Here is a 55,574-nt window from a genome sequence, read left to right as displayed (position 1 = left end):
GACGCCGACCTCGACGCGGACTCCCTTCGTGCGTCGCAGGGTTCTGCGTCAGTCGACCCGGCGACAGGCCGTCTTTCTTGGTCCGCGGGTGGGCTTGCGGTCGGAGCGACCGCCGAGCTGACCTTCGACGTAGTCGTGACCGGCGCCGGAGACGATGCCCTCGTCAACACTGCCTGCCTCGCCGATGCGCCCTTCGAGCACGCCGAGCCCGAAACCGGGATCGACGCCACGGGGTGCGCCACGGTTCAGCACGTCGTGGGCGACGGATCGCTTCTGCTCCGCAAGACCGCATCGCAGCCGAGCGCCGAGCACGGCGGTACGGCCGGTTTTGACATCGTCGTGGCGAACACCGGGTCGATCGACGCGACTGACGTGACGGTGACCGATGTGCCGACGCTCGACCACCTGATCGAGCCGAGCATCGAGGACGGGGCTGGAGGGACGCAGCCGGCCGAGGAGCCGGTCACGGGTCTCGACATCCCTGCCGGCGGGCAGGTGTCGTTGCACGTGAGTGGACGGGTCGCCGACGGGTACGAGGCCGTGACCCTGCCCAACCGGGTGTCGATCACGCATCAGCCCGAGGGCTTCGACCCGCCGACCGTCGAAAACGCGTGCGCCGATGACGCATCCTCCTCCTGCGCCGAGATCCCCGTGCCGCCTGTCGAGGGCCGACTCTCGCTCGAGAAGACCGCGCTCGACGAGAGCGTCGACCACGGCGGGCGGGCCGGGTTCCGGATCGTGGTCGCGAATGACGGAGCGCGACCCGCGGAAGGGCTGACGCTCACCGACGTCCCCGAGCTCGCGCACCTGAGCGACGTGACGATCTCGCAGGACGGTGGCCCGGCCTCGTCCGACCTCTCGATCGAGGACCTGACGCTTCCGGCCGGAGCATCGACCACCTTGACGGTGACCGGCCGCGTCGCGGACGGGGTCGATGCGTGGACCATCCCCAACCGGGCGCGTCTCAGCGAGGTTCCGGAGGGCTTCGAGCCGACGACGGTCCTGCACCCGTGCGCAGATGACGGCGGCGCGAGCTGCGCGCAGGTGGTGGTTCCTCCGGTCGGACTCGTGCCGACGGTCCTTGCCTCGACAGGAGCGGCGGCGGGACCCGTCGCGGCCGCAGCGGGGGTCCTGCTGCTCATCGGCGGCGCGCTGAAGACCCGGCGCCGACGCTCGACCCGCACCTCGTGAACCGGAGCCCGGGCCGCCTCAGCGCGGCCCGGGCTCCCCGAACCACCACCTCGAAAGGCACCACCACATGACCGAGCACGCCCTTCCCTACCGCATCACCGAGCGCTTCCCGCTCCCCGACGGACGCGTCGGCGTCAGCACCTGGTGGGCGCGGGATCCCGAGCAGCTCGAGCATCAGCTCCGCACCCGCACCGGTCATCCGCACCCCGAGAGGGAACCCGCTCGGCGGCTGCACCGCTCCGGTGCGAACGGCGTGCTGGTCGAGGAGCGCACCGACGGCGGCTACCGTCCGCTCGATCCACACCGACTGGCTCGCACCGACCCCCGATGGCGCCGTGCCCTCGTACGATCACGACGGTCGGCATGGCTCCGCCGGATCATCGGTCCACGCGATCTGGTGCAGGCGGACCCTCCGTCGGACGTCACGCGCACGGTGGAGCAGCGGGGATGCGGATGACCAGCGGGCCACAGCCTCCCCGAGCGCGGGAGTCGAGTCGCTCTGCGGCGTCCTCGAACTCCAGCGGCCGGTCGATCGCGGCAGGGGCGGAGGCCTCGTCGGCCAGGGGAGCCGCGGCAGCGATCCGCGAGCGCCGGGAATGCACCACCGCGAGCAGCGGCTCCGTGTAGAGGGTCCTCGTAGTGGTGCCGGGAAGATCGGGTGGATCCGCGATGATCGCCAGCTCGGACTCGCCGTTCGCCACTGTCCGCAGGCAGAGGGCGCGCGAGCCGTGCCGAAGACCGAAGCCTACGTGCGGCCACCGTCGACGGAAGCGGCGGATCACATCCGGCACGAAGCTCTCCCCGAGGAGTGTCTGGAAGGCGAGGCCGAGGCGTCCGTGCTCGGCGTCCCCGGCCTGGCGCACCTCAGCGAGTCCGGCTCGGATGAGCGCCATGCCGTCCTGGGCGGCCTCGGCGAGCCCGGTCCCCGCTTCCGTCATGATCACCCCGCGGCCGGCGCGGCGCACCAAGGGGGTGCCGACCAGGCTGGACAGGCGAGCAAGCGACCGGCTCGCCGTCGGCTGCGGGACACCGAGCTCAACGGCCGCGGCGGTGACGCTTCCGGTCTGCGCCACCGCTACGAGCACGGGGAGGAGGCGGAGGACTGCGGGCCAATCGTCTGACACGCCTCCCACCCTCAGTCGAGATATGTCCAGAACACGTGAATGGCAGGAGAAAGGACATTAGTCATGCATCTATGGACGGTCTACGGTCGAATCCATGAGCACCGGAGCGCGGACCCGATCGACGCGCGCCGCGGCTCCGTTCTCGCAGCGACGACTGACGATCGCCCTCCTCGCAGCCGGAATCGCCACGTTCGCCGAGCTCTATGCGGTCCAGAGCGTCCTCCCGCAACTCGCACAGGAGTGGTCCCTCGCCGCGTCCGATGCCGCGCTTACCGTGTCGGCCGCGACGCTGGGCTTGGCGCTCTCGGTGCTGCCGTGGGCTTCGGTGGCCGAGCGGATCGGCCGGCTCGAATCCATGCGCATCGCGGTCCTCACCTCGGTCGTCCTGGCACTGCTGGCGTGCGTCGCCCCCGGCTTCGAGCTCCTGCTCGTCCTGCGGTTCCTCGGGGGAGCGGCGCTCGGCGCCGTGCCGGCACTCGCCGTGGCCGCCATCCACGACCGGGTCGGAGGTTCCGGAGCGACGGTGGCGGCGACCGCCTACGTGTCCGGGACCACGATCGGCGGCGCCGCCGGTCGCCTCCTCGCTGGTCCGCTCGCGGCGGCGCTCGGCTGGCGGAGCGCCCTGCTCGTCGTGACGGCGGTCTGCGCCGCGGCGGCGATCGCCTTCGCGGTGCTGACCCCGCGGGGCGGCGCGCGCGAGACGGTACCCGGCGGTTGGCGCACGAAGACGGCACAGGTGCTCCGCGATCCGATGCTGGTTGCGATCGCTGTGCAGACGTTCCTCGCGGTCGGAGTGTTCGTCGCCGTCTACAACTACCTGGCGTTCAGGCTCGAGGCACCGCCGTTCGCGCTCGCACCGGCGCTCGTGTCGCTCCTCTTCGCCGCCTATCTCGCGGGAACAGTGTCCTCCCGGCTCGCCGGAACATGGAGTCCCCGCATCGGCCCTCGGCTCGTGATGCGGATCGGCGTCGCTCTGATGATTCTGGGACTGCTGGTGATGCTCGCCGAGATCGTGGCCGTAGTGATCGCGGGCCTTCTCGTCTTCACGGCGGGATTCTTCGCCCTGCACGCAACAGGTGCGGCCTGGACGGGGGCCCGGGCGGCACCGGCGCTCCGCGGACATGCGGGTGCGGTCTACACGATCGCGTTCTACTCGGGCTCGGCCGCAGGCGGCTGGCTCCTCGGTCTGGCGGTCGACGCGGGCGGCTGGCCTGCGCTGACGGCGGTGACGATCGTCGTGCTGCTGCTCGGAGCGGGAATCGTGAGTCTCCCCTCACGCACGACCGAGCCGATCCGCTGAACCGCGCTCGCGATCGTCGCGGTCTCGCTGGACCGGTCGGACCTGCGACCTTATGGCTCGACCGTACGGGGCGGGGGATCGGCATGGCGCAGAGCACCGGAGCGGAGCGCTCCCCTGATGGGCGTGGCGGAGTCGACGAGAGCGGCATCGATCCGCGCTACCACGCGGGATACCCCCGGGGACACCTGGGCCGCGAGGCCGAAGGGCGCGAGGCCGAACGGCGCGCGGCCGAAGAGGAGCGCCCCTCCCGAGTGCCCGAGGAGCAGCCGGACCCGACCGGCCCTGCCGGCCCGAGCGTCCTGCCCGCTCAGCCGACCGTCCCGCACCGGGCTGAGCCGACCGCGCCGCTCCCCGTCGAGCCCCCGTCGCGCCGGGCGCCGCGGCCGACGACGTCGCGGCCGGCCCCTGCGACGACCGCGAGCCCGGCGATGACCAGCCCGCCAAGCAGACCGACCAGACCGATGAAGATCTCGATCTCAGCGGTCAAGCAGGCGGAGAGGAAAAGGGACGATATCGGGCGACGCGCAGCGAGGAAGGTCACCAAGAGCGAGAAACCCTGCTGCTCACAAGCATTCCGGTCAGCCCGGACGTGTGTGATTCTCCCTTCATCGGCAGGTGTCACTGCCTCCCGGGCGCGCGGAAGTGGACATACTTCGACCTCATCGCTCCGCAGACGACAGGAGACGAACCGCCGGCAGATCAGGCTGCGCCCAGTCAAGCCCGGGAAGTTCGCTCGGCAAGAGCCAGACAAGGTGGTCGTGATCGGTGCTCTCGTCGGGGCGAGCATCGCGAAGGGCGGCTCTGAAGCACTGCAAGCGAATTCGGAGAGCACCGACCTGTGTCTCATCTACTGTGAGTACTTGTTCCACCTCAAGAGAGACGCCCAGTTCTTCGCGAATCTCCCGGGCGAGTGCTGCCTGAGCCGACTCTCCTGATTCGATCTTGCCGCCCGGGAACTCCCAGAGACCGCCCGAGGCTGTACCCACGCGCCGTCGGCACGCGAGGATTCGGCCACGATCAATGATCACTGCGGCCACAACGTCGAGAGTCTCCACGGGTCCATCATGCCGACATCTGCACCACGAGCTCCCCCGGACGACTTCCGGGGAGGCGCCGAGTCACTCTTTCAGGGGGTCGTTACCCCAGTTCATCAGCGAGTAGCGCCACTTCGTCTCGGTGACGTCGCCAGAGGGGCGCTGCTTCGCGTGCCGGTGGACGTAGCCGACAACCTTCGTCATGTGCGCGTAGTCGTCGTCGTCGAGGTCGGCCTGCTTCGTGCCGAGCAGCTCGACAATGCGTCGCCCGCTCTCGTGGCCGACCGACTCGCCGCCGCCCTCCGGCTTCTGCCCGACCTTCTTCGACTCGTTCGTGTCGAGCCAATCCTCGAGCTCCTTCGCGGTCATGTTCACGGCGTCGTGGAACTCGTCACGGGTCGTCCGCTTGTCGTCGTCGGTGGGCATTGCAGGGCTCCTCGGGTCGATCGAATACCTCCAGCGGAGCGCGCCGGAAAGACGAGCGGAGCGTGCCGGAGAGGACGGCACTCAGAGGATCGCGTCGAAGGGGGAGAGGTCAAGCCCCGTGCGCCGTTCTGGGGCGCGCGTAGCGTCGGAGGAGTTCGCATCCGCCGACCACCGCCGGCGCTCGCACCCGGCAGAGAAGAGGACCCATGCCCTCCCGCAACACCCTCGTCCGCAGTCTCCACGACCTTGGAGCCGCCGCCTGGTTCGGCGGCTCGCTGATGGGCGCAGTCGGCCTGAACGGCGCCGCGTCCACCTCGTCCGATCCTGCGGAGCGCCTCCGCCTCGCCTCGAACGGTTGGGCGCGCTGGACCCCGGTGCAGCTCGCCGCGATTGCTGCCCACGGCGTCGGCGGTATCGGCCTGATCCTTGCCAACAAGACCCGTCTCAGCAACCAGCGCGAGAGCCGCACCAACACCGTTGTGAAGACGATCGTCACCGGCCTGGCCGGCACCGCCTCCGTCGTCGCCGCGGTCGCCGGAGCGACGCAGGCCAAGCACGCCGACGAGGGCGCCCCCGGCGTGACCGAAGCGTCGCCGCAGAACTCGCAGGAACTGACCACGGCCCTCCGTGTGCAGAAGGTGACGCAGTGGGCGATTCCCGTGCTGACCGCTGTCATCATCGTCCTCGGCGCCCAGCAGGGCGAGCAGCAGCGCCCGGTGAAGGGGCTCTTCGAGACGACGGCGCGGATGTTCCGCCACTAGTCGACGCTACTGACGCGCACAACGTCGGCTGAGAGTGCTTGTCATCCACCATCGTGGCTGACAGTTGCTCTCAGCTGACGTTGTGCGTGTGGGCTCCGGCCTACCGGTGAGCGGACTCGTGTCGGACGGTCACAACGACGGCACCCTCCCCTCTGGCAAGGAGGGTGAGGGCCGGCGCAGCGAGACCGGTCGTCCGCGCGACGCCCGTGTGCGCGAGGGCGGCTCCGGGCTGGGCCAACACTTCCGAAGTCGGCTCCACCAGCAGGACGGTCGGCGTCGCGGTCGGCTCAGGCGCCGGTCCGGCGATCGCGAAGACGGGCGTCGAGACGGAGCGACGCGGTGCGGAGCGCCTGCTCGGAGTCGACGACATGGCCAGCAGCGTCGCGTCCTCGCCACACGGAGCCGCCAGCTCGAGACCCGCCGCCGGACCCGTCGAGGTGAAGCCCGCTGGCAGCGAGACGGTCGGCGCACCTGTTTTCGCGGTGCGCCGGGCGCCGGGGTGGAACAGCTTAGGTCTTAGGTGGTCGCTTCCCGTTTCTCTTTTTCGGCGGTCAGGATGTCGACCCCGTTCTCGTGCCCGACGCAGCTGGCGACCGTGTCTGCATCGATGCCCAGCGCGTAGCGGACCTCCTGCCCCGCGCTCTGCTGCTCGGCGGTCGCTTCGGGGAAGGTCGTGTAGTAGGCGTCCCGGAAGTCAGCCGAGTTGGCCATCGTGTCGAGTGTGGACAACTCCGCGAGGAAGGAGCTGCGAATGGTTTCCAGCTGCTCGGAGACCTCGCTCGGCCAGTGGTAGTAGGAGTCGTCGAGAAGTGTCAGCGTCCGTCTCGTCAGATCGAGGCGAGTTGAAGCGGCCGCATGCACCCCTGCGGGGTCCGGGGAGCCCCCGTTCAGGAGGTCGTCCTCGCCGGCGGAGAAGACCTCCGAGAGATTATTGATCGCGATGTTATTCGGGCAGACGAGGTCGAGATAACGAGACGCCGCCTGAGAGGTGTCGAGCTCGACGAAGGCCGGTCCGACCGACATCTCTGGAGTCGGAGTAGCCGTCGACTCGAGGGGGGCCGCGGCCGGCTGGGTGGCGGTGCAGGCGGTTACGACGAGGGTCGCCGCGACGAGTGGCATCGCAAGAAAAGGCTTCCGCACGGCGCTTACTCCGGGGTGGCCGTGCAGAGCGCGGATGCGAAGGCGCCGGTGCTGGTGTGCTCGGCGACGACCTCGCCGTCGAGGGTGATGCGGCAGCTGATGTCGCCCTCGTCGTCGACGCCGTTCAAAGCGGACAGAGTGAAGCTCTGGAAGGTGAAGTCGCCGCCGGTCTGGATCTGCAGCTCCTTCGTGAAAGGGAGCACCTGGCCGGTCGCCTGCTCGGAGCCGGAGGTTGTTCCGTCGAAGGTCGACCAGGTGATCGACGCCGAGGCCGCGGTACCGCTGACCTCGTAGACAAGGGTGCGCGGCACGGCGGCCGCCTCGGAGCTCTCGGCCTGCGCAGTGGCGATCGCGTCCGAGACGCCGCTCGCGAATCCTGCCGTGTACACGATCGCCAGGATGATCGAGAGGATGAGCGCGACAGCGTTGAGAACGGCGCCGGCGATCGCTGTGCCCCGCGAGCGGCCCTTGAGGAAAAGACCGATGACGCCGAGGACGAGTCCGATGAAGGCGAGGAATCCCGAGACGTAGTTGACGATCGGGATCAAGGCGCCAACCAGCGCGAGAATCCCGATGATGAGGGAGGCGAGGCCCAGCCCGTTGCCCGTCTTCTTCGGGACAGCGGGGGTGGAGTCGGGGAAGACTGCGGGGTTGAACTCGGTCATCTGCGGAGTATGTCAGGGGTTGGCAGGCACTTGAGAATCCGCAGAGTGGAATTGCCTATGCGGCTGCTTGGCCTGCGTTTACGCGTCCATTCCTGCCTGGAGAGCATCCCTCCTGTTCAGCCACTCCAGCATCTCGTCCCGCCACCGCTGACCTCCTCCGGACGCTCTCCGACTCCGACGGCGCGACCTGGGGCATAACCGTGACCAAGCCCAGCGGACGCACGGCCGGCGGCGTCTCTTCGATCCTGGAGCGGCTCGAGGGAGCCGGCTGGGTGGTCTCGGAAGAGGCAGCGGCCTGATCGCGTTCACAACTCAGGAAGACTTCATCCGTGCGCCCGCGGATCCGCCAGAACGCCCGGCGCCGCCGACGTTCATCCTTCGTTATGAACGCGATCGGCCGAGCGAGCCTTCTCGGAGCGGCGGACGAGGCGGAACCTGGAGCCGAGCTACTCCAGCCGGCGGAGGAAGCGGGCCGGCTGATCGAGGAAGCTGCGCCAGGTGCGCACCAGGTCGAGGTCGTCGTAGCGGCAGTCGCGCAGGCCGGTCTCGTCGAGCTCGTAGAGGTCGGCTCCGGGGAGGGCGGCGAGGATCGGCGAGTGGGTGGAGAGCAGGACCTGGGAGCCGCCGGCGATCAGGTCGCGCAGCTGTCCGATCAGAGCGAGGCACCCCGAGACGGAGAGCGCGGACTCCGGCTCGTCGAGGAGCCAGAGGCCGCGGATCCGTGAGCGCTTCATCACGATGTCGAGGAACGACTCGCCGTGGCTGCGCTCGTGGTATCCGCCGTCGATCCCAACGTCTTCGAGGTAGCTGAAGAAGCCGTGCATCGTCTCGGCGCGGAGGAAGAAGCCGCGCTTCGAGGCGCCCGCTCCGCGCACCAGCTGCAGGTGCTCGGCCAGGTCCGACTCCGAGACGCGGGAGCGGTGCATCGCGCCGGTCGAGCCGCCCTCGGCGTTCAGGCCGTAGGCGAGGGCGACCGCCTCGAGCAGCGTCGACTTGCCCGAGCCGTTCTCGCCGGTGATCACGGTGACCGCGCCGAGGTCCCAGCCCTCGGTCAGCACCTGCCGCACAGGCGCGAGCGTCGCCGGCCACTGCGCGAGGTCGAGGGGGTGCTCGGGGTGGGCCTGGATGCGACGCACCGGGAGGGTCGAGAACACTCGGTCAGTCAAGCAGGTCGACGCTCCAGCCCGCTTCGGCGAGGGCACGGGCCGTGTCGGCGCGGGGGGAGTAGGGCAGGTCGACGGCGCCCACCACGCGGTAGTCGGTGTCGCCGGGGCCGACCCAGAGGACGGAGTCGGCGGGGCCCGCCCGTCGCAGTGCGGCGCGGACGGCGTCGGCCGGCTCCGCGATCTCGCGCACCTCGCAGCGCTCGACGCGGCGGGCGCCGTCGACGAGGGCACGGCGGATGAGCGCGGGGTCCTCGAAGCGCGGGTGGTGATCGGTGACGATCACCAGGTCTGCGCGCTCGGCCGCCGCCCGGCCCATCGGCGCGCGCTTGCTCGGGTCGCGGTCGCCGTCGGCCCCGAGGATGACGAGCACTCGCCCGGGAGTCACTTCGCGCAACGCGTCGACGGTATGTGCGACCGAGTCGGGGGTGTGTGAGAAGTCGAGGTAGACCCGCGGCCCGTCGGCACCCGAGACGAGCAGGGTCCGCCCGGGTACGGTGACGTCGATCCCGGAGCCGACGGCCGCCGCCAGCCCGTCGCGCTCGTGCCCCGCCTCGATCAGCATCACCAGTGCGAGCGCCGCGTTCGAGGCCATGTGGCGTCCGAGCAGGGGGACGGAGGTGGTCATCGACCAGCCGTCGCGGGAGGCGAGTCGGAACCGCGTTCGGTCGAACGAGGTGTCGAGCACGTCGATCAGCCAGTCCGAGTCGCCGTCTGTCGAGAGCGTGACGACCGGGATCGCGGCCTCGCGGGCGACTCGGCGTCCCGCCTCCGTGTCGACGACCACGACACCGCGGCGGCTGCGCAGAGGAGTGAACAGGCGCTGCTTCGTGCGGAGGTACTCGTCCAGGTCGCCGAAGTCGTCGAGGTGGTCGTGGCTGAGGTTGGTGAATCCGGCGACATCGAGCACGATCCCCTCGACCCGCGAGCGCACCAGCGCCTGGGCGCTGACCTCGATCGCGGCCGTCTCGACGCCGTCCTCGCTCATCCGGGCGAGGAGCGCGTGCAGCTCCGAAGCCTCGGGCGTGGTGAGGCGGCTGGCCACGACGTGGTCGCCGCTGCGGCGTTGTGCGGTGGAGCTCAGGCCCGAGACGATGCCGAGCTGCCGGAGCACCGCGTCGAGGAGGTGCACGGTGCTGGTCTTGCCGTTGGTGCCGGTCACGCCGAGGAGCGTCATTCGTGTGCGGTCGGAGCCGTAAACGCGGGCGGCGATCCCGCCCAGCGCGGCGCGGGGGTCGGCGCTGACCAGGACGGGGAGTCCGCAGGCGCGTGCCGCCTCGATCCCGTCGTCGTCGGTCAGCACCGCGACGGCTCCCGCCTGGGCTGCGGCGGCGGCGAATCTCGATCCGTGCGCGTGGCGACCGGGCAGTGCGGCGAAAAGCGCTCCCGGCCGGATCTCGCGGTGGGCGAGGGTGACGCTCGTCACGCGGGCACCGCCGTCGCCGAGGAGTCGGAGGCCTGGGCCGACGAGGTCGTTCAGAGCGGCGCCGCTCGTGTGGAGCGGGGCGAGGAGCCGGAACGCCGGCATGCGTGCCTCCTGTCGGCACGACGGATCGGGCCCCGCGCAGCGCCTGCACGCGGGGCCCGACCAGTCATTTCGCAGTCGGTCCGTAGAAGGAGCTGATCTCGTCGAGCTCCATCTCGGCTGTGGTCTGGATGAGCTTGAGCAGCTCGGGGTCCAGGCCCGGCGAGAACTCCTCGAAGCGCTCCGGTGCGATAACGGAGGGGACGCCCTCGGGCGCCTGCTCCTTCGACTCGAGGTCCGTGCCATCATTCGAGGGCGAGGCTCCGCGGTAGATCTTCCCCGCCTCCGACGCGCCGTCGAGGTCGAACGTGTACTGCTTGCTCTGGAGTCCGAGGTCGACGAGCTTCTTGACCTCGGGGAACTTCTCGGCGTTCGTCTTCGGGATGGGAAGAGTCTTCTTCCAGTCGACACCGAGCGTTTCGAGCGCCTTCGCATAGCCGTTCTCGTGCGCCTGGTCGCGCACGATCAGGTAGGCGATGGTGGAGCGCGCGGTCTTGTTGTCGGTCATCTCGTAGATGCGGCACTTCTGCAGGCGGCCAGTGGATTCGAGCATCAGGTTATAGAGCAGATCGAGCACGAGATTGCCCGAGTTGTAGACGTAGCTGCCGCTCCACGGGTTGCCTGCCGCATCGACGGGCAGTGCGCCCTGGGCGCCGACGAGGTAGTGGTGGATATTGCTTGTGTCCAGCGCGATGCTGAGTGGTGTCGCGCCGCCCGCGCCCGGGGTGTCGAGCGGATCCGTCGGCTTCCCCTGATAGCGCGGAGAACCGTCGAGCAGGCGCGAGATAGTCGTGCCGATCAGCTCGACGTGGCTGATCTCCTCGGTGCCGATGCCCTGGATCAGGTCCCGATAGGGCTTCGCGTCGGCGCCGCGGAAGTTCATGGCCTGGAAGAGATACTGCATCATTGTGCGCATCTCGCCGAACTGCCCGCCGAGCCCCTCCTGCAGGGCGTTGGCGGCGGCCGGATCCGGTTCGTCCTGCTCGATGTCGTTGATGAGTCGTTGCACGTGGAAGAACATCATTTGCCTCCAGAAGGATCGGTACCTTCAGCCTGCGACGGGATCCTCGCCCCGCAGGAGCCCCTTGCGGCGAGCGCCCGGCTGTGATTCCTTCCGGCTGCGATTCCCCCGCCGGTGAACACCCGTCTGCGATGTCCTCTCAGCGCAGTGCGAACGCCTCCCGGTAGAGCGCGGTCAGCTCCGGTGAGCTCGGACCGCTGAGCCCGCAGGTGAGGATCGTGTCTCCGTCGGCCGCGAGGAGGTAGTCGACACCGTTCTCGAAGGTGATCGGCGCGCCGTCGACGGCCGACTCGGCGGCCTGCGTGAGCGTCACCGTGTCACCGACCTCTCCGGCGTAGCGGTCGAGGACGTGGAGGGTGACGACCGCGCCGTCGATGCCGCGCACTTCCGCGCGGAAGGCGACCTGGGCGGGGGAGAGCGCCTCCGCGGTGACCGGTGAGCAGACGGCGCCCGGTCCGCCGGTGCTGTAGAGCTGGAACGACGTGCTCGATGTGCCGCCGATACCGAGGGCGAAGGGGAGCAGCAGCGACGCGGCCGCCGCGGTGCTGAGCGCTCCCACGCCGACCGTGAGCCACGGGGAACGGCGGCGATACACCGACGTCGACGGCTCCTGCCTGCCGGGCCCGCCGGTTGCCGCCGCGATATGAGCGGCGAGCTCGACCGGAGCGAGTGGGGGGAGCGTCGCGGCGGGGTCGATGGTGTGCAGCACCGAGCGCGGGTCCTCGGCCGATGAGCTGCGCTCCTGGCCGGCGAGAAGCTCGGCGAACTCCGTCCGCCCTCGGTCCAGGCGCATCGCGACCGACTCCGCTGACTCGGCCTGCACGACGGCGATGCCGCGGATGTCGAGCCCCTCCCACGCCCAGAGCCTGAGGAGCTCGGCATCGGCCTCGCGGACCCGGGCTAGAGCGAGGCGGGCGGCGACATCGGACGCCTCCTCGTCGTGTACCTGCGGAGGATCGACGACGCCGACCCGCTGCGCCAGCAGCACCTGCCTCCGCTGCACCCGCCGGGCGGTCTGGAGTTGCAGCCGCGCGACTCCGATGGCCCACGGGACAGGGTCGCCGTCCGGGAGGTCGTCCCACCGGCGGTGCAGCACGCCGAGGGTCGAAGCGAGGACGTCGTCGGCCTGAGCCTCGTCGGTGCGGCGCCAGAGGTAGCGGCGGACGGGGTCGGCGATCGCGGCGGCGAGAGCGGCGAAGCGCTCCGGGCCCGCGAGAGGAGTTGGCATGCCTCCATGCTCCTCCTCGGTGCCGGGTGCCGCTCGCCAGGGCCCGGCGCGCCGCGCGGTGACGGGGCCGAGGAGGACCGCGGAGCAGAGGAACGAGCGACCCGTCAGCGCCCGAAGGCGCCCGCGTCCTCGAGCCAGCCCGCGACGAACGGCTCGATGTCGTCCACCTCGGCCAGCGCGAGCCGGTCGAGCCCGACGCCGCGGCACTCCAGGGTGAGCACGTGCCCGCGCACGGAGGCGGCCGCGCGGACGGCGCCGTCGCCCTCCCAGACCTCGAACGGCTCCTGCTCCCCGTCGACCGCGATCTCGGCGATGCGGGTCGGCGCGGGGAGCGCCTCCGGGCGGACGAACGAGACCGGCGACTCCTCGCGGCCGCAGAGCAGCGCGACGTCCCGGCGGGGATCGCCCAGGGTCGTCCGCGTCTCGACGGAGGGACCCGACCCGCCGCGGACCGCGCCGGCCCCGAGGAACGCCAGGCCGTGCGGTGCGCCCGAGAAGATCCATTCGCCGAGCAGGCGCCGACCACTCCAGCCGCAGACCGCCCACAGCGGCAGATCTCCGAAGGAGGCGCGGACCCGGGCGGCCCACTCCTCGAGGTGCGCGCAGTACTCCGCCTCGTCGAGACAGCCGCCGGAGTGCATGGCCCGATCGTAGGACGAGGGCTCCGGGGAGGCCAGGCCCCTCGCTACTGTGAACTCCGACCCCCGCCTTCCTTTCCCGCCGAGGAGCCCCATGCCCATCTGGACCCTGCACGGAGACGGCCGTACCGTCGAGCCCGGCGCCGTCGTCGCTCCCGGTGAACGGCTCAGCTGGCCCGCAACCGTCGCGATCGGCATCCAGCACGTCGTCGCCATGTTCGGAGCGACGTTCCTGGTGCCCGTGCTCACCGGGTTCCCGGTCGCCACGACCCTGCTCTTCTCGGGTGTCGGCACGCTGCTGTTCCTCCTGGTCACCCGCAACCGGCTGCCCAGTTACCTCGGTTCGAGCTTCGCGTTCATCGCGCCGGTGACGGCGGCGACGACGGTCGGAGGGACGGGGTCGGCGCTCGCCGGAGTCGTCGCGGTCGGGCTGCTGCTCGCCGCGGTCGGTGTCGTGGTGCAGGTCGTCGGCCTCGGCTGGATCGACAGGCTGATGCCGCCCGTGGTGGCCGGCGCGATCGTGGCGCTGATCGGCTTCAACCTGGCTCCGACCGCCTACACCAGCTTCGAGAAAGCGCCGGTCACCGGGACGATCACGCTTGCCGCGATCATCCTGTCGAGCGTGTTCTTGAGGGGCTTTCTCGGTCGCGTCTCGATCTTCCTCGGTGTGCTCATCGGCTACGTGGTGGCGCTCGTGCGCGACGAGATCGACTACTCCACGGTCGGCGCGGCCGACTGGTTCGGCCTGCCGCCGTTCACTTTTCCCGACTTCGGGTCCGGATCCACGTGGTCGGGCATCGCGATGTTCCTCCCGGTCGTGCTCGTGCTGATCGCCGAGAACGTGGGGCATGTGCGCGGAGTCGCGACGATGACCGACGCCTCCGCCAACGCGAGCACCGGCCGTGCGCTCATCGCCGACGGCCTGGCCACCACGCTGTCGGGTGCCTTCGGCGGCTCCGGAACCACCACCTACGGCGAGAACATCGGAGTGATGGCCGCCACCCGGGTGTATTCGACGGCCGCCTACTGGGTCGCGGGTATCACCGCGATCCTGCTCAGCCTCTCGCCCAAGGTCGGCGCTGTCTTCAACTCGATCCCGGCGGGAGTCCTGGGCGGCGCGACCACCGCGCTGTACGGCCTCATCGGTGTGATCGGCATCAAGATCTGGATCGACAACCGCGTCGACTTCTCGCGCCCGGTCAACCAGTACACGGCCGCGGTCTCGCTCGTGATCGCGATCGCCGGCTTCTCGTTCTCGTCGGGGGGCTTCGAGCTCGGCGGCATCGTCCTCGGAGCCGGCGCGGCCCTGGTGATCTACCACCTCGGCAACGCGATCGCTCGCTGGCGCCGGACCGGCGCTGACGACGGTGGGCCCCTCCCCGTCATCGGCCAGCTCGGTGGGGACCCCCAGGACGGCTGAGGCGCCTCCGCCTCCACCCGCCGGGCGGTGTCTCACCGCACAGGCCCGGAGCGGCGCAGCGTTTACCACGTTCGAAGCAGTCCGCAACCCGGTGCGCTCCCAGGGGTCTCCCGCCTAACGTCGAGGTGACGACCGCAGCAGCGGAACGCCGCACACCGAGTGAGACAGCAAGGAGCACCACCGTGCCGCAGATCATCGAGACCGTTGACGTCACCGTCCCCGTGTCCGTCGCTTACAACCAGTGGACCCAGTTCGAGGAGTTCCCGCGCTTCCTCGACGAGGTCGAGTCGATCCAGCAGGTCACCGACACCCTCACCGTCTGGAAGGTGAAGGTCGGCCCCGTCGAGCGCGAGTTCGAGGCGAACATCACCGAGCAGCACCCCGACGAGCGCGTCGCGTGGAACAGCACCGGCGGCGAGACCGACCACGCGGGCGTCGTCACCTTCCACAAGCTCTCCGACACCGAGACCCGCGTCACCGTGCAGCTCGACTGGGAGCCGAAGGGCTTCCTCGAGACCCTCGGCTCGCTCGTCGGCGCCGGCAGCCACGCTGTGAAGAAGGACCTGAACAACTTCAAGGAGTACATCGAGAAGCAGGGCACCCCTGACGGTGCCTGGCGCGGCGACGTCGAGGCCTGAGCGGTGACGGATGCACCTGCCTCGTCGGACGGCGAGAAAAAGGCGAACGGTCTCGGCGACGACGAGACCATCCCCGACTCCAAGGACGGGCTGGCGGTAGGAGTCTCCGGAGACTCACACTTCAACCCCGAGGAGGACGCTCCCGAGGAGCCCGCCGAGAGCTAACCGCTCTCCGCCGGGTCGCTCCTCCGCGAGATGCCACTTGTGCGTGCGACACGCCGTGACGCGTCCACACAAGTGGCATCTCACGGTGGGGGCTCAGCGCCAGGCGCGGGTGTACTGCGGAGGCACCGGGAGCGGCGCGCCGAGGTCGTGCGCCATCCGCACCGGAGCATTCGGGTCACGGAGCAGCTCGCGGGCGAGCAGCACGACGTCGGCGTCGCCGTTCGCGATGACGCCCTCCGCCTGCTCCGCCGTGGTGATCAGTCCCACGGCTCCAACGGGCGCACCCGTCGCCTTCCGCAGGTCGCGTGCGAAGGGCACCTGGTAGAGCGGAGCGACCGGGATGCTCGCGTGCACGAGACCGCCGGTGGACACGTCGAAGAGGTCTACGCCCTCGGCGCGCGCCCACTCCGAGACGGTGATCGTCTCGTCCAGCGTCCAGCCGCCCTCGGCCCAGTCGGTCGCCGAGAAGCGCACGAGCAGCACGAGTTCGCCGATCTCGGCCCGGACTGCGCGGACGACGTCGAGCAGCAGGCGCGCCCTGTTCTCGAGCGAGCCGCCGTAAGAGTCATCGCGCCGGTTGGAGAGCGGCGACAAGAATTGGTGCAGCAGGTAGCCGTGCGCGGCGTGCAGCTCGATCACATCGAAGCCGGCATCCGCGGCGCGGCGGGCGGAGGAGCGGAATGCGTCGACAATGTCGGGCAGCTCCGCCGCAGAGAGTTCCCGCGGCTGTGCGTAGCCGTCGAACGCCACGGCCGACGGAGCGAGGCTCAGCCAGCCGCCGTCCTCCAGCGGGACCGAGCCCCGTCCGCTCCACTCGCGGTAGGTCGAGGCCTTCCGTCCGGCGTGGGCGAGCTGCACGCCCGCGAGCGCACCCTGCCCGTGCACGAAGTCGACGATCGGCGCCCAGGCGTCGCGTTGCTCGTCGCTCCACAGACCGGTGTCCCAGGGGCTGATCCGGCCCTCGGGGACGACCGCGGTCGCCTCAGCGATGACGACGCCGACTCCGCCGCGCGCGAGGGAGCCCAGGTGCACGAGGTGCCACGGCGTGGGCACGCCATCCTGCGCCTCCACCGAGTACTGGCACATCGGCGCCGCCCAGAGGCGGTTGCGGGCGGTCCTCGAGCGCAGAGTCAGCGGCTGGAACAGTGCAGTGTCGGTCATGTCTCTCCTGTCGTGCTGCTCCGCGAGATGCCACTTAGGTACGCGACACGCCGGGGGAGGCGTGCGTAAGTGGCATCTCGCGGAGGGGGTCACGTGCTCCAACCGGGCGTAGAGCCCGGCTATGCCCGGGTCAGCGCGGCCAGGTCGACCCGGGCGCGTCCTGCCAGGCGGTGCTCGGCGGAGCGAGCGACTCCAGCTCCTCGAACAGCGCGTCGGGGATCTCGAGCGCGTCGTCGGCCACGAGCGAGTCGTAGTGCTCGGCGGAGGTGGCGCCGACGACCGTCGTCGTCACGCGCCGGTCGCGGGTCGAGAACTGCAGCGCCGCGGCGGCGAGCGGCACACCCGCCCGGTCGCAGGCCGCTCCCATCGCCGCGACGGCGTCGACGATCTCACGGGGCGCGGGCTGGTATGCGTAGGAGGCGACCGGCTCGGGCCAGCGCGCGAGCGCGCCTCCGCCGTAGACCGCCGCGTTGACCACGGTCACGCCGCGGTCGACGGAGGCATCGATGAGTTCCTCGGACGAGCGGTCGACCAGCGTGAAACGGTTGTGCGTGATCACCGCGTCGAACAGCCCGGTGTCGACGTAGTGGCGCAGCATCGGCGCGGGGCCGCCCGAGATGCCGATCGAGAGGGCGACGCCCAGCTCCTTCATCGCCACGAGCGCGCGGACGGGGCCGTCCTCCGCGAAGGCCTCGTCAGAGGAGATGCGCTCCGGGTCGTGCAGGTAGAGCAGGGGGAGGACGTCCATCCCGAGGCGCTCGCGGCTCTCGTCGAGGCTGCGCCGCATCCGCTCGGCCGAGTAGCTGCCGGTGCTGGGATCGCGGTCGAGCTTGGTGACCACGGTGATGCCCTCGGGGACTCCGCCGCGCGCCTCGAGCGCCTCGCCGATCAGGCGCTCGCTGTGGCCGCCCGCGTACTCATTCGAGGTGTCGATCACCGAGACGGGCCGGGAGCCGGGGTCGGAGTCGAGGACGCGCTCGAGGGCCGGCACCCGGTCGACGTCGGCGACGCGCTCGGGCCGCCACGAGGTGCCGAGGGTGAGCCGGGTGACGGTGGCACCTGACGGGCCGAAGGGTCGGAGGCGAGAGGGCTGCGGAGTCATCCGCCCAGCCTGGCAGCGCCGGAGCCCTCGCCGCATCCTGTCGCGAGGTGAACGGTCGGTGGACGGGAGCGGTCCGCGCGATCGCGACGACGTCCGGCCGCGTCGTCGCGAGCGTCCCGGTCAGACGCCGGCCGAGCGTCGCCCCGCCGGGAGCGCCCCTCGAAGGGTCCGGGCGTCGGGTCGACGTCGGGCAGGCGCGCCGGCGTCCCGGCGTGACGGTGGGCACTCCACAAGACGGTGACCACCTGCTCCGCCTCGGTTCGCACCATCTCCCGCGCGCGTCCTTCGGCGGTGCCAGCGTCCGCGAGAGCGCACGACCGAGCCCAGAATCCGAGGGTAGCTCTCGTCGGGCGAGTGCGGGCCGTCCGGGAAGCCCGGAGCGGCGGAGTCCACGGCGGCGACGCCGTCGGCGAGCAGTGCGTCGCGCCGGTTCGGCCACTCCGCATCGGGGATCGCCCGCTGTCCGACCACGCCCGAGACGTCGGTGAGCGGGTCCGCGCAGGGGAGCAGGGCGGTGGCGATCCGCTGCGGCTACCGCTTCGGTCCCGCGCCGATCGCCCAGACGCGGGGCGGCTGCGCGCCGGTCACTGCGTGGTCCCCCACAATCCGCGCCTTGAACACCCACGGGTTGTGGCTCGCGACCGTGCGGGCGTTGCGCCAGTGCCGGTCGAGGTTTTTCCTCGTGCTCACTCCGGAGGCGCCGAGCGCGTCGAAGATGTCCGAGGTCGCGCGGGTGGCCAGCTGCGTCAGCACGATCTGGGCCTGCGCCGTCTCGAGCTCGGCGCGGTGGTTCTGCCGCTCGTCCTCGGCCGCATCGCCGTCGAGTGCCGCGTCGTGCGCGCGCTGCAGCGCTATCGCCGCGCGCTCGACGATCGCCGCTCCTGCGTAGGCGGCCGCCGAGACCTGCCCCACCACCTGCAGGATCTGCGGGTCCGCGGCGAACGAGTCGGCGTTCCCGTGGGAGAAGATCCGCGTCCGGTTCCGCACCTCTGCCGCGATCTCGCGCTCGGCCCCTGCGATCGAACCGGCCAGCACCGCCAGCAGCACCGCTTGGTAGAACGCGGTCTGGTAGCGGAACCGGGTGTCGAAGTCGATCACGTCCTCCGCCGCGACCACCGCCCGGGTGAAGGTGCTCGTGCCCGAGCCGGTGGTGCGCTGGCCGAAGCCGTCCCAGTCGTCGGCGTGCTCGACTCCGCTCTGGTGCGCGTCGACGATGGCGATCACCTTCTGCCCGGTGTCGGTGCGCTGAGCGAAGGTGTCGATCCAGTCGGCGAAGATGCTCCCCGTGGAGTAGTACTTGGTGCCCGTCACCGTGAAGCGCGTCGGGTCGCCCTCGACGGGTGTGACCTTCGTCAGCACCTCGCCGACCGCGACCGTGCCGATCTCGGTCCAGGCGTTGCCCCCGAGCTGCCCGCCGGCGAAGCGCTGGAGCCAGCGCTCGCGTGTCCCGTCCGTCGCGAGCAGCCGGTCCTCGACCAGCGCGAAGTGGCCGCGGAGCGCCTGCGGGATGTTCGAGTCCGCTGCGGCCAGCTCGGTCAGCAGACGGAACAGCTGCGGGAGACTCGCGCCGGCCCCGCCGGCCTCCACCGGTACGCGCACTGCGCCGAATCCCGCCTCCGCCAGCGCACGGATCTGCGCGACCGGCAGCTCCCGGGCGCTCTCCCGCGCCGCCGCTCCCTCCGCGATCTCGGCGAACAGCGGCCGGAAACGCCCCGCCAGTTCCTCGTAGTCCACGGCGGGCACGGCCCGCACCTCGGTCGCCGTCATCGTCTGCTCCTCACCGCTGCGCCCGTCCGGGCTGCTCGCGCTCGACGGTAAGGGAGCGGCCCTCTCCTCGTGTCGCCCGTGTCGAACGATGACGTCCCGTGTCCCTCCGTGACGCACCGCAGGCACACCGGCTGACACGGACCGCCGGGAATGCCACACGCCGTGCGCTGTTGGCCCTGGGGATGCCCTCCTCCACACCCGTCTCCCCGTCCGACTCCCGCAACGCCCTCGTCGTCGGTGCGACCGGCATCGGCGGCTCCGCCCTCGTCGACCTGCTCAGCGAGCAGGGCTGGCCGGTGACCGCCCTCTCGCGCCGCCCGATCGACGCCCGCCCCGGCGTCACTCCGCTCGCCGCCGACCTGCGCTCAGCCGAGGAACTCGCTCGCGTGCTCGCCGATCAGCGGCCCACGCACGTCTTCTTCACCGCGTGGTCGCGGCAGGCGACGGAGGAGGAGAACATCGCGGTCAACGGCGGCATGGTCCGCGACCTGCTCGCGGCTCTCACCCATGCTCCGGTTGAGCACGTTGCACTCGTGACCGGCCTCAAGCACTACCTCGGTCCGTTCGAGGCCTACGGTCAGGGCGCCATGCCGGACACTCCGTTCCATGAGGAGGAGGAGCGCCTGGACGCGCCGAACTTCTACTACGCACAGGAGGACGAGCTCTTCGCCGCGGCGGATCGAGCGGGCTTCACCTGGTCGGTGCACCGCTCCCACACGGTCATCGGGCACGCTGTCGGCAACGCGATGAACATGGGCCTCACCCTCGCCGTCGCAGCGTCGATCCACCGCGCCGAGAACACGCCCTTCGTCTTCCCCGGCTCGCTCACGCAGTGGAACGGCCTCACCGATATGACGGACGCGACGATTCTCGCCGAGCAGATGCTCTGGGCGTCGACGTCGGAGGCAGGCCGCGACGAAGCCTTCAACGTGGTCAACGGCGACGTCTTCCGCTGGCGCTGGATGTGGACGCGGATCGCCGAGTACTTCGGGGTCGAGCCGGTCGGTCCCGGCGAGGTAGCGCAACCGCTCGAGCAGCAGATGGTTGATGCTCAGCCGGTCTGGGAGCGCCTCGTAGAAGAGCGTGGCCTGGTCGAGTCGGATCTGGCCCGCGTCGTTTCGTGGTGGCATACCGACGCCGATCTCGGCCGGCAGATCGAGGTCGTCACCGACATAGGCAAGTCGCGCCTGGCGGGCTTCAGCAGCTACCACCGCACCGTCGACTCGTTCACGGCTCTCTTCGACCGCTCTCGCGCAGAGCGGTTGATCCCGTAGCCGCTTCTCTGCCGTCTGTGGAGAGCAGTAGCGCGATTCCCGTGGGGACGCGGGCTTTGCGCGTGCTGGTGAAACGACGAGGGTCGATTGGCGCGCTCGAGTTCGGTCGGCCCCCGGGGCGTCATCGGCTCACGAGTGCGGAGGTCTCAGATCTCAGCCAGGCGTTCTTCGTCGCCGTCGGCACCGCATTCATCTGGGCGATGAAGTCTGCGCCGTAGGGGTCACTGGTGATTCCGCCGATACGAGCTGGGTCGCGGATGATCTGCGGTACGAGGTGAAAATACTGCACTTTCCCGAAGTAGTCGGCGAGGGCGCGGAATGATTGATTGGCGGCGATCTGCTCGAGATGGGTCTGAGTGAGCCGGACGGCGTCGGTCTCGTCTTCGAGTTGAGGCCGCTTAAGCAGCTCCACCCCATTCTTCTCAGCGAGTTCCTCACCGACGATGGGACGATTCAGGCCTCCTTTTTCTCCCCGGATCGAGAGGCGGTATCGCCATTCGTCCTCCGCATCGCTCAGCCGAAGATCGATGATGAGGCGGCCGCCCTGATTGTTGCGAGCGAATAAACTGCGAACTTTGCTGATGCCGCCGCGGCGTTCGATCGCCGAGGTGAGGCCGCCCCCGGTCGCCGCAATGTCTCCCAGAAAGCGAAATAGATCGAGAAGATTCGACTTGCCTGATGCATGTGGGCCGACGACAAAAAGCCGGTTGTCGATCGGGAAGTCGAGAGACGTGAAGTTTCGCCAGTTGCTTGCTGTGACGTGCGTTATGCGCATGGTCTACCTCCTCTTCCGCTTCGGTGAGTCACCTTCAGCCCAGGGGGTGCAGCCGATTCGGACGCGGATGACAAGTGGACAAGTACGTCCTGATGTTGGAGAGAGCGGGGAGCATCAGCGGGACTCCGCCCGCGGCACTACCCGCTCGTCACCCGCGCCGCAGGGGAGAGCTGGTGACGCACAAAGTGGAGGGTGAAGCTGCGGCGGTGTCCGCCGGTGACGCGTTCGGCGAGGACACGGATGCCGAGGACGGCGACGACTCGCCACTGCTCGCTCTCCTTCCCGACAACGGCAGAGAAGACGTCGCCCGGACGAACCCTGTCCTCGCTGGTGCCGTGGCCGCTCGTACCGTGGATCATCTCGCCGCTCCTGGAGCTGGCGGACCTCGCGGTCGGCGCTTCGGCTGCGCCGCGCAGCCGCCCGCCGGTCGCGCGAGAGGGGGGCTCGAGCGACCGGCGGCCGGTTCTGCGTGCGGCAGCAGGGCCGAGCCCGCCGAAACGATCCTGTGCCGCAGGAGCAGTGTAGGACGGGGCTCCTGATCGTGGCGCGGAATGTCAACCTCTTGCGAGCGCGCTCTCTGGCTCTTCGCGTGCCGAAAAACGACGGCACCCGCCTCCCTGGCGGGGAAACGGGTCGTGTCGGTGGCAGGCAGCGGGAGTCTGATCGGGTGCGACTCAGGCGCGGAATGTCAGGCGGCGGGTTCGGCGCGACGCAGCGGGACGGCTGCGGCGCTCGTCGGCTCGGGCACGATGCGCAGGCCTGCGCCGCTGTTGGCACGCTCCATCAGAGCCTCGACCCACTCAGGGTTGATGGTGGGTTGGCGGCTGCCCTTGAACTCGAACTGAATCGGGATGGTCGGGTGCATCCAGACGCCGCGGCGCCCGGTACCGGCGTGAGGGCTCGCGTCGAGAGTGAGCAGGAAGCGCTCATCGCGGCGGAACTTGTTGATGATCACGATCTGGAGGTGGGCGAGGGCGCGGTCCTCGACCTCGATGGCGGCGGGGGGAGTTCCGTACAGGATGGTGCCCATGATGTTCTCCGATCTGGCGTGCTGGTGGCTGACGTCCGTCACTTTATATCGCTAGACACGCTGTCTACTAGTTGAGCTAGCTATGTTCGATCGAGACTGCGCTTTCTGGCCATCGACGTCCGTAGCTCGATTCTGCGCCGATCGGGCACACCACAGAAAGCCCCTCGGCGGGAATGTCCGGAGAAGAAGGAAAACGAGCCAATGTCAGGCGCGGCGCTGCTCCAGAATGCGGTCTGCGTCGTCGCCGATCGGTTCGCCCACGAGTTCCTGCGTGCCGTTGATCGGTGTGCTGTCAGCGGGGCGCTCGACAATCTCGCGCATGGTCTGGAGGAAGCGGATGACGGTGCCGGCCTCGCTCGGATTCAAGGTCTCGGCGGCCTCGAGCATGCGGTGGTGCAGGGCGTCGAGGGTCTCGCGGACCTCACGGTGCGACGTGGGCGTCGCGACGATGCGGAGAGCGCGGCGATCGCTCGGGTGGGGTTCGCGCACGACGTGCCCGCTCTTGACCAGCCGGTCGATGAGCACGGTTGTCGAGGCGGAGGAGATGCCGAGGTAAGAGGCGAGGTCCTTGGGGCTGACGTGTACGCCGTTCTGCTGGCGGCGCATTAAGAACTGCACGGCGAGCAGGTCGTTCTCGCCCATGCCCATCGATCCGCGGGTCCTACGGCGCATCGCAGCTTCGGCGGTGCGGAAGGCGCGCATCGCGGCGAGGACCTCCACCGCTCCGGGCTCGGTCGCCTCACCCGAGTACCAGAAGGCCCCGGTTCGTTTCAGCGTGACCTCATCCATGTGCAACAGTCTAGACAGACGTGTAGCAAGAACATCTAGTTAAGCCAAGCTCCCTCGGGGTGGTTGTCCGCACCGGTGAACACCACTACCAATGAACTGCTCGTGAGACGTGCTGGATAGTGAGTGTCGAAGGGAATGACGAGTGCTTGACGAACTCGCCCGTCTGCAGTCGCTCCCCACGGACAGCATGGATCCGCTGCTCGGGGCCCCTCTGGTCGACCGCTACCTTGTTCTCGAGCGAGTGGGGGAGGGTGGCAGCGCGAGCGTCTACCGCGCCAGCGATCTGCTCCCCCGCGAAGCGGCCGTCTCGGTGCACCGCGACCTCTCCGACACCCCGAACGAACGCGCTCGACGCGAGCGTGAGATCCGCCTGCTGATCGACTTCCGTCACGCCAGCGTGGTCGATGTCCTCGACCAGGGCGAGCTACCCGGTGGCGGCGGCGCGTTCCTCGTCCTCGAATACTTCGACCGCAGCAACCCCGCCGCCGACGGGTTCGGCTCCGGCGACCAGCGCCTGGTCGCCGAGGTCGGCGCTCAGGCCGCCGATGCGCTCGCTCACCTTCACTGACCTGGACCCTCCTGATCGTCGGGATGCTGCTGAAGTACGCGATCAGAGCCGGCGACTGGCCGGTGAGCGTCGCCGGACCGATTCACGGCTTCGCGTTCCTTGCCTACGCAGCCGCGGCGCTCGTGCTCGCGGTGAACCAGCGCTGGACGGCCGGTGCGACGGCGCTCGCGGTGGCCAGTGCCGTCGTGCCGTCCGCGACAGTCCCGCTCGAGCGCGCCGTCGAGCGCCGCGGGCTGCTGGAGGGGCCGTGGCGCACCTCCGTGAGCGACGACCCGCGCGACCGGCGTGTGACGCGCCGCCTCCTCCGCTGGGCCCTCGGGCGACCGGTGCTCGCGGGTGTGCTCGTGCTCGCACTGGTCGCTGTGGTGTTCGCGGCGCTCCTGGTGGTCGGACCGCCCGGGGGCGGGGAGGGCTGAGCCGGACGGGGGTGCGAGTCTGACCGGGGGTCGGAGTTGGAGGGGGGGCCTCGACCCTCACCTGTAAGTAGGAGGGTGCGGTGTGGAGGACGCGGTGAGTGAGTGGGCGTGCGGGTGGGGCTCGCGGGTGATCAGGCGGTGCGTGTCTCCGCGTCGATGAGGATCTCGGCGGCGCGGCGGGCGTGCAGAGCGGCCTCGGGGGTGCCAGCGATGGCCGCGGTGGTTTGGGCGCCTTCCGCGAGGATCGCGAGCTGCGCGGCGAGTTCCGATCCGCCTCCCGCGTCCTCCGCGAGGCTCGCGAGGAACCGCTGGAACGACTCCTTGTGCTCGCGCGCCATCTCGGCGACCGCCGGGTTCGAGGATCCCAGCTCGCCGAAAGCATTGATGAAGCCGCAGCCCCGGAACGAGTCCTCCGAGAACCAGTCGAAGAGGAAATCGTAGATCGCGAGGAGCTTGCCGCGGGGTCCGCTCGCCGCGGCAACCCTGGCGCTCACGCCGAGCGTCCACTGCTCGTGCCGGCCGTGCAGCACCGCGACGATCACCGACTCCTTACTCGGGAAGACGGAGTAGAGCCGCTTGAGCGAGACCTCCGCGGCGGTGCGCAGCTCGTCCATCCCGACCGACTGGATGCCGCGTTCGTAGTAGAGGCGGTCGGCGGCCGCGAGGATCGCCTCGCGGGGAGGGCGCTCGTCGAGGGTCGGGGACATCCGTCCATGCTATGCGGTGCGGGAACGCGCGTTCTCCGCCCGGAGCGGCGGGCGTGCGATGTGCAGGGGATTGCTGCGGAGTGGCCAATCCTGCCGCCTTGTGCGCTGCCGAAGTGCGCCGGGTCCTGCACATCGCACCTGCGCCTGCTGGGCCGACTCCGGCGACTGCGGTAGGGCAGGTGCGGTTTGCAGGGGATTCGTCAGAGGTGGGCTGTTGCGCCGCCGGATGGGCGCGAGAGCCCGGGGAAGTCCTGCGAATCGTACGGAGCCCTGCGAATCGGACGTGGGCCTGCGAATCGGACGGGGGCCTGCAGATCGGACGGGGATGGCCGGGCGGGCGGCGGCTGCTAGCGTCGCGCTCGGGCGCGTCGGCGCCGGGAACGGAGGCGGGGCGCATGGTTGTCGCGATGCAGGCAGAGGGGTTCGACGGGCCGGAGGCGCTGCGCGCCGTCCAGGTCCATCCGGGAGAGCCGGCGCTCGGGCGGGTGCGAATCGCGGTGCGCGCGGCGGGCGTGAATCCGGCTGACGCGAAGCTCCTGCGCGGGATGTTCGGGCGCGGCCGGGTGCCGGTGCGTCCGGGCAGCGAGGTCTCCGGAGTGGTGACCGCCGTCGGCGAGAAGCCGGAGGGTCCGCTCGGTCCGATCCGTGTCGGCGACGAGGTCGTGGCGTTCCGGGTCTCCGGCGGATACGCGGAGGAAATGGTCGCGCCGGCGAGCGCGGTGCTGCCCAAGCCCGGAGGGCTCGACTGGGCGGCGGCGGCTGGCCTGCTGCTGGCGGGGACGACCGCCGAGCATCTCGTCGAGGCGACGCGGGTCTGCTCAGGGGACACTGTTCTCGTGCACGGGGCAGGCGGAGCCGTCGGCACGCTCGCGGTGCAGCTCGCCGTCTCCCGTGGCGCGCGGGTGCTGGGCACGACGAGCGAGCGCGGTGAGGACGTCGTCCGCCGGTTCGGTGCCGAGCCACTCCGCTACGGCGCCGGGTTGGCGGATCGTGTGCGAGCCCTGGCGACCGACGGTTCGACGCGGCGCTCGACACGGCGGGCACGGACGAGGCCCTGGACACCTCCGTGGACGTCGTCGCCGACCGCTCCCGCATCGCGACCATCGCCGGGTTCGAGCACGCCGCTCGTCTCGGCGGGATCCTCCTGCTCGGCGGCGGACCCGGCGCCGACTCCGGGACCGCCCTGCGCGACGCGGCCCGGCCCGGACTGCTGGAGCGGGCCGGACGCGGCGAGCTGCAGGTCGTGCTGGGCCCAGCTTTCCCGTTGCGGGAGGCAGCGGCGGCGCTCGCCCTCGTCGAGTCGGGTCGCGCGCGCGGCAAGGTGGTGCTGCTCCCCTGAACGCGACCCGCTCCCTCGACCTGCCGGCCCGTGGTCCATTCGATATCGCGGGCGTCGCGAACCTCCTCCGCAACCACGCCCTACCCGGAGTGGAGCGGGTCTCCGCTGACGGCCGGCGCCTGGAGCGCCTGCTCACCCTTGACGGTGCTGCGCACGCGGTCGCACTGGAGGTAATGGAGACGGGGCTGCGAGTCACCGCGCACCCGGATGTGCTGGCTGTGGCGGCGTCGGTCGTCCGCGCCTGGTTCGACCTCGACTCCGACGTGCTGGCGATCGGCCGCGAGCTCTCCCGCGATCCGCTGCTCGCGCGCGCGGTCGCGGCCCGGCCGGGGCTGCGGGCGACGCAGTACCCGGAGGCGTTCGAAGCGGCGGTGATGGCGGTGCTCGGCCAGCAGGTGTCGGTCGCCGCCGCCCGCACCTTCGGCGGTCGGACGGCGGCAGTTTTCGGCGTCCCGGGCGAGCGCGGCCTGCTGGCGTTCCCGACTCCTGCCGCTCTGCTCGCTCCGGAGTTCGAGGCGTTGCGCTCGGCGATCGGAATCACCAACGCCCGCGCGCGGACCGTGCGGGCCGTCGCCGAGGCGTTCGCCGCGGGATCGGTGCTCGACCGCGAGGGCGACCTGGCCCAGCAGCGGCGCCTCCTGCTCGCGATCCCGGGTGTCGGGCCGTGGACCGCCGACTATCTCGCGCTGCGATTCCTCGGCGATCCGGACGCGTTCCCCGCGGGCGACCTCGTGCTGCGGAAGGCGCTCGGGCGGGTGAGCGCGGCGGAGGCGGAAGCCGCGTCGCAGGCGTGGCGGCCGCACCGCGCGCACGCGGCGTTCCACCTCTGGGCGAGCACCGGGGCGGTCTGAGGCGACCGGTGTCCGTTGCCGAGGTTCCGGAGCCGCCGACGGCCCGTCCGACCGGCGGAGGGTCTCGCTGGATCTCGGTTGCGGACGGATCAGGTCAGGTACTCGACGTCGTCGTACAGGATCGGCGCGTCCTCGGCGTCCGGATCCTCGACCGCGACGTCCTCGTGCTCGAGGATGACGGCAACGCCCGGGGAGACCAGCACGCAGACCTCGCGTTCGCCCGCGACCGTGAAGCTCACCATGTCGCCGCGGTTGCGCACGGCGTCGACGAGGCGCTTCTCGAGTTCCTCGGTGTCGAGCGAAATGGACAGGAGGAAGCGGCGGCCGTCGATGCTGAGCGTCGTGCGACGCACGGTCGTCTCGGGCTCGGGGGGAGTGTCGCGGCCGCCGCGGCCCGGCGTGACCGCCTTGACCCGCAGCGACGAGGCGTGCATCCGGATGACCGCGTTCACGAGGCCAACTCCGGACGCGCCTCGTGGTGGCGGCGGCCGCCGGCGTCGACAGCCTCCCCGAGAGCGAGATCGGCCGAGCCGGTGAGACGGTGGAAGCCGTAGAGCAGACCGCGGGAGGGCTCGACCGTTTCGAGCGCCTCCGAGAGCTTCCCGAGCGCCGCCACGGTGGCGTCGTCGAGACCCTCCGGGCGCAGGTGCGCGGAGTCGGGGTGGTCGTGTGAGCTGCTCATTCAGGTGAGCCTAGGCCGACCTCACGGCTCTGTGACCCCCTTGCGCCGCCGCCGCGAATGGTTCGTGCCCGCTGCGGAAGCAAACTCAGGTGCACCTCGCGGAGGGCACCGTCCTCGGCCACGGCGGTCAGGAAGGTGCAGGCAGGTTGGCGCCGCCGATCCGTCGGGGAGCCCGGATTCAACAGTCGCAGACCGGCCGGCGAAACGGAGTCCCAGGGGATGTGGCTGTGGCCGAAGATCAGCACGTCGGCGCCCGGGAAGGCGACGTCGGCGCGGATCTCGCGGCCGGTTGCCGGCCCGGTCTCGTGCACCACACGGAGGTCGAGCCCGGCGACGCGCGCGTGGGCGACCTCGGGCAGGCGGGCGCGTAGCGACTCCGGATCGTTGTTGCCCCAGACGGCCAGGAGGAGCGGCGCTCGCTGCTCCAGTGCGTCGAGGGTCGCCTCGTCGACCCAGTCGCCCGCGTGCACGACCAGGTCGGCTTCGTCGATCGCCTGCCACACCTCGTCGGGGAGAGTCGTCGCCCGTTTCGGCAGGTGGGTGTCGGCGAGCAGGAGGAGGCGGACCGGTCCGCCGAGCGAGGGTGGTGCGCCGTCGGGGCCGGGCAGGAGCAGGGGCATCAGCGGGCGAAGGCGGGCTGGACCATCGGCGTCAGCGGGCAGGGCCGGGCGTCGGCTCCACTCCGCCGTCGGCGCCGGGCTCGGTCGCAGTGCCGGAGCCGCGGAGGCGGGCGTCGAGCGCGTCGAGGTCGGCGGTGAACCAGAGGTGGTCGCCGCGGTTCGACTCGGCGACGAACGCCTGCAGCGCACTCGACTCCGCCACGGGTCCGGTCACGTCGCCGAGGATCACAAGTCGCTTGCCGTACGAGACGAACTTCTGCACGAACTCGCCCGCGATCCCGGAGCGCAGGTGCAGAAACTCGGCGTCGAGCCGGCCGACGGGGACCACGATCGTCTCGACGTCGCTCCCGTAGGTCTCGCCGATGAGCGCGATGGCGTCCTCCGGAGTCGAGAGCGCGCCCCCATCGTCGTCGACGATCAGGAGGGGGACGCCCTGGCGGGTCTCGGTTCTCATCGGGCCAGCCAATCACGCCGATCCGGAAGGCGCGAGGGGCGGGCGGTGCTTCTCGTCGGCCGCCGCTTGAGAGGATTCCTTCTCGGCTGACCCGCGTGAGCTCCCCGATGTCGATCCGTTCGCTGGTGGGAGCCGCCCGGGTAGCGGTCGGCGCTGACCGGGTTGTCGGCGAGGAGGCGGATGCCGGGGGAGCGGCGCGCGCCAGGCGCCAGCGCTCCGCGTCCGCTCCTCACTCCGCCGTCGCGGCGTCCGGCTTCCTCCAGAACGGGGAGTAGTGGGACCCGTCGAGATCGTCGAACTGGCGCTGGTACAGGAAGGAGTCGTCGCCGGTGTCGCCGATCCGACCGCCCGCGGCGGCGGCGCGCTCACCCTCGCCACCCGCGGGCACGTCGTCACGAGTGCCGCCGAGGGAACCCCGCACCGCACACCCGGCTCAGCGGAACGATCGCAGTCGCAGACTGTTCAGCACGACGAACACGCTCGAGAACGCCATTGCGGCCCCGGCCACCAGCGGCCCCAGGAGCCCGGACATCGCGAGCGGGATCGCGGCGACGTTGTAGGCGAAGGCCCAGAAGAGGTTGCCGCGGATCACGCCGAGGGTGCGGCTGCTCAGGCGCAGCGCGTCGGGCACGCGGCTCAGGTCGTCGCCGACGAGAGTGATGTCGCTCGCCTCGATCGCGGCGTCCGATCCGGCGCCCATCGCGATCCCCACCTCAGCGGCGGCGAGCGCTGCGGCATCATTCACGCCGTCCCCGACGAACGCGACGTGGCGGCCCTCGGCGCGCAGCCGCTCGATCACGGCGAGCTTCTCCTCCGGCAGCACCTCGGCGATCACCTCGTCGATGCCCACGGCCGAGGCGACCGCCCGCGCGGCCCGCGGATTGTCGCCGGTGAGCATCAGCACTCGCAGCCCGCGCTCGCGCAGGGCGCGGACGGTGCGGGCGGCCTCGTGTCGCGGCTCGTCGCGGAGTACCGCGAAGCCGCGTAGCTCTCCGTCCCAGCCGACGCCGACGACGGTACCGCCCTCGATGCTGGCCCGCTCGGCGCGTTCGGCGAGGTCTCCCGGAGCGAAGCCCCACTGCTCCTCCAGCCAGCGCAGCCGACCGGCGACCACCAGGCGGCCCTCGACTCGGGCGCGCACGCCGAAGCCGGCGCTCGCGCGGAAACCGGTCGCCTCGGGGACGTCGAGGTGAGCGGCCCCGGCCACGATCGCGGCGGCCAGCGGATGCTCGGACCCGCGCTCAAGCGCGGCGAGCATCCGCAGGCTCTCGTCGTCGCTGGCCGCGACCACCTGGAAGGTGCCGGTGGTGAGCGTGCCGGTCTTGTCGAGCACCACCGTGTCGATCCGGCGGCCGGCCTCGAGCACCTCCGGCCCGCGCAAGAGGATCCCCAGCTGCGAGCCGCGGCCGGTCCCCACGAGAACGGCGGTCGGAGTGGCCAGGCCCAGCGCGCACGGGCACGCGACGACCAGCACCGCCACGGCGGGCGAGACGGCGGCGGCGAGGTCGGCGCCGGCGATCAGCCAGCCGAGGAGGGTCGCCAGGGCGAGCACCACGACGACCGGGACGAAGACGGAGGAGACGCGGTCGGCGAGCCGCTGCACGCGCGCCTTGCCGGCCTGGGCGCTGGAGACCAGGCGGCCCATCCGGGCGAGCGTCGTCTCGGAGCCGACCCGGTCGACCCGGACGGTGAGCAGTCCGTGCGCGTTCAGCACTCCGCCGGTCACGGACGAGCCCGGCCCGACCTCCACCGGGACGCTCTCGCCGGTGAGCATGCTCGCATCGACGGCGCTCGAGCCCTCGAGCACGGTGCCGTCGGCGGCCACGGTCTCGCCAGGGCGCACCCGGAGGAGGTCGCCGACCGCGAGCGCAGACGCGGGTACCCGCTCCTCCCGCCCGTCGGCAGTGACGCGCACGGCGTCCTTCGCGCCGAGGCGGAGGAGCGCCCGCAGCGCCGCACCGGCGTCGCGCTTGGACCGCGCCTCCAGATAGCGCCCGGCCAGCACCAGGACGGGGACGGCGGCGGCGACCTCGAGGTAGATCTCGTCGTGCCCGGAGCGGCTGCCGAGCAGCTCGAACGGCATGCTCATCCCGGGCCGGCCGGCGTCGCCGAGGAACAGTGCCCAGACGGACCAGGCGAACGCCGCGCTCACGCCGAGGCTGATCAGCGTGTCCATCGTGGTCGAGCCGTGTCGCAGCGCCCGCCAGGCATTGCGGTGAAAGGGGAGCGCGCCCCAGACGGCGACCGGTGAGGCGAGGGCGAGGCATAGCCACTGCCAGTTCGCGAACTGGAGCGGCGGGATCATCGAGAGCAGGACCACGGGCACGGCGAGCAGCGCTGAGACGCGCAGACGGGTGCGCAGGGCGCGGCGCTCGGTGTCGTCGCGGGTGGCGTCGTCGTCGGCGGGGGCGGTGTCGATCGGAGCGGAGGGGAGGGTCGCGCTGTACCCCGCGGCCTCGACGGCGGCGATCGCGTCGGCGGGACTCGTACCCTCGGGGAGCGTCAGCGTTGCCCGCTCGAGCGCGAGGTTCACGGTGGCGTGCACGCCGGGCAGAGCGTCGAGCCGTCGCTCCACGCGGGCGACGCAGGAGGCGCAGGTCATGCCTCCGATGGCCAGTTCGAGCGGAGTGCCGGCCGTTTCACCCACCTCAGCTCAGGGGTGCGAGCCGGTAGCCCGCGTCGGCGACGGCGGCGGCGATCTCCTCGCGGCCGAGCGGACGGGAGGAGCTGACGGTGACGGTCGAGACGCCGTCGGGCACGAGTGAGATGTCGACGCCGGAGACGTCGGGATAGGCGGCGAGTTCCTCCGTGACACTGCGGACGCAGTGCTCGCAGGTCATGCCGGCGACTCCGACGCTCTGCACGGAAGCGGCGGGTGTCGTGGTGTGCTCATGGCTCCCGTGGCCACCACAGGCGCACGCCCCGCCGCCTCCGCAGGCGCAGCCGCCCGTCGAGCCGCTCGCGGTCAGGCCGAGGTCGATCCTGGTGCTCATGAAGTCCTCCTGCATGATGCGACCGGGCGGCTCAAATACCCCCCGGGGGTACCTACATGATAGGCCGATCAGGACTTCGCGGCAAGGCGGGAGAGCGCAGGGGCGAGAATCGTCCGGGCGGGAGGAACCGCCGCACGAGCAGAGGAGGCGAGGCATGGACCCCGCATCGACGCCTCACTGGGGCGTTCCTTCGAGCCGCACGCCGCCGTCCGTCCCTCTCCCCGCGCGCGTCCGGTTCGAGCCGACCGCCCTGCTCGGCTCCATGCTGCGCGTCGGTGCGCTCCCGGCCACCCTCCGCCCCCGGATGCGGCAGGCGGCTCCGGAGCGGCAACGCCGCCTCGTCGCGCTCGCCGACGTCACCGAGGGCTTCGTTGTGCTGCACACCCGCGAGCTCACGCGGGCACTGCGCCGGATCGCTGCTCCGGCCGCGGCGGCCCCGGGCGACGCCGCCTCTGTGCTGGCGGTCGGCCGTGACGGCGTGGAGCTCGCCGCCGAGCGCGCCGACGGACTCCGCATCGCCGAGTGGGAGCGGATTGTCTCGGTCGGAGTGGGGACGTCGCCCGCGGGCGCGCGCCGGGTCCGCGCCGTCGTTCTCACCGTGCTCGCTCCGGGGAGTGTGCCGGCAGAGTCTGCCGCCGCCCGCGCCGTGGCGGAGGCGATTGCCGCGCGTCGCCGTCCGCGCACGGTCCTGATCCCGTTGGTCGTCGCTTCGCCGGGTCCGCTGGGGTGGCGCGTCGCCGATGATCGCTCTTTCCTCCTCGCGCTCGACCGGCTGCGGCGGGCTCTCGGAGAGCGCGCCTGATGCGGGTGCGCCTGCGCTTCGCCCTCGCCGCTCTCGCCGTGCTGGGCCTTGGCCTCGCGCTGCGTTTCGTGCTGACGGGGCTTCTCGCCGACATCGCGGGGGGAGTGGCGTACGTCGTCCTGGTGGCGCTGCTGGTCGCTGTGCTGCTGCCGCGGATTCCGGGCGTGACGGCGGCGGGGATCGCGCTGGCCTGGTCGATCGCGATGGAGCAGTTGCAGGCCATCGGTGTCGCCTCGCGGCTCGTCGAACTGTGGGCGCCGCTCGCCCTCGTCGTCGGCACCACGTTCTCGTGGCTCGACATCGCCGCCTACGTCCTGGGAGCCGTCGTCGCCGCGGCCGTGCATCTCGCCGTCGCTCCCCGCATGCCCGCTGCGTGAGCCGGGCCGCCCGCCGAGACACCCCTGGATCGCCGGGACACCGCCGTCGCCGCGGTACCTCAGTGACGGAGGCGGTGTCTCATCCCGCGCCTGATTAGGGTGGGCCCATGAACGAGCCGGCACGCCCCGAGACGACGGCCCTGCAGGTCACTGCCCCGCACGACCACCGCCGCGACCGGCGCATCCCCGAGCCTGTCGACCGCTTCTCGACCGGAGAGGAGTACCCCGAGTACCGCGTCGACCTCGAGCGGATCCGCTTCTCGCCCTACTTCGCCCGCCTCTCCGCGGTCACCCAGGTCATCTCGCCCTCGGGCGTCGGTCAGGTGGTGCACAATCGGCTCACCCACTCCATCAAGGTGACCGCCGTTGCGCGCGCCATCGCGATGCAGCTGACCACCACCGACCCCGCACAGCGTGAGCTCGTCGATCGGCTCGGTGGCTGCGACCCCGTTGTCGTGCAGGCCGCCGCGAGCGCGCACGACCTCGGCCACCCTCCCTTCGGCCACCTCGGCGAGCAGGCGCTCGACCGCCTCGCCCGCGACCGGCTAGGACTCGCGGAGGGCTTCGAGGGCAACGCGCAGTCGTTCCGGATCCTCTCGGAGCTCGATGTCTGCGAGACGGTGGAGGTGGGCCTGAACCTGACGGCGGCCTCGCGCGCCGCTGTGCTCAAGTACCCGTGGGGGCGGACGGTGCACCGGCCCGACATCGACTCCGCCGACCCGACCGAGCTGCCCCGCGGCTCGACCGCGAGCCGCTGGGAAACCGCGCCGCCCAAATTCTCGGCCTACACGCTCGACCTCGACGATCTCCTCGACGCGCGCTCCGGCTTCGCCGCGATCGCCCCCTGGCAGCAGACCCTCGAGTGCTCGGTGATGGATGTCGCCGACGACATCGCCTACTCGCTGCACGACCTGGACGACTTCTACCGCGCGGGCGTGCTCCAGCAGGCGGCGGTCGCGGTCGAGTTCCGTGCGTTCCTCCGTGAGCAGAACGCGCTCGCCGCCCTCGACGCGGAGGAGCTGTGGGCGCGGGCACCCGGCCATTCGCTCGAGATGCTGCGCCGAAGGCTGGTAGCCCGCGACCCGTGGATCGCGAGCGACGAGCACTTTCGCGCCTCGGTCGAGCGGGTGTCGGCCGAGCTGGTGGAGGGGCTGCTCGCGCTCCCGTTCGACGGGTCGACCCGCACCGAACGCGCGATCGAGGCGTTCGTCTCCTCCTGGATCGGTCGGCTGCAGCGCTCAGTGCTGGTGCTCGCCGAGCCGAACGTCCGCTCGGGCCACCTCTCGCTGCTCCCGGACGCCTGGCACGACGTGGCGGTGCTGAAGTTCGTGCACACCCGCTTCGTGATCGACCGGCCCGACTTCGCCACCTATCAGCGCGGCCAGTCGCAGGTGCTCGAGACGCTGGTGACGCACCTCGACGCATGGCTGGCGGATCCGCGCGACGGTTCGCGGGCGCCGCAGAAGCTGCTCGACCTGATCGAGCTCGCGACCGACGGCTACTTCCGCCTGCGCGCCGACCACCCGGACTGGCTGCCCGTGGACGAGCGGGGACGACCGACCTCGGACCCGGCGGTGCTGCAGCGGCTCGGCCGGGGCCGCGGAGTCGTCGACTACGTCGCCACGCTCACCGACGAACAGGCGATGGCGCTCGCGGCCCGCCTGCGCGGCGATCGGGAGCCGTGGGCGATGGGGACCTGACGACCCACCTCCGGCTCGCAGGAATCGGTTCGGCTCGCGGGAATCGCGCATAACGGCGAGCCGAACGCTATTTCGCGAGCCCGATAGTCGCACGGCGCCGCTCAGAGGGGTGGTTGACACCGTGCCCGCCGTATGGCCCGCCGGCTTGTCGCCCGTCATTGCAGACATGCAGGCACTTCGAAGCCCCCGAGGACACATTCTGTGTCCGCCCCGCCGGCATTCAGGAAGTGCTGTCTCAACGACAGCGTAAAATCACGGAGGCACATGCCAGGATCGATAACTCGACAGGGAGTTCCGTTGGACGGAAACGCAACGACCACGCACCGCAACGTCGCATTGCTCTCCGTCGCGACCACGCTGGCTCCGCGCGTGACCACCTCGGCCGAGATCGAGGCGCGGCTCGCTCCGGCGCTCAAGCGCCTCCGGCTCCCCACCGGCCTCCTCCAGCGGGTCGCCGGCGTGCACGAGCGCCGCAATTGGGGCGCCGAGCAGGGCTTCGACGGAGCTGCGATCGACGCCGGCAAGCGGGCTCTCGCTGAGGCCGGAGTGCGCGCCGACCAGATCGGCCTGATCATCAACACGTCGGTGACGCGCAAGCACCTCGAGCCCTCGGTCGCCGTCCGCCTGCACCACGGGCTGGGTCTGCCCTCCTCGGCCATCAACTTCGACATCGCGAATGCGTGCCTGGGCTTCGTCAACGGTATGACCCTCGCCGCGCAGCTGATCGACTCCGGCCAGATCCGCTACGCACTCATCATCGATGGCGAGGACGCCGACGAGATCCAGGTCAACACCATTGAGCGCCTCAGCCGTGAAGGAGTGAAGCGCAAGGACTTCATGAGCGAGTTCGCGAGCCTGACCCTCGGCTCCGGCGCCGCGGCGGCCGTCCTCGGCCCGGCCGACGAGCACCCCAAGGGCCACCGCATCCTCGGCGGCATCACGCGCGCGGCGACCCAGTTCAACGAGCTGTGCATCGGTAGCGTCGACGGCATGTTCACCGACGCAAAGGCGCTGCTCAAGGGCGGGATGGAGCTCGTGCTCTCGGCGTGGAAGGAGGCCACCCGCGACTGGAACTGGACCGGGATGGACCGCTACATCACGCACCAGGTGTCGGATGTGCACACCGCCGCGCTGGTGAAGGCCGTCGGCATCGACCGCAGCCGCGTCCCCACGACCTACCCGACCCTCGGCAACGTGGGCCCGGCGTCGATCCCGATCACCCTCGCCCAGGAGGCCGAGACCCTGCAGCCCGGCAACCGGGTTCTGCTCATCGGAGTGGGCTCGGGCATCAACACCGCGATGCTCGAGATCGCCTGGTGACCGGCGCCCACCCGGCCGAGCGGATCCGCGGAGCGCTCGGCGCCACGGCCGCGGCGCAGCTGCCTCCGACCGGGCTCGACGGGCTCGATCCGGCGTGGTCGCGTCTCGTCGATGCTCCGGATGCGCAGGGCGTCTCCCGTCGCTGGCACCTGCTGGACACGGGTGACGCCCTCGGCGTGGAGCCGGTCGGCACGATCCTCTGCGTGCACGGCAATCCCACCTGGTCGTATCTCTGGCGTCGGCTCGCGGCCGCCACTCTCGAGGCAGCCCGCGGCGGTGGGCCCGCCTGGCGGGTGGTCGCGGTCGATCAGCTCGAGATGGGCTTCTCCGAGCGCACCGGTGCACTGCATCCGCTCGCCGACCGCGTGCGCGAGCTCTCGAACCTCACCGACGTGCTCGGGCTGGACGACGTGGTCACGCTCGGCCACGACTGGGGCGGAGTCGTCTCGCTGGGCTGGGCGGTCGACCACCCGGAGCTGCTGCGCGCCACGATGCTCCTGAACACCGCCGTCCACCAGAGCGCCGACGCGCCGATCCCGGCTCCGCTGCGGCTCGCGCTCGCCTCGGGCGTGCTCGGCGCGTCCACGGTCGGCACGCCGGCCTTCCTCGAGACGACTCTCGCGCTGGGTCACCCGGCGCTGCTCTCCGCTGTGAAGGAGGGATACCGCGCGCCCTACCGGTCTGCGTCGCGCCGCGGGGGAGTGGGTGGCTTCGTCGCCGACATCCCCGTCGACTCCGCGCACCCGAGTGACCCCGAGCTGCAGCGCATCGCCGAGGGCGTCCGCGCCCTGACCGCCCCCGCCCTGATGCTGTGGGGTCCGCTCGATCCGATCTTCTCGGACCGCTACCTCGACGACCTCGTCGACCGCCTCCCGCACGCACAGGTCCACCGCTTCGAGGGCGCGGGTCATCTGCTGGCCGAGGACGTCGACTACGCGTCCGCCGTCCTCACCTGGCTGGGCGACCTCGCCGACGGCGACGAGCCCTTCGGCGGCAACCCGGCCCCCGACGTCCGCCGCCCGAGTGCGCCGGTCGAGTCGCTGTGGGCGCACCTGGATCGGAACGCCGAGGACGACTCCCTCGCCCTGGTCGAGATGGCGCCGCCCGGGGGCGGTGGGCCCCGCTCGGTCTCGTGGCGCCTGCTCTCGCGGCGGGTCCGCGAGCTGGCCGCCGGGCTCCGCGCCTCGGGCGTCGCTCCGGGCGACCGCGTCTCGCTCCTCGTGCCGCCCGGCGCCGATCTGACGGCGCTGCTCTACGCGTGCCTGCGCATCGGAGCCGTCGTGGTCGTTGCCGACGCGGGTCTGGGCCTGCGCGGCCTCACCCGGGCGGTCCGCGGCGCCTGGCCGGATCTGGTGGTCGGCGCCCTGCCCGGGCTCACAGTCGCGCGCGCGCTGCGCTGGCCGGGCGGGCGGGTCTCGACGCAGACGCTGCCGCGCGCCTCCGCCGCCGCTCTCGGCGTCGACACCTCGCTCGGGCAGCTGATCGAGCTTGGTCGCGCCGAGCTGGCCGCGGACCCGGCCGCGCTGGGCGAGGCTCCCGCCGCCGACGCCGTGGCCGCGATCCTGTTCACCTCCGGCTCGACCGGACCCGCCAAGGGCGTCGTCTACACGCACCGCCAGCTGGCGGGCGTCCGCGACGCGCTCGCCCGCCAGTACGGCATCGGACCGGGCACCGGGCTCGTCGCCGGCTTCGCCCCGTTCGCCCTGCTCGGCCCCGCGCTGGGCACGCGATCCGCGACGCCGGACATGGACGTCACCGCGCCCCGCACGCTCACCGCGACCGCCGTCGCCGCGGCCGCCGCCCGGGTCGACGCGACCGTGCTCTTCCTCTCTCCCGCAGCCCTGACGAACGTCGTGGCGACCGCCGAAGCCTTGGGCGCCGACGACCACCGCGCCCTCGCCGGTGTCCGCACCTTCCTGTCGGCCGGAGCTCCCGTCTCGGCGGGACTGCTCGGCGAGGCGCAGGCGCTGATGCCGAACGCCTCCGCCCGCACCCCCTACGGCATGACCGAGGCGCTGCTGCTCACCGACGCAGCGCTCGAGGGCATCCGGGAGGCGGCGTCCGACGACGATCCGCGCGGCGGCGTCTGCGTCGGGGTGCCCGCCGCGGGCGTACGACTGCGGATCGCCCCGCTGGACGCGGACGGTCGGGCCGCCGACGAGCCGGTGGAGATCGTGGGCGTCACCGGCGAGATCGTCGTCTCTGCGGGGCACGTCGAGGACCACTACGAGCGGCTCTGGCTGACCGATCGGGCCGCGCGCATCGGCGCTGTCGCCGGCGAGCGCTGGCACCGCACCGGCGATGTCGGGCGGATCGACTCCGCAGGCCGGCTCTGGGTCGAGGGGCGGATGCCGCACGTCGTGGTCACGCCGGAGGGAGTGGTCACGCCGGTGGGTCCGGAGCAGCGGATCGAGTCACGGGTGGGTTCTGTCGCGCGCGCCGCGGTCGTGGGTGCTGGGCCGCGCGGAGTGGCGCAGTTGGTCGCCGTGGTCGAGCTGCGCTCGGGCGCTCAACGGGTGGCGCTGGCCGAGGAGGCGCTCGCGGCCGAGGTCCGCTCGGCTGTGGGCCGGCGGGTCGCCGCGGTGCTCGTCGTTCCGGCGCTGCCCACCGACATCCGCCACAACTCGAAGATCGACCGGGCCGCGCTCTCGCGCTGGGCCGAGGGCGTGCTGGCGGGCGGCCGGATGGTGGCGCCGTGAGGGTCCTGGTCACCGGCGCGAGCGGGCTGCTCGGAGGCGCGGTGGCCGCGGGCCTCGTCGCCCAGGGCCACGACGTGCGGACCTTCCAGCGCAGGCCTTCCGGGGTGGCGGGCGTCGAGGAGTCACGGGGCTCGCTGACCGATCCGCGCGCGGTGGAGCAGGCGGTCGCCGATTGCGAGGGAGTCGTCCACCTCGCCGCGAAGGTCTCGCTCGCGGGCGACCCGGGCGACTTCGATCGCGTGAACGTCGACGGGACCCGCCGCCTGCTCGCCGCCGCCGCCCGCGCCGGAGCGACTCGCTTCGTCCAGATCTCGTCGCCCTCCGTCGCCCACGCCGGCTCCTCGATCACCGGCGAGGACGCCGAGCCCGCCGATCCGGAGCGGGCCCGCGGCGATTACGCGCGCACCAAGGCCCGCGCCGAGCTGCTGGCCCTCGCGGCCGACGCGCCGGGTTTCTCGGTGGTGGCCGTGCGCCCGCATCTGGTCTGGGGGCCGGGCGACACCCAGCTCGTGGCCCGCATCGTCGAGCGGGCCCGCGCCGGCCGGCTGCCGTTGCTCGGCCACGGGCAGGCGCTGATCGACTCGACGTACATCGACAACGCCGCCTCGGCGATCGTCGCCGCTCTCGGGCGCGCGGAGGAGGTGCACGGCCGCTCCTACGTCGTCACTAATGGTGAGCCCCGGCCTGTCGCCGAACTGCTGGCCGGGATCTGTCGTGCCTCGGGAGTCGAACCGCCGCGGTGGTCGGTCCCCGCGGGCGTCGCGCGGGCTGCCGGCTCGCTCGTCGAGCGCGTGTGGGCCGTGCGACCCGGCGCCGATGAGCCGCCGATGACGCGCTTCCTGGCCGAGCAGCTCTCGACCGCGCACTGGTTCGACCAGCGCCGCACGCGCGCCGACCTGGGCTGGAGCCCGTCGGTGAGCCTGGACGAGGGCCTGGCCCGTCTCGCTGCCTCGTACCGCCCCGGAGACCGACGCACAACGTCAGCTGAGAAGGACTGTCGCGCACGATGACGCGCGACAGGCGCTCTCAGCTGACGTTGCGGGGCGTCCCGCCCGTCCCGGGTCCGGCTGGTCAGCCGGTCGTGATCAGTCGGCGAGGATGAGGTACAGCGCGCGACGGGTCTCGTCGAGCTTCGCGGAGGCGGCGGCGCGCTGGGCCTCGCTCGCTCCACGGAACTGCTGAACGACACCCATCAGCTTGCCGACGTTCTCCATGAACGCCCGGTCGGCGTCGCTCGCACCGGGCGTCGCCTCCCAGGCCGCGGCGAGCTCGTCGGCGTGCTCGCGGACGTAGGTGCCACCCGCGTCCGTGAGCTGGTACTCGGTGCCGCGGCCCTCGCCGACGGCCGTGATGAGGCCCTCGTCGACGAGCTGCTGGAGGGTGGGGTAGACGGAGCCGGGACTGGGGCGCCACGAGCCGTTCGTCTTTTCGGCTATGGCCTTGATCAGGCCGTAGCCGTTCGAGGACTTCTCGGCGAGGAGGGAGAGGAGGGCCGCGCGGACGTCGCCGCGTCTGGCGCGTCCTCCGCCGCGGCCGAAGGGGCCGCCGAAGCCGGGGCCGAAGCCCGGGCCGAAGCCGAAGCCGGGCCCGAAGCCGCGGCCGTGACCGCCGGGTCCGCGTCGCTGGCCGGGGTGCTCCTGGCGGGTGGAGTGGTCGCCGTCGCAGGAGTCGCGGCGGTCGTCGGAGAAGAAGGTCCTGGGGTTCATGGGTGTGCTGCTTTCTGTCGTGGGGGATCTCTGTCGATCGAATCCGTTCGCCCATCGGGAGCGACTGCTCACGATCTGTCGGCGATGCAGTAACGATATATCGGCGACGGATCGACTGTCAAGACGTGAATTCCCCGTAGCCTGGAGGCTCCCCGTCGAGAGGTCCCGCATGCCGCTGCCCGACTCCGAGCTCGAGGCCTACCTCGACTCCTCCCTCCTCGCTGGAGACGTCCTCACCGGCCGCGCGTCCAACCTCGGCAACCTGCGCCGTCTCGCCGCTCGCGAGCCCGCTCACCTCTACGGGGTCGATGTCGCCGAGCACTGGACGCTCGACAGCCTGCTCGCCCTGATGGGGGAGCGCGTGGGGATCAGCACCGATCCCTCCTTCGAGAGCGGGCAGGACCGGATCGACGCCCGCCTGACGATCGCGGGACTCGCCCGCTACCGCGACCGCTTCGCCGCCGCCGTCCGCGAGGGCGCGCTGCTCCTGTTCGCCACCGCGCACCCCGCGACCCTGATGGACGTCTACCGCCGCTTCGCCGCCGCCGCGACGGAGCAGGGCGCCCGCGTGATCGACGTGAACGCCCTGCCGTTCGCCGCGCCCGACGGCATCCGGGTCCCGCTCACCGACGAGCATCAGGCCCTGTGGTGCACCGGCGGGGTGACCTGCGTCTATCGCGGGGGAGGGCTCCAGCACACCCACTCGTCGGAGCCGATGGACGCGCTGCTCGACCGCCTCGACGAGCTCGGGGTCCGCCCCGACCTGGTGATCGCCGACCACGGCTTCGCGGGCGCGGCCGGCCGACGCGGTCTTCCGGTCATCGCGATCGCCGACTGCAACGACCCCGCGGTCTTCGTCGCGGAGGCACAGGGCTCGATCGACGTGGTCGTGCCGATCGACGACGGGCTGGCCGTGCACCTCTACGGGCCGGTGATCGACTACGTCCTCGGCGCCTTCTCGGAGCGCGCGCGCACCTGACGGATCGTAGACTCGCCTTCGGCTCGTCGTGATCCCGGATCCGGCGAGCCGACCGCGTTCCCGAGTCCCCGACTCGCCACCACTGCAGACGGAGCATCCGTGACCCAGCCCCAGGACGGCCTCCTCCCGCGTTTCGCCGTCGGCGTCGATATCGGGGGGACGTCGATCAAGGCCTCGCTCGTCGACGTCACGACCGGCGAGCGTGCGGCCCGGCGTTTCGCTGTGGCGAACCCGCTGGGCAAGGAGCCCGAAGATTTCGCCGCGGCGATCGCCGGTATCGTCCGCGATGTCTCGCCGATCGCGGGCACGCCCGTCGGTGTCGGCTTCCCCGGCATCGTCCGCGGCGGCGTCGTCCGCCAGACCACCCACGTCTCGGAGCGCTGGGTCGGCCTCGACGCGCAGGCCCTGCTGTCGGAGGCGACCGGAGTGGACGTCGTCGTCGTCAACGATGCGGATGCGGCGGGCGTCGCCGAGCGCGAATTCGGCGCGATGCGCGGCCGGGAGGGCCTGCTCCTGCTGACCACTCTCGGTACGGGCATCGGTACGGCGCTCGTGCATGAGGGTGTGGTGATCCCCAACTCTGAGTTCGGCCACCTGCACATCGACGGCCCCGACTTCGAGCCGCAGGTCGGCTTCTCCGCCGTCCGGCGCGAGGGCATCACGCTCGAGGAGTGGGCCGGGCGTCTCGGCGTCTACTACCGGCACCTCGAGATGCTGCTCTCGCCGCAGCTGTTCGTGATCGGTGGCGCGGCCGCGCACGTCTTCGACGAGTTCGCGCGCTTCCTCGACATCGGTACCGAGATCGTCCCCGCCCGCTTCGGCAACGACGCCGGATTCACGGGCGCCGCGATGGTCGCCGTCTCGCCCGACCGTCTCGCCCCCTGGTACCGCTCCACCCGCGGCGCCCGCCTCGCCCCCGGCACCCCCGCCGCCCCCCACCATCGAGGGAACCCCGAGCCGTCGAGGGAACCCGCAGGAGCTGGCTCCCTCGACGAGTCGGGGTTCCCTCAGTGCGCCAGCAGGCGGCGGTAGAGGGCGTCGAGGCGGGCGGCGGCGGCCGGCCAGGAGTGGGTGGCGGCCCAGTCCACGCCGCCGCGGCCGAGGCGCGCCAGGTCACCGGGCGAGCGCAGGAGGTCGAGCATCGCCGCGGCCCACGCTGAGGGTGAGTCGGACGCGAGCAGCACGCCGCTCGCGCCCTCCCGCACCGCATCGATGAGGCCGGTTGTGCGTCGTGCCAGTACCGGCGTCCCGCTACCCGCCGCCTCGAGCGCGATCAGCCCGAAGGTCTCGGCCGCCGACGGCACGAGCGCCAGCCGCGCGCTGCGCAGCCGCAGAGCCACGGTGTCGCGGTCGGCCGGCCCCTCAATCAGCACGCGGTCGGCCAGCGGAGCCGCGGCGGCGCGCACCGCATCGAGGTACGACTCCCGTCCCGCAGCCGCCCCACCGACCAGCCGCAGCACCGGCCGCTCCGTCGGCGTCATCGCTGCGAGTGCCTGCACCGCGAGCAGCTGCCCCTTGAGCGGCTGGACCCGCCCGACCAGGACGACTCCCGAGCGCTCGCCCCCGCCCGGCCGGAACCGTGCGTCGACCCCCGGCGGCACCACGACCACCCGCGCCGGATCCGCGCCGTACCCGTCGACGACGTCCTTCCGCTCCGAGGCGCCCGCCACCACGATCGCGTCGGCCGCCGCGAGCACCGAGTGTTCCGCGTCAATCCTCTGCGGCGGCTCAGGGACGTCTCCCGGAGCGAGCCGGGCGTTCTTCGCCAGCGAACTGGAGTGCATCGAGTGCACGTGCGGCCGCCCGGTGAGCATCCCGGCGAGCCCGGACACCCAGTAGTGGGAGTGGACCACGTCCGCTCCCGCCGCGGCGCGCGCGAATTCCGGCGCCGTGGAGGCCAGCGCGTACTTGTCGCCCGGCGGCACGGGAACGCCGACCACCCGCACGCCGGGTGCGAGCATCCGCACGCCCTCGCCACGGGTCAGCACCTCGACCTCCCAGCCCAGCGCCGCCAACTCCGGCAGGATCGCCGCCAGGTAGACGTTCATGCCGCCCGCGTCGCCCGTCGAGGGCTGCTCGAGCGGGGAGGTGTGCGCCGAGACGACGGCCAGACGGGGCATTCCTCCATCGTAGGGACGGCCGTGCGTCCTCCGAGATCCCGCCCAGCGGCCCGCCGCGTCCCCGGGATCGGGTTGAATAGGCGGATGCGTTCGTTCGAGCGCGGAGAGCGTGAGGTTCATGGCCCGCCAGAGTCCCCCCGGTGAGGTGCTGCCGTCGGCCGCACCCGGGTCGGTGACCGCCGGCCACGAGCCCTTCTGGGAGCAGGACATCCGCGCACTCGTCGGCACCGCCGCGTTCGAGAAGGGCGCCGCCTACGCCGACGAGGGACGCGTCCGCGAGCTGCAGTGGTTCGGCGGCAGAACGCGCCTCTTCGGCCAGGTCCGCGGATCCGGTCGGCTGCCCTACGCGGTGAGCGTGCAGTTGCGCGACGAGGGCGAGCACTGGAGCCTGCTCGGCGGCGCCTGCAGCTGCCCGGTCAAGCGCGAGTGCAAGCACGTCGCGGCCGTCCTGATCGAGGCCCTGCGCCGCGAGCGCGAGGGCGGAGTGGCCGGCCCGTTCCCGGGTGAGGCCGCCGTCGACGCGGTCCCGGAGTGGCGCAGTGCACTCGCTCCGCTGCTCGCCGGAGCCGACCGCTCGCGGACCGGCATCCCGCTGGGCCTGCAATTCGAGCTGCTGCCCGGCGAGCCCGTGCGCCGCCCGCCCGGCCGCTACAACTCCTACCGCCCGCCGCCCGAGCCGCGCCCGCGCCTCGGCGTCCGCCCGGTGCGGATGGGCGAGCGCGACCGCTGGGTGCGCACCGGCGCGAGCTGGCGCGACCTCGGGTACCTGCATTACAGCCACGACTACGACGAGCGCCAGATCGACGTCGTCCGCGAGATGCAGGGCCTGCTCACCGGCCACAGCGCCTCCAGTTACTACTCGCCCGACACCTGGCTCTACCTCGACCAGTGCCGGAGCGAGGCGATTTGGGCGGCCCTGCACGGCGCCGTCCGCGCGGGCATCGGCCTGGTGATGGGTGATCGCGACCAGACGCCGCTGAAGATCCTCGACACCACGGCCACCGCCTCCATCGACGTCACACGCACCCCTGCGGGCCTCGAGCTGCGCTCGCTCGTCGCGATCGGTGACCACCCGGCCCCCGAGGAGTTCGGTTTCATCGGCGACCCGGCCGTCGGCCTCTACACCTGGGAGGGGGGCGATGAGCTGCGTGCCCGCCCGGTCACCCTCATCCCGTTCGCCGCGCCGCTGCTGTCCTCGGCGCGCACGTTCCTGTGGAGCCGCGAGGCCATCCGCATCCCGATGGCCGAGGAATCGGCCTTCCTCACCGAGCACTACCAGCGGCTGCATCGCCTGTTCGACATCGTCTCCCGCGACGGCTCCTTCGAGGCGCCCGCCGTGCCCGAGCCGCGGCTGGGGCTCACCCTCGAGCACACGGAGGGCGCGGGCCTGCGCGGCTCGTGGTGGTGGCGTTACGCGGTGGAGGGGGCGCGCGGCGTCGACGCCGAGCGGCTGCCGCTCCGGGTCGGCGAGGACGCCGGCTACCGCGACCTCGACGCCGAGCAGCGCATCCTCGACTCCCTCGTCGGCGCGGGCCTGGACCCGGAGTCGACCCCCGCACTGGTCTCGCCGTCGAGCAGGCGCCTACGCCCCACTTTCGACCTGCGCGGCATGCAGACCGTCGGCTTCCTCGCCGGCGAGGTCGAGCGGCTCCACGAGCTCGGCACGGTCGAGATCGAGGAGATCGGCGAGAGAGTCGAGTACCGCGAGGCGCAGACGGCTCCCGTGGTTGCCGTGCAGACCGTCGCTCAGCCCGACAGCCGCGACTGGTTCAACCTCGAGATCTCGGTCACGGTCAACGGTGAGGCGGTCCCGCTCGCCGAGATCTTCCTCGCCCTCGCCCGCGGCGACGAGTACATGGTGCTGCCCAGCGGCGTCTACTTCGCCCTTGACGACGAACGCTTCGGCCGACTTCGCGAGCTGATCGCCGAGGCCCGAGAGCTCTCGGACGACCCCGGCGAGACCCTGCGGATCAGCCGCTTCCAGTCCTCGCTCTGGGACGAGCTGGTCGAACTGGGCGTCGTGGAGGCGCAGGCCGCCGCCTGGCGCCGCTCCGTCGAGGGCCTCTCCGGCTTCACCGCGACCGGTGCCCTGGAGCCCCGCGTCCTCCCCGAGGGCTTCGCCGTCGAGCTGCGGCCCTACCAGCAGCTCGGCTACGACTGGCTCTCGTTCCTCTACGACAACCAGCTCGGCGGCGTACTCGCGGACGACATGGGCCTGGGCAAGACCGTGCAGTCCCTCGCTCTGGTCAGCCGGGTGATGCAGGAGCAGCGCGCCGCGGCCCAGGAGGCGGGCACCTCGCCGCGCCCGTTCCTCGTTGTCGCGCCCACCAGCGTCGTGCCCAACTGGGTCGGCGAGGCCAAGCGGTTCGCCCCGGACCTGCGCGTGGTCGGCATCGACGAGACGTCGAAGAAGAAGCGGAAGGCGCTCTCGAGCGTCATCGGCGAGGCGGAGCTGGTGGTCACCTCCTACGCCCTGTTCCGGCTCGACTACGAGTCGTATTCGGGCATCCAGTGGTCGGGGCTCCTCCTCGACGAGGCGCAGTTCGTCAAGAACCGCCAGTCGGCCACGCACCAGCTCGCGCGCCGCCTCGACGTTCCCTTCAAGCTCGCCATCACCGGCACGCCGATGGAGAACAACGTGATGGAGCTGTGGTCGCTCCTGTCGATCGTCGCTCCGGGCCTGTTCCCCTCGCCCGCCGGCTTCGTCGAGTTCTACCAGAAGCCGATCGAGCGCGAGGCCGACAGCGAGAAGCTCTCGCAGCTGCGGCGGCGCATCCGCCCGCTGATGCTGCGGCGCACCAAGGAGCTCGTCGCGAAGGAGCTGCCGCCCAAGCAGGAGCAGACTCTCGAGGTCGAGCTCGGCCCGAAGCAGCGCAAGGTCTACGACACCTATTTAGCGCGGGAGCGGCAGCGGGTGCTCGGCCTGATCGGCGACTTCGAGAAGAACCGTTTCGCGATCTTCCGCGCGCTGACGGTGCTGCGCCAGGTCGCCCTCGACGCGGCGCTGGTCGACGAGGCGCACGAGAGCGTCCCCTCCACCAAGCTCGACCTGCTCGACGAGCTGCTGGGCGACGCGCTCGGCGAGGGTCATCGCGTGCTGGTCTTCAGCCAGTTCACGCGGTTCCTCGGCCGGGTCCGCGGCCGGCTCGACGCGGCCGGCATCGAGTACGCCTACCTCGACGGAGCGACGAAGAAGCGCGACGAGGTCATCGAGCGGTTCCGCTCGGGTGAGGCGGGCGTGTTCCTGATCTCGCTCAAGGCGGGCGGCTTCGGGCTCAACCTCACCGAGGCCGACTACTGCATCCTGCTCGACCCGTGGTGGAACCCGGCCACGGAGTCGCAGGCCGTCGACCGCGCGCACCGCATCGGCCAGACCCGCTCGGTGATGGTCTACCGGCTCGTGGCGAAGGACACGATCGAGGAGAAGGTGATGGCCCTCAAGGAGGCGAAGGCCGCGCTCTTCGCGGCGGTCATGTCCGACGACGGCGCCGCTGCCACGGGCGGGATCACCGCCGAGGACGTGCGCGAGCTGCTGGGCTGAGCGCGGGCGCTACTCCCGCACCTGCTCCAGCAGGGTCGCGACGGCGAAGCGGGTGTCGGAGGCCAGGCGCCCCAAGCGGTGCGCCGCGCGGATCGACACGGGCCGGTGGGGATGCACGAGCCGCCGGGCCGCTGTGCAGGGCAGCGCGAAGGCGGCGACGATCCCCGCGTCGATCCCGTCCAGTCCGCCGTCGTCCCGACCGAACACGAGTTCGCGGCCTTCGCGGGCGAGAGGCTCGGGCAGGTCGGCCTCGCCGATCGGGAGGCGCAGCACGGCCAACAGGCCCGCCGCCAGCACGCGGCGGGGCAGCGGGCGGCCCAGACGTTCCGCCGCGTGCACGGTGAAGAAGTCGGCCTGCCGCTCCAGGACGCCGATGATCGCCTCGGCGAGGCGCTCCATCTCGGGGTGCAGCGAGAGCCGGGCGAGCCGACGGTAGCTGTGCATCGCGATTCGCGCATCCACCGCAAGCGCCAGCGCGATCGGACCAGGGAGGGCGGCCGCGACGCGGTTCACGAGTGGGCGCGACTCGACGGTCGGCTCCGGTGGCCGGACGTCGATGCCGCGGATCTGCGGCGAGGCTGCGAGCACGTCGCCCAGCGCGTCGGCGATCCGGTGCCGCTCGGCCGCCCAGACCGTCGCGAATGAGCGGACCTGGGCGTCGGGATGGGCGCGGGCGATCGGCAGCACCCGGGCGAGAGCGGCGTGCTCGATTGCGTGCAGGTACGCGGTGGCGACGATCGCCTCGCGATCCAGCGGCACCTCCTCGAACTCGCGCACCGAGAAGTGCTCGCGCAGGGTTCCCGGCGCATGACGGCGGTGGTCGTCGAGATCGAACGGTTCCGCGATGCCCACGTCGTGCTCCTCCGCTAGGGTCGTCCTTCCATCCTGGGCCCCTCGCGAGGGAGGCGGAAGAGCACGCGCCTCTCCCCGCGACACTGGGAGCCGGTCCTCAGGCGGACACCCCCGATTCGTCACGAACGGCTGCTCCGAGCCGCCGATCTCCGGTGGGATCGGCCCCTTCTCAACCGTGCGCGTCCTAGGGGAGTAGGTCGCCGTTAACGTCCATGATGTCGTCCGGGTTGATCGGCGCCTTCCCCGTGCTCACCTGCAACGGGATCACCGCGCCCCGCAGAGCCGTTTTGCCGGTACTCGGCGTGGTCGTCACCACGGAACCCTCGGGGATCTTGGCGGACGCGGCCGGCTCCGTGATGCCGACGACGAAGCCCGCAGCCTCCAGGGTGGCTGACGCATCGGCGACGGTCTTCCCGGTCACATCCGGCACCTCGGCGAGGGTCGCGCCGCGCGGCGAGTTGGCGAGCATCGAGGCGGGCGGATCGGCGAAGTTGTCGCCGCCGTACTTCTGATCGAGCGCCGTCATGATCGGCTTCCAAATGGCGTGGCGGGCGTTCGAGGCCTTGATCGATCCCGACTCGCCGGTGATGGTCGTGAAGCGCAGGTTCTGCTTGGTGTGGTTGTCGAAGCCCTTGATGCTGCCCACCCAGACGGCGAGCGAGGCCGCCCTGCTCGCGCCGGCGGTCCAGACGTCGGCCGCCTCGTCCGTCGTCCCCGTCTTGCCGATGTGCTCGATGCCATCGCGGGGGTTCGAGGCGGTGGCGGTACCCGAGGTCATCACTCGCTGCATCGCGTACTGCATACCGCGAGCGACCTCGGGAGTCACCGATGCTCGGCAGTTCGAGTCGGGGGTGGCGACAGCGGCTCCGTCGGAGTCGGTGATCCGGTCGATGACGACGGCGTCGCAGGTCGTGCCATCGTTCGCGATGCCCGCGTACGCGCTCGCCATAGTGAGCGGGGCGATCTCGTTGGTACCCAGGACGGCGGCCGGGCCGCTACTGAGCTCCTTGCCGTTCGCGCCGTGCACTCCGAACGATTCGGCGGTCGTACGGATGTCGCAGAGATCGAGCTTGTTGGCCATGCCCATGAAGCCGGTGTTGATCGAATTGGTCGTGGACTCGAGCGCCGTCATGGAGGAGGAGTCCTCGGACGGATCATCGTTCCTCGGTGCGAACCGCTCGCCCTGGTAGTAGCCGCTCTCGACATTGCACTTCTTGGCGTAGGAGCCGAACCCCGACGTCGGCGACGGGAACGACTCGTTGATCGTGTGCCCCGCCTTCAGCCACTGCGCCAGCGTGAACACCTTGTAGGTCGATCCGGTCTGGACGCCGGAGCCGCCCCCCATGCTGAGGTCGACGTTGAGGTTGATGGCGCTGTAGCCGGGATTGGCGGTGAGGAACTGCTCGTCCTGGCTGTACTTCGTGTTCTGCACCATCGAGAGCACGCGGCCCGTCTTGGCCTCGACGGAGGCGGCGGTCGCGCCGAGCTGGAAGCGCGGGTCCACCGAGGGAACGTAGGCGTTCAACGCCGCCTGCGAGGCCTGCTGGATGTCGAGGTCGAGGGTTGTCACGACGTCGAAGCCGCCCTGGCGGATGCGCTGGTAGCGCTCATCGTCGCTCGCTCCGAAGACGGTGTCGTTGCGGAGGACGTTGAGCACGTAGTCGCAGAAGTAGGCGGCGTCCCCGGCCGTGGTGCAGCCGGTCGAGGGCTCGGTGATGTTCGGGGTGATCGGTTCGGCGACGGCGGCGTCGTACGCGGCCTGGTCGATTCGGCCGTGCTTGAGCTCCTCCGAGAGGATGTAGTCGCGACGCTCCTTGGTGGCGGCATAGCCGTTCGCGGCGCCGTTCGTCTCATCGCCCGGATTGTCGAAGCTGAACTTCACCGGGTTGTTCACGATCGCGAGCAGCGCCGCCGCCTGGGGGGTGGAGAGCTGGCTCGCGGGGATGCCGTAGTAGTAATTGGCCGCGGCCTCGATGCCGTACACCGTGCCTCCGAAGAGGGCGATGTTGAGGTAGCCGAGCAGGATGTCGTCCTTCGACGCCTCCTTCTCGAGCCCGATCGCGAGCCGCATCTCTTTCAGCTTGCGCTCCGGCGTCGGCGCGGTCGCCTCGTCGTAGGCCTCGGCGCGCTCGGCCTTGTCGGGGATCGACTCCGCCTTCTGCACGAGGACGTTCTTGACGTACTGCTGCGTGATCGACGAACCGCCCTGGAGGTCCTCGCCCGCCAGCGTGACGGCGATCGCGCGGAGCGTCCCCTGGAGGTCGATGCCTCCGTGCTGGTAGAAGCGCGGGTCCTCGCCGGCGACGGCGGCGTCCTTCGCGGACTGCGCAACGTCGTCCCAGCCGACCTCGACGCGGTTCTGGTCGTAGACGGAGGCGAGCAGGGTCGTGCCGTTGCTCGCGTAGATGTTGGTGCGCTGCATCAGATGGCCCACGTCGAGGTAGCCGGGCAGGTTCTGGAACATGCCGATCGTGTTACTCGTGGCGAGGCCCGTCAGCGCGAGGGCCGGAGTGACGCCGACGGTGATCAGGACACCCGCTACAGCACTCATCCCGATGAAGCCCATGACTGCCCGCAGTGACATCCCGAGCGGCCGGACGGAGCGGCGGGATGCAGTGGGGAGCGTCATGGAGGGTCGTCCTTTCGACGCGGCGAGCGGCCGCGGAGATGCAGGGGGAGGGTGGCGAGAGCCTCGCGAACAGTCGCGCGATCCCCCGCGCTCATGGTACGTGACGCGCGCGCCCGGGCGGCGTCCTCCTCCCGGTGGAGATGCGAGCTGGCGGGCGATGTGCACGAGGGGGCGCGCCCGAGGTGCTGACCTGGAGTCACTGCATCCGTATCGTGGGGGATGCGCCTGCCCGGTGGGCGCTCCAGCACCTGTTCCACCGACGGCTCCGGGGCCACGGTCGACCGCCCCAGCAGAAAGCGCACATCATGGCACGCATTCACGACGACGTGACCCAGCTCGTCGGCAGGACACCTCTCGTCCGCATCAACCGCCTCGACGGCGCTGATCGGGCAACGGTCCTGGCGAAGCTCGAGTTCTACAACCCGGCGAACAGCGTGAAGGACCGGATCGGCGTCGCGATCATCGACGCGGCAGAGGCCTCGGGGGAACTGCCTCCCGGCGGGACGATCGTCGAGGGCACGAGCGGCAACACCGGCATCGCCCTCGCGATGGTCGGAGCCGCCCGCGGCTACTCGGTGATCCTCACGATGCCCGAGACGATGTCCGTCGAGCGCCGGGTCCTCTCCGGGCCTACGGAGCCGAGATCGTGCTGACTCCCGGTAGCGAGGGCATGCGCGGTGCAGTCGAGCGCGCCCGTGCGATCGTCGACAGCACTCCCGGCGCCATCCTCGCCCGCCAGTTCGAGAACGCCGCCAACCCGGAGGTGCACCGCCGCACCACGGCGGAGGAGGTCTGGGAGGACACCGACGGCGAGGTCGACGTCTTCGTGGCCGGTATCGGCACCGGCGGCACCATCACCGGGGTCGGACAGGTGCTCAAGGAGCGCAAACCCGGTGTGCAGATCATCGGAGTGGAGCCGATCGACTCCCCGCTCCTCACCCAGGGGACCGCCGGTCCGCACAAGATCCAGGGCATTGGCGCCAACTTCGTCCCCGCGATCCTCGACCGTGAGATCTACGACGAGATCATCGACGTCACGCTCGAGGACTCGGTGCGGGTGGCCCGGGAGATGGCCGCACAGGAGGGCATCCTCGGTGGCATCTCCTCCGGCTCGATCATGTGGGCCGCGCTCGAGGTCGCGAAGCGCCCCGAGAACGCCGGCAAGACCATCGTCGCCATCGTCTGCGACTTCGGCGAGCGGTACATCTCTACCGTTCTCTACGAGGACCTCCCCAGCTGAAACCCTCGAACCACGGCAGGACGCCCCGCTCCGGACGGGACCGCCGCGTCCTGTCCGGGCCGGAGGCGCCCGGAGTGCTCGCCCGGCTCCGCGAGGACGTCCGCACCGCCCAGGAGCGCGACCCCGCCGCCCGCAGCGCGGTGGAGGTCGTCTTCGCCTACCCGGGCGTGCACGCGATCTGGGTGCACCGTGTCGCGCACGCCTGGTGGCGGCGCGGTCTGCGCCTGCCCGCCCGGCTGCTCAGCCAGGCGGCGCGGGCGGCGACCGGAGTCGAGATCCACCCCGGTGCGACCATCGGTCGGCGCCTTTTCATCGACCACGGCATGGGAGTGGTGATCGGGGAGACCGCGCGGATCGGTGAGGACTGCATGCTGTACCACGGCGTCACGCTGGGCGGGAAGTCGGCCAGGCGCGAGCGCCGGCATCCCACGCTCGGTGATCGAGTGGTCGTGGGGGCGGGCGCGGTCGTTCTTGGCCCGGTCATGCTCGGCTCCGATGTCAGCGTGGGCGCGAACGCCGTCGTGGTCAAGGATGCACCCGACGGAGCGATACTCGTCGGCATTCCTGCCCGCGATCTACGCGCGCAGGGCCGTGCCGAGGACGCGCTCGCCGCGTCGGGCTTTTTCACCGACCCGTCCCTCCAGCTCTGATCTGCGTGGATCAGTCGCCTCCGCGCGGCGTGATGTCGCGTGGAGCCCCCTTGATCTGAGCGAAAGCGTCGAGCGCGTAAGCCCGTGTCTCCTTCAGGTCGACGATCGGTGCAGGGTAGGCGTCAGGACCGCCAGCGAGCGTGTCCTCGAGCGTCCACGGCTCGTGCACGGCGGCGCCCTCCACCTCGCCCAGTTCGGGCACATTGTGGCGGATGTACACCCCGGCCGGATCGAACTTCTTCGACTGGGTGACCGGGTTGAAGACTCGGAAGAACGGCGACGCGTCGGCTCCGGAGCCCGCCACCCATTGCCAGTTCGCGGCATTACTGGCCGGATCCGCGTCGACGAGTGTGTCCCAGAACCAGTCCTCGCCCACCCGCCAGTCGACCAGCAGATTCTTGATCAGGAACGACGCGGTCACCATCCGAACGCGGTTGTGCATGTACCCGGTGCGCCAGAGCTCGCGCATTCCGGCATCGACCAGCGGGTAGCCGGTGCGGCCCTGATGCCAGGCGTCGATCGCCTCTTCGCCGGGGCGGCCCCACGGGAACGAGTCGAATCGGGTGTCGAAGTTCGCGGTCGCCAGGTCCGGCCAGTGGAACAGCAGGTGGTAGCAGAACTCCCGCCAGAGCACCTCGGACAGGAACCGGTCACTCCCGTCGCCGCGGTGCAGCCCCTTCGCGTGCGCCTCCTCCAGCGCGTGCCACACCTGGAACGGACTGACCTCGCCCCAGCGCAGGTGCGGCGAGAGATTCGAGGTGGCGTCCTCGGCGGGCTGGTCGCGTCCCTCGGCGTAGTCGTCGAGCTGCTCGGCGAGGAAGGCGCGCAGCCGGTCGGTCGCCGCCTTCTCGCCGGGCGTCCAGCGTTCGCGCAGGCCCTGGGGCCAGTCGGGGTGCGTGGGCAGCAGCTCCCAGTCGTCGAGGGAGTCGGAGGCGACGTCGCCTGCGTAGCCCTCGAGCGAGCGCGGGCGGGGCAGCGGCGCGCGCGGCGTCTGCTTGGCGCGGCAGGCGCGCGCGAAGGGCGTGTAGACGGAGTAGGGGCCGCCCGCGCCGGTCTGCACCGTCCACGGCTCGAACAGCAGGGAGCCCTGGTGGCTCTCGGCCTCGCGTCCGCCGTCGCGGAGCGACTCCTTCACCGCCGCGTCGACGGTGCGTTCGGCCTTTCCATAGCGACGATTCCAGTGCACGGCTCCGGCACCGATCTCGTCGGCGAGCTGCAGGATGACGGCCTCCGCCGGTCCTCGGCGCAGGATCAGCGTCGCTCCGTGCTCCTGCAGGTCGGCGGCGAGGGCTGCAAGACTGCCGTGCAGCCACCAGCGGGCAGCGCCCCCGAGTGGCCGGATCCCCGCCGACTCTTCGTCGAGCACGTAGCAGACCGCGACCTCGCTGCCCCGGTCGACCGCGGCGCGCAGGGCGGGGTTGTCGGCCAGGCGCAGATCGTCGCGGAGCCAGACGAGGGTGGGGGAGGCGTCACTCATGATGACCCCCATGATCCGCGAATCCCGCGCCCCGGCGAAGACCTGGTCGGGCGCTGCAGCCCGTGCTAGCGAGGCGGATCAGGAGGTGGCGATGCCGTCGCGGAGCTTGTCGCAGAGCGCGGTCAGCTGCCGCAGCTCGTCCTCGTCGAGTGCCCCACCGACCTGCTCCGAGATGGTCGTCATGTGGGTGAGCGCGACGCGCCGGAAGAGCGCGTAGCCCTCGTCGGTGATGGTGATGATCGTGCCGCGCGCATCCGCCGGGTCTTCGCTCTTCTCCACGCAGCCGCGGGCGGCGAGCCGGTCGATCAGCCGACTGACGCTGGGCTGGGTCAGCAGGACGTGCCGGTTCAGGTCGCGCAGGCGTGCGCGCCGCTCGGGCTGACGAGTGAGGTTGAAGAGGACGTCGTACTCATTCATCGAGATCTCCCGCGAGGGGAACTCGGTGCTCAGGGCACGCATCACGTGGACCTGGGCGCGGAAGAGCGCCTCCCACGCAGCGACGGCCTCTCTCGACCCCACTGGTCCTCCTTCGTCGCGCCAAGGAAGCGGTTCCCTGACATCCAGACGCCATACAGCCTACGCCGCGGGCATTCAGGCGCAGCTGAGGAGGAGATGGTCGCCCGGGAACGACAGAAGGCCGACCGCTGAGGCGAGCGGCCGGCCTTCCTTCCCTTGCACCAAGAGTGTCCTGCAATCACTTTTCGCGCTTCTCCGCCACAGCAAACGGTTGACGCATCTGAACTATATAACGGCCGGGTAACGGCGCAACCACCTGTTTGCTGGGAGCTCTCTGAGCCCCTCCAGTAGCTGCCCGCCGCGCCGGGGTCGCGTCAGAACAGATCTGGCGACGGCGTCGACGCGTAGCGGATGGCGACGTCCGCGTGGCGATCGAAGCGGTAGCCGACGCCGCGGACGGTGCGGACAATCTCCTCGTAGCGGCCGAGCTTGGCCCGGAGCCGACGGACATGGACGTCGATAGTGCGCTCGTTCGGAGCGTCGTCGTCGGCAGCGCCCCAGAGCGAGGCGATGAGCTCGGCGCGCTCGATGGTGCGGCCCTCGCGGAGCACGAGGTACTGGAGAAGCTCGAACTCCTTGTACGTCAGGGCGGTGGTCTCGTCGTCGAGGATCACGCGCTTGCGCGAGATGTCGATGACGACTCCGCCGGGCGCCCGATCGAGGTCGGGTTCGGCGTCCGCGCGGCGCTTGGCAACGGCGGCCGGATCCTGGAGCGCGAGGCGGACGACGTCGACGTCACGGCCGCCGACGCCCTGCGGGGCGAGAGCAACGGAGGCGTAGGTTTCGGCGTCGGGCGCGAGTTGGGCCGTAATGCGCTTGAGCTCGTCGACCAGGCGGCCGAGGTCGACTCCGGCGGCGCGGGCCTTGGCTTCGTCAATGCCGACGTAGAGGGCGAATCCGCGGGCCTCCGTCCCCTGGGGGACGGCGCGGAGGCGGGGTGCGGCGGGGGGGTCGCCGACTGGCTGGAGGCGGGGAGCGCCTGTGGTGGCGGTGGTGGGG

54 protein-coding genes and 3 pseudogenes (1 of these 57 running past the window's edge) are annotated in these 55,574 nt (G+C 71.2%); 24 read left to right on the top strand and 33 right to left on the bottom strand.

The window, feature by feature from the left end; translation table 11 throughout:
* Both C5D07_RS00890 and C5D07_RS00885 read left to right on the top strand, forming a co-directional pair.
* A protein-coding gene (locus tag C5D07_RS00890; protein WP_104258403.1) for a DUF7927 domain-containing protein crosses the window boundary here: on the top strand, nt 1–1,191 show its end. It extends 1,671 nt beyond the left edge of the window; the window shows 1,191 of its 2,862 coding nt (coding positions 1,672–2,862); its start codon lies off the left edge, out of view; its stop codon occupies nt 1,189–1,191.
* Nucleotides 1,192–1,258: 67 nt separating this feature from the next.
* Entirely contained in the window at nt 1,259–1,648 is a 390-nt protein-coding gene (locus C5D07_RS00885) for a hypothetical protein (protein ID WP_068255569.1), read from the top strand.
* On the opposite strand, the gene C5D07_RS00880 is transcribed toward C5D07_RS00885, so the two are convergent.
* The gene (locus C5D07_RS00880; protein WP_146076704.1) at nt 1,614–2,315 is read right to left on the bottom strand and encodes a LysR family transcriptional regulator; all 702 of its coding nucleotides are present in this window, start codon (nt 2,313–2,315) and stop codon (nt 1,614–1,616) included. The two genes, C5D07_RS00885 and C5D07_RS00880, sit on opposite strands and share 35 nt — an antisense overlap.
* A gap of 94 nt (nt 2,316–2,409) precedes the next feature.
* Between C5D07_RS00880 and C5D07_RS00875 the strand changes: the two genes are divergently transcribed.
* The gene (locus tag C5D07_RS00875; protein ID WP_068255564.1) at nt 2,410–3,615 is read left to right on the top strand and encodes an MFS transporter; all 1,206 of its coding nucleotides are present in this window, start codon (nt 2,410–2,412) and stop codon (nt 3,613–3,615) included.
* A gap of 307 nt (nt 3,616–3,922) precedes the next feature.
* Here the strand turns inward: C5D07_RS00875 and C5D07_RS15575 are convergent, their stop codons facing one another.
* From C5D07_RS15575 to C5D07_RS00855, 3 genes are all read right to left on the bottom strand, one after another.
* Complete coding sequence (locus C5D07_RS15575; RefSeq protein WP_104272404.1) at nt 3,923–4,102, bottom strand: hypothetical protein; 180 nt, start codon at nt 4,100–4,102, stop codon at nt 3,923–3,925.
* Between the two features lie 172 nt (nt 4,103–4,274).
* Nucleotides 4,275–4,670, bottom strand: a complete 396-nt coding sequence (locus C5D07_RS00860) for a (deoxy)nucleoside triphosphate pyrophosphohydrolase (protein WP_084416047.1) — start codon at nt 4,668–4,670, stop codon at nt 4,275–4,277.
* 63 nt (nt 4,671–4,733) lie between these two features.
* Complete coding sequence (locus tag C5D07_RS00855; RefSeq protein WP_068255552.1) at nt 4,734–5,075, bottom strand: DUF3140 domain-containing protein; 342 nt, start codon at nt 5,073–5,075, stop codon at nt 4,734–4,736.
* A gap of 206 nt (nt 5,076–5,281) precedes the next feature.
* Here C5D07_RS00855 and C5D07_RS00850 point away from each other — a divergent pair, with 206 nt between their 5' ends.
* Complete coding sequence (locus C5D07_RS00850) at nt 5,282–5,836, top strand: hypothetical protein (RefSeq protein WP_068255549.1); 555 nt, start codon at nt 5,282–5,284, stop codon at nt 5,834–5,836.
* Nucleotides 5,837–6,352: 516 nt separating this feature from the next.
* On the opposite strand, the gene C5D07_RS00840 is transcribed toward C5D07_RS00850, so the two are convergent.
* The 7 genes from C5D07_RS00840 to C5D07_RS15570 form a co-directional block, all read right to left on the bottom strand.
* Nucleotides 6,353–6,955 (bottom strand): hypothetical protein, encoded by a 603-nt coding sequence (locus tag C5D07_RS00840; protein ID WP_104258401.1) that lies wholly within the window; start codon nt 6,953–6,955, stop codon nt 6,353–6,355.
* 26 nt (nt 6,956–6,981) lie between these two features.
* On the bottom strand, nt 6,982–7,641 hold the full coding sequence (locus C5D07_RS00835; RefSeq protein WP_104258400.1) for an MmpS family transport accessory protein: 660 nt from the start codon (nt 7,639–7,641) through the stop codon (nt 6,982–6,984).
* Between the two features lie 446 nt (nt 7,642–8,087).
* On the bottom strand, nt 8,088–8,795 hold the full coding sequence (locus tag C5D07_RS00830; protein WP_104272072.1) for an AAA family ATPase: 708 nt from the start codon (nt 8,793–8,795) through the stop codon (nt 8,088–8,090).
* 4 nt (nt 8,796–8,799) lie between these two features.
* Nucleotides 8,800–10,332 (bottom strand): Mur ligase family protein, encoded by a 1,533-nt coding sequence (locus C5D07_RS00825; RefSeq protein WP_104258399.1) that lies wholly within the window; start codon nt 10,330–10,332, stop codon nt 8,800–8,802.
* Between the two features lie 64 nt (nt 10,333–10,396).
* A complete protein-coding gene (locus tag C5D07_RS00820) occupies nt 10,397–11,350 on the bottom strand; it encodes a manganese catalase family protein (RefSeq protein ID WP_068257644.1) in 954 nt (317 codons plus the stop codon).
* A gap of 139 nt (nt 11,351–11,489) precedes the next feature.
* Nucleotides 11,490–12,578, bottom strand: a complete 1,089-nt coding sequence (locus C5D07_RS00815; RefSeq protein WP_104258398.1) for a sigma-70 family RNA polymerase sigma factor — start codon at nt 12,576–12,578, stop codon at nt 11,490–11,492.
* A 104-nt stretch (nt 12,579–12,682) separates the two neighbouring features.
* On the bottom strand, nt 12,683–13,219 hold the full coding sequence (locus tag C5D07_RS15570; RefSeq protein WP_170063472.1) for a hypothetical protein: 537 nt from the start codon (nt 13,217–13,219) through the stop codon (nt 12,683–12,685).
* A gap of 91 nt (nt 13,220–13,310) precedes the next feature.
* Here C5D07_RS15570 and C5D07_RS00805 point away from each other — a divergent pair, with 91 nt between their 5' ends.
* From C5D07_RS00805 to C5D07_RS15565, 3 genes are all read left to right on the top strand, one after another.
* A complete protein-coding gene (locus tag C5D07_RS00805) occupies nt 13,311–14,636 on the top strand; it encodes a uracil-xanthine permease family protein (protein ID WP_104258396.1) in 1,326 nt (441 codons plus the stop codon).
* A 182-nt stretch (nt 14,637–14,818) separates the two neighbouring features.
* On the top strand, nt 14,819–15,274 hold the full coding sequence (locus C5D07_RS00800; protein WP_068255527.1) for an SRPBCC family protein: 456 nt from the start codon (nt 14,819–14,821) through the stop codon (nt 15,272–15,274).
* Nucleotides 15,275–15,277: 3 nt separating this feature from the next.
* A complete protein-coding gene (locus C5D07_RS15565; RefSeq protein ID WP_170063471.1) occupies nt 15,278–15,439 on the top strand; it encodes a hypothetical protein in 162 nt (53 codons plus the stop codon).
* Nucleotides 15,440–15,532: 93 nt separating this feature from the next.
* Here C5D07_RS15565 and C5D07_RS00795 read toward each other — a convergent pair whose 3' ends face one another.
* The 3 genes from C5D07_RS00795 to C5D07_RS00785 form a co-directional block, all read right to left on the bottom strand.
* Entirely contained in the window at nt 15,533–16,600 is a 1,068-nt protein-coding gene (locus tag C5D07_RS00795) for an NADH:flavin oxidoreductase/NADH oxidase (protein WP_104258395.1), read from the bottom strand.
* A 130-nt stretch (nt 16,601–16,730) separates the two neighbouring features.
* Nucleotides 16,731–17,702 (bottom strand): aldo/keto reductase, encoded by a 972-nt coding sequence (locus C5D07_RS00790; RefSeq protein WP_170063470.1) that lies wholly within the window; start codon nt 17,700–17,702, stop codon nt 16,731–16,733.
* Between the two features lie 531 nt (nt 17,703–18,233).
* Entirely contained in the window at nt 18,234–19,469 is a 1,236-nt protein-coding gene (locus tag C5D07_RS00785) for an acyl-CoA dehydrogenase family protein (protein WP_104258393.1), read from the bottom strand.
* Between the two features lie 182 nt (nt 19,470–19,651).
* Between C5D07_RS00785 and C5D07_RS00780 the strand changes: the two genes are divergently transcribed.
* Complete coding sequence (locus C5D07_RS00780) at nt 19,652–20,743, top strand: SDR family oxidoreductase (protein WP_068255513.1); 1,092 nt, start codon at nt 19,652–19,654, stop codon at nt 20,741–20,743.
* A gap of 121 nt (nt 20,744–20,864) precedes the next feature.
* Here C5D07_RS00780 and C5D07_RS00775 read toward each other — a convergent pair whose 3' ends face one another.
* The 4 genes from C5D07_RS00775 to C5D07_RS00760 all read right to left on the bottom strand — a co-directional run bounded on the left by C5D07_RS00775 (nt 20,865) and on the right by C5D07_RS00760 (nt 23,337).
* Entirely contained in the window at nt 20,865–21,518 is a 654-nt protein-coding gene (locus C5D07_RS00775; protein ID WP_104258392.1) for an AAA family ATPase, read from the bottom strand.
* 137 nt (nt 21,519–21,655) lie between these two features.
* On the bottom strand, nt 21,656–21,877 hold the full coding sequence (locus C5D07_RS00770) for a hypothetical protein (protein WP_068255507.1): 222 nt from the start codon (nt 21,875–21,877) through the stop codon (nt 21,656–21,658).
* Between the two features lie 329 nt (nt 21,878–22,206).
* Entirely contained in the window at nt 22,207–22,548 is a 342-nt protein-coding gene (locus tag C5D07_RS00765; RefSeq protein WP_104258391.1) for a DUF7882 family protein, read from the bottom strand.
* Between the two features lie 204 nt (nt 22,549–22,752).
* Nucleotides 22,753–23,337, bottom strand: coding sequence for a MarR family winged helix-turn-helix transcriptional regulator (locus tag C5D07_RS00760; RefSeq protein ID WP_104258390.1), 585 nt, complete (start codon nt 23,335–23,337; stop codon nt 22,753–22,755).
* Between the two features lie 142 nt (nt 23,338–23,479).
* On the opposite strand from C5D07_RS00760, the gene C5D07_RS00755 reads away from it, so the two are divergent.
* The gene (locus tag C5D07_RS00755) at nt 23,480–23,905 is read left to right on the top strand and encodes a protein kinase family protein (protein WP_104258389.1); all 426 of its coding nucleotides are present in this window, start codon (nt 23,480–23,482) and stop codon (nt 23,903–23,905) included.
* Nucleotides 23,906–23,928: 23 nt separating this feature from the next.
* On the top strand, nt 23,929–24,321 hold the full coding sequence (locus C5D07_RS00750) for a DUF3817 domain-containing protein (protein ID WP_249028139.1): 393 nt from the start codon (nt 23,929–23,931) through the stop codon (nt 24,319–24,321).
* A 131-nt stretch (nt 24,322–24,452) separates the two neighbouring features.
* On the opposite strand, the gene C5D07_RS00745 is transcribed toward C5D07_RS00750, so the two are convergent.
* Complete coding sequence (locus C5D07_RS00745) at nt 24,453–25,028, bottom strand: TetR/AcrR family transcriptional regulator (RefSeq protein WP_068255493.1); 576 nt, start codon at nt 25,026–25,028, stop codon at nt 24,453–24,455.
* Between the two features lie 11 nt (nt 25,029–25,039).
* On the opposite strand from C5D07_RS00745, the pseudogene C5D07_RS16290 reads away from it, so the two are divergent.
* The 3 genes and pseudogenes from C5D07_RS16290 to C5D07_RS00735 all read left to right on the top strand — a co-directional run.
* Nucleotides 25,040–25,702 (top strand): annotated as a pseudogene (locus C5D07_RS16290) (alcohol dehydrogenase catalytic domain-containing protein); the annotation flags it as partial.
* Between the two features lie 380 nt (nt 25,703–26,082).
* Nucleotides 26,083–26,367 (top strand): zinc-binding dehydrogenase, encoded by a 285-nt coding sequence (locus C5D07_RS15995; RefSeq protein ID WP_237358284.1) that lies wholly within the window; start codon nt 26,083–26,085, stop codon nt 26,365–26,367.
* Entirely contained in the window at nt 26,364–27,218 is an 855-nt protein-coding gene (locus C5D07_RS00735) for a DNA-3-methyladenine glycosylase family protein (RefSeq protein ID WP_068255490.1), read from the top strand. Before C5D07_RS15995 ends, C5D07_RS00735 begins: the two co-directional genes overlap by 4 nt.
* 89 nt (nt 27,219–27,307) lie before the next feature.
* On the opposite strand, the gene C5D07_RS00730 is transcribed toward C5D07_RS00735, so the two are convergent.
* The 7 genes and pseudogenes from C5D07_RS00730 to C5D07_RS00700 form a co-directional block, all read right to left on the bottom strand.
* Nucleotides 27,308–27,670 carry a hypothetical protein gene (locus C5D07_RS00730; protein WP_068255487.1) on the bottom strand — a complete coding sequence of 121 codons (363 nt, stop codon included), beginning with the start codon at nt 27,668–27,670 and terminating at the stop codon, nt 27,308–27,310.
* Nucleotides 27,667–27,900: a hypothetical protein gene (locus C5D07_RS00725; RefSeq protein WP_237358186.1), complete on the bottom strand. Its 234-nt coding sequence runs from the start codon at nt 27,898–27,900 to the stop codon at nt 27,667–27,669. Before C5D07_RS00725 ends, C5D07_RS00730 begins: the two co-directional genes overlap by 4 nt.
* The gene (locus tag C5D07_RS00720) at nt 27,897–28,520 is read right to left on the bottom strand and encodes a metallophosphoesterase family protein (protein ID WP_068255485.1); all 624 of its coding nucleotides are present in this window, start codon (nt 28,518–28,520) and stop codon (nt 27,897–27,899) included. Before C5D07_RS00720 ends, C5D07_RS00725 begins: the two co-directional genes overlap by 4 nt.
* A 31-nt stretch (nt 28,521–28,551) precedes the next feature.
* Nucleotides 28,552–28,974 carry a DUF4180 domain-containing protein gene (locus C5D07_RS00715; protein ID WP_104258387.1) on the bottom strand — a complete coding sequence of 141 codons (423 nt, stop codon included), beginning with the start codon at nt 28,972–28,974 and terminating at the stop codon, nt 28,552–28,554.
* A gap of 229 nt (nt 28,975–29,203) precedes the next feature.
* Nucleotides 29,204–29,341: pseudogene (locus tag C5D07_RS00710) on the bottom strand (VOC family protein); the annotation flags it as partial.
* A gap of 66 nt (nt 29,342–29,407) precedes the next feature.
* Complete coding sequence (locus tag C5D07_RS00705) at nt 29,408–31,621, bottom strand: heavy metal translocating P-type ATPase (protein WP_258061960.1); 2,214 nt, start codon at nt 31,619–31,621, stop codon at nt 29,408–29,410.
* 1 nt (nt 31,622) lies between these two features.
* Complete coding sequence (locus C5D07_RS00700; protein WP_104258386.1) at nt 31,623–31,967, bottom strand: heavy-metal-associated domain-containing protein; 345 nt, start codon at nt 31,965–31,967, stop codon at nt 31,623–31,625.
* A 154-nt stretch (nt 31,968–32,121) separates the two neighbouring features.
* On the opposite strand from C5D07_RS00700, the gene C5D07_RS00695 reads away from it, so the two are divergent.
* From C5D07_RS00695 to C5D07_RS00670, 6 genes are all read left to right on the top strand, one after another.
* Nucleotides 32,122–32,769 carry a hypothetical protein gene (locus C5D07_RS00695; protein WP_104258385.1) on the top strand — a complete coding sequence of 216 codons (648 nt, stop codon included), beginning with the start codon at nt 32,122–32,124 and terminating at the stop codon, nt 32,767–32,769.
* Nucleotides 32,769–33,146, top strand: a complete 378-nt coding sequence (locus C5D07_RS00690) for a DUF2809 domain-containing protein (protein WP_084416040.1) — start codon at nt 32,769–32,771, stop codon at nt 33,144–33,146. Before C5D07_RS00695 ends, C5D07_RS00690 begins: the two co-directional genes overlap by 1 nt.
* Nucleotides 33,147–33,253: 107 nt before the next feature.
* The gene (locus C5D07_RS00685) at nt 33,254–34,846 is read left to right on the top strand and encodes a deoxyguanosinetriphosphate triphosphohydrolase family protein (RefSeq protein ID WP_068255472.1); all 1,593 of its coding nucleotides are present in this window, start codon (nt 33,254–33,256) and stop codon (nt 34,844–34,846) included.
* 264 nt (nt 34,847–35,110) lie between these two features.
* Nucleotides 35,111–36,166 carry a 3-oxoacyl-ACP synthase III gene (locus C5D07_RS00680; protein WP_104258384.1) on the top strand — a complete coding sequence of 352 codons (1,056 nt, stop codon included), beginning with the start codon at nt 35,111–35,113 and terminating at the stop codon, nt 36,164–36,166.
* Nucleotides 36,163–38,865 carry an alpha/beta fold hydrolase gene (locus C5D07_RS00675; protein ID WP_249028138.1) on the top strand — a complete coding sequence of 901 codons (2,703 nt, stop codon included), beginning with the start codon at nt 36,163–36,165 and terminating at the stop codon, nt 38,863–38,865. The genes C5D07_RS00680 and C5D07_RS00675 overlap by 4 nt, the downstream gene beginning before the upstream one ends.
* Nucleotides 38,862–39,875 (top strand): NAD-dependent epimerase/dehydratase family protein, encoded by a 1,014-nt coding sequence (locus C5D07_RS00670; protein WP_068255465.1) that lies wholly within the window; start codon nt 38,862–38,864, stop codon nt 39,873–39,875. Before C5D07_RS00675 ends, C5D07_RS00670 begins: the two co-directional genes overlap by 4 nt.
* Before the next feature lie 75 nt (nt 39,876–39,950).
* On the opposite strand, the gene C5D07_RS00665 is transcribed toward C5D07_RS00670, so the two are convergent.
* A complete protein-coding gene (locus C5D07_RS00665; RefSeq protein ID WP_104258383.1) occupies nt 39,951–40,571 on the bottom strand; it encodes a PadR family transcriptional regulator in 621 nt (206 codons plus the stop codon).
* Between the two features lie 169 nt (nt 40,572–40,740).
* On the opposite strand from C5D07_RS00665, the gene C5D07_RS00660 reads away from it, so the two are divergent.
* On the top strand, nt 40,741–41,550 hold the full coding sequence (locus C5D07_RS00660; RefSeq protein WP_104258382.1) for a phosphatase: 810 nt from the start codon (nt 40,741–40,743) through the stop codon (nt 41,548–41,550).
* A gap of 99 nt (nt 41,551–41,649) precedes the next feature.
* On the top strand, nt 41,650–42,582 hold the full coding sequence (locus C5D07_RS00655) for an ROK family protein (RefSeq protein ID WP_249028137.1): 933 nt from the start codon (nt 41,650–41,652) through the stop codon (nt 42,580–42,582).
* Here C5D07_RS00655 and C5D07_RS00650 read toward each other — a convergent pair.
* Entirely contained in the window at nt 42,558–43,670 is a 1,113-nt protein-coding gene (locus tag C5D07_RS00650) for a glycosyltransferase (RefSeq protein WP_068255455.1), read from the bottom strand. The genes C5D07_RS00655 and C5D07_RS00650 overlap by 25 nt on opposite strands.
* Nucleotides 43,671–43,788: 118 nt before the next feature.
* Between C5D07_RS00650 and C5D07_RS00645 the strand changes: the two genes are divergently transcribed.
* Nucleotides 43,789–47,211 (top strand): DEAD/DEAH box helicase, encoded by a 3,423-nt coding sequence (locus C5D07_RS00645; RefSeq protein ID WP_068255452.1) that lies wholly within the window; start codon nt 43,789–43,791, stop codon nt 47,209–47,211.
* A gap of 9 nt (nt 47,212–47,220) precedes the next feature.
* On the opposite strand, the gene C5D07_RS00640 is transcribed toward C5D07_RS00645, so the two are convergent.
* Nucleotides 47,221–48,063, bottom strand: a complete 843-nt coding sequence (locus tag C5D07_RS00640) for a hypothetical protein (protein WP_068255450.1) — start codon at nt 48,061–48,063, stop codon at nt 47,221–47,223.
* Between the two features lie 184 nt (nt 48,064–48,247).
* Nucleotides 48,248–50,692, bottom strand: a complete 2,445-nt coding sequence (locus C5D07_RS00635) for a transglycosylase domain-containing protein (protein ID WP_104258380.1) — start codon at nt 50,690–50,692, stop codon at nt 48,248–48,250.
* A gap of 305 nt (nt 50,693–50,997) precedes the next feature.
* On the opposite strand from C5D07_RS00635, the pseudogene cysK reads away from it, so the two are divergent.
* Nucleotides 50,998–51,932: pseudogene (gene cysK, locus C5D07_RS00630) on the top strand (cysteine synthase A).
* Between the two features lie 74 nt (nt 51,933–52,006).
* Nucleotides 52,007–52,582, top strand: coding sequence for a serine O-acetyltransferase EpsC (epsC, locus tag C5D07_RS00625; RefSeq protein ID WP_068255440.1), 576 nt, complete (start codon nt 52,007–52,009; stop codon nt 52,580–52,582).
* Nucleotides 52,583–52,592: 10 nt separating this feature from the next.
* On the opposite strand, the gene C5D07_RS00620 is transcribed toward epsC, so the two are convergent.
* The 3 genes from C5D07_RS00620 to C5D07_RS00610 all read right to left on the bottom strand — a co-directional run.
* The gene (locus tag C5D07_RS00620; RefSeq protein WP_104258417.1) at nt 52,593–54,059 is read right to left on the bottom strand and encodes a cryptochrome/photolyase family protein; all 1,467 of its coding nucleotides are present in this window, start codon (nt 54,057–54,059) and stop codon (nt 52,593–52,595) included.
* A gap of 78 nt (nt 54,060–54,137) precedes the next feature.
* Nucleotides 54,138–54,518 (bottom strand): MarR family winged helix-turn-helix transcriptional regulator, encoded by a 381-nt coding sequence (locus tag C5D07_RS00615; protein WP_104258416.1) that lies wholly within the window; start codon nt 54,516–54,518, stop codon nt 54,138–54,140.
* Nucleotides 54,519–54,889: 371 nt separating this feature from the next.
* On the bottom strand, nt 54,890–55,574 hold a 685-nt coding region (locus C5D07_RS00610), incomplete at its 5' end, for a winged helix-turn-helix domain-containing protein (RefSeq protein ID WP_104258379.1).

Source organism: Rathayibacter tritici (assembly GCF_002932875.1).
GTDB lineage: Bacteria > Actinomycetota > Actinomycetes > Actinomycetales > Microbacteriaceae > Rathayibacter > Rathayibacter tritici.
Note: the sequence above shows the minus strand (reverse complement) of the source record. Positions and strands in the feature narration are given on the sequence as shown.

What these genes read in the sequence shown, in the direction of transcription:
- C5D07_RS00885 (WP_068255569.1), top strand. Translation starts at nt 1,259, where the DNA reads ATGACCGAGCACGCCCTTCCCTACCGCATCACCGAGCGCTTCCCGCTC.
- C5D07_RS00875 (WP_068255564.1), top strand. Translation starts at nt 2,410, where the DNA reads ATGAGCACCGGAGCGCGGACCCGATCGACGCGCGCCGCGGCTCCGTTC.
- C5D07_RS00855 (WP_068255552.1), bottom strand. Translation starts at nt 5,075, where the DNA reads ATGCCCACCGACGACGACAAGCGGACGACCCGTGACGAGTTCCACGAC.
- C5D07_RS00850 (WP_068255549.1), top strand. Translation starts at nt 5,282, where the DNA reads ATGCCCTCCCGCAACACCCTCGTCCGCAGTCTCCACGACCTTGGAGCC.
- C5D07_RS00840 (WP_104258401.1), bottom strand. Translation starts at nt 6,955, where the DNA reads ATGCCACTCGTCGCGGCGACCCTCGTCGTAACCGCCTGCACCGCCACC.
- C5D07_RS00835 (WP_104258400.1), bottom strand. Translation starts at nt 7,641, where the DNA reads ATGACCGAGTTCAACCCCGCAGTCTTCCCCGACTCCACCCCCGCTGTC.
- C5D07_RS00825 (WP_104258399.1), bottom strand. Translation starts at nt 10,332, where the DNA reads ATGCCGGCGTTCCGGCTCCTCGCCCCGCTCCACACGAGCGGCGCCGCT.
- C5D07_RS00820 (WP_068257644.1), bottom strand. Translation starts at nt 11,350, where the DNA reads ATGTTCTTCCACGTGCAACGACTCATCAACGACATCGAGCAGGACGAA.
- C5D07_RS00815 (WP_104258398.1), bottom strand. Translation starts at nt 12,578, where the DNA reads ATGCCAACTCCTCTCGCGGGCCCGGAGCGCTTCGCCGCTCTCGCCGCC.
- C5D07_RS15570 (WP_170063472.1), bottom strand. Translation starts at nt 13,219, where the DNA reads ATGCACTCCGGCGGCTGTCTCGACGAGGCGGAGTACTGCGCGCACCTC.
- C5D07_RS00805 (WP_104258396.1), top strand. Translation starts at nt 13,311, where the DNA reads ATGCCCATCTGGACCCTGCACGGAGACGGCCGTACCGTCGAGCCCGGC.
- C5D07_RS00795 (WP_104258395.1), bottom strand. Translation starts at nt 16,600, where the DNA reads ATGACCGACACTGCACTGTTCCAGCCGCTGACTCTGCGCTCGAGGACC.
- C5D07_RS00790 (WP_170063470.1), bottom strand. Translation starts at nt 17,702, where the DNA reads ATGACTCCGCAGCCCTCTCGCCTCCGACCCTTCGGCCCGTCAGGTGCC.
- C5D07_RS00785 (WP_104258393.1), bottom strand. Translation starts at nt 19,469, where the DNA reads ATGACGGCGACCGAGGTGCGGGCCGTGCCCGCCGTGGACTACGAGGAA.
- C5D07_RS00780 (WP_068255513.1), top strand. Translation starts at nt 19,652, where the DNA reads ATGCCCTCCTCCACACCCGTCTCCCCGTCCGACTCCCGCAACGCCCTC.
- C5D07_RS00775 (WP_104258392.1), bottom strand. Translation starts at nt 21,518, where the DNA reads ATGCGCATAACGCACGTCACAGCAAGCAACTGGCGAAACTTCACGTCT.
- C5D07_RS00770 (WP_068255507.1), bottom strand. Translation starts at nt 21,877, where the DNA reads ATGATCCACGGTACGAGCGGCCACGGCACCAGCGAGGACAGGGTTCGT.
- C5D07_RS00765 (WP_104258391.1), bottom strand. Translation starts at nt 22,548, where the DNA reads ATGGGCACCATCCTGTACGGAACTCCCCCCGCCGCCATCGAGGTCGAG.
- C5D07_RS00760 (WP_104258390.1), bottom strand. Translation starts at nt 23,337, where the DNA reads ATGGATGAGGTCACGCTGAAACGAACCGGGGCCTTCTGGTACTCGGGT.
- C5D07_RS00750 (WP_249028139.1), top strand. Translation starts at nt 23,929, where the DNA reads ATGCTGCTGAAGTACGCGATCAGAGCCGGCGACTGGCCGGTGAGCGTC.
- C5D07_RS00745 (WP_068255493.1), bottom strand. Translation starts at nt 25,028, where the DNA reads ATGTCCCCGACCCTCGACGAGCGCCCTCCCCGCGAGGCGATCCTCGCG.
- C5D07_RS00725 (WP_237358186.1), bottom strand. Translation starts at nt 27,900, where the DNA reads ATGAGCAGCTCACACGACCACCCCGACTCCGCGCACCTGCGCCCGGAG.
- C5D07_RS00720 (WP_068255485.1), bottom strand. Translation starts at nt 28,520, where the DNA reads ATGCCCCTGCTCCTGCCCGGCCCCGACGGCGCACCACCCTCGCTCGGC.
- C5D07_RS00715 (WP_104258387.1), bottom strand. Translation starts at nt 28,974, where the DNA reads ATGAGAACCGAGACCCGCCAGGGCGTCCCCCTCCTGATCGTCGACGAC.
- C5D07_RS00700 (WP_104258386.1), bottom strand. Translation starts at nt 31,967, where the DNA reads ATGAGCACCAGGATCGACCTCGGCCTGACCGCGAGCGGCTCGACGGGC.
- C5D07_RS00695 (WP_104258385.1), top strand. Translation starts at nt 32,122, where the DNA reads ATGGACCCCGCATCGACGCCTCACTGGGGCGTTCCTTCGAGCCGCACG.
- C5D07_RS00690 (WP_084416040.1), top strand. Translation starts at nt 32,769, where the DNA reads ATGCGGGTGCGCCTGCGCTTCGCCCTCGCCGCTCTCGCCGTGCTGGGC.
- C5D07_RS00685 (WP_068255472.1), top strand. Translation starts at nt 33,254, where the DNA reads ATGAACGAGCCGGCACGCCCCGAGACGACGGCCCTGCAGGTCACTGCC.
- C5D07_RS00680 (WP_104258384.1), top strand. Translation starts at nt 35,111, where the DNA reads ATGCCAGGATCGATAACTCGACAGGGAGTTCCGTTGGACGGAAACGCA.
- C5D07_RS00665 (WP_104258383.1), bottom strand. Translation starts at nt 40,571, where the DNA reads ATGAACCCCAGGACCTTCTTCTCCGACGACCGCCGCGACTCCTGCGAC.
- C5D07_RS00660 (WP_104258382.1), top strand. Translation starts at nt 40,741, where the DNA reads ATGCCGCTGCCCGACTCCGAGCTCGAGGCCTACCTCGACTCCTCCCTC.
- C5D07_RS00650 (WP_068255455.1), bottom strand. Translation starts at nt 43,670, where the DNA reads ATGCCCCGTCTGGCCGTCGTCTCGGCGCACACCTCCCCGCTCGAGCAG.
- C5D07_RS00645 (WP_068255452.1), top strand. Translation starts at nt 43,789, where the DNA reads ATGGCCCGCCAGAGTCCCCCCGGTGAGGTGCTGCCGTCGGCCGCACCC.
- C5D07_RS00635 (WP_104258380.1), bottom strand. Translation starts at nt 50,692, where the DNA reads ATGACGCTCCCCACTGCATCCCGCCGCTCCGTCCGGCCGCTCGGGATG.
- C5D07_RS00620 (WP_104258417.1), bottom strand. Translation starts at nt 54,059, where the DNA reads ATGAGTGACGCCTCCCCCACCCTCGTCTGGCTCCGCGACGATCTGCGC.
- C5D07_RS00615 (WP_104258416.1), bottom strand. Translation starts at nt 54,518, where the DNA reads ATGCGTGCCCTGAGCACCGAGTTCCCCTCGCGGGAGATCTCGATGAAT.